At 44.9% G+C, this 57,671-nt stretch carries 48 protein-coding genes and 2 pseudogenes (1 of these 50 only partly in view); 21 read left to right on the forward strand and 29 right to left on the reverse strand.

The annotated features are described in order from the left end of the window. Positions 1 to 95: 95 nt before the first annotated feature. Positions 96 to 932, reverse strand: coding sequence for an AraC family transcriptional regulator (locus BN1546_RS01925; protein WP_019686969.1), 837 nt, complete (start codon positions 930 to 932; stop codon positions 96 to 98). Between the two features lie 137 nt (positions 933 to 1,069). Here BN1546_RS01925 and BN1546_RS01930 point away from each other — a divergent pair, with 137 nt between their 5' ends. The 3 genes from BN1546_RS01930 to BN1546_RS01940 all read left to right on the forward strand — a co-directional run bounded on the left by BN1546_RS01930 (position 1,070) and on the right by BN1546_RS01940 (position 5,229). After that, a complete protein-coding gene (locus tag BN1546_RS01930) occupies positions 1,070 to 3,097 on the forward strand; it encodes a beta-galactosidase (RefSeq protein WP_090735579.1) in 2,028 nt (675 codons plus the stop codon). 68 nt (positions 3,098 to 3,165) lie between these two features. Beyond that, positions 3,166 to 4,392, forward strand: a complete 1,227-nt coding sequence (locus BN1546_RS01935; protein ID WP_058710940.1) for an MFS transporter — start codon at positions 3,166 to 3,168, stop codon at positions 4,390 to 4,392. 210 nt (positions 4,393 to 4,602) lie between these two features. Continuing rightward, the gene (locus BN1546_RS01940) at positions 4,603 to 5,229 is read left to right on the forward strand and encodes a BclA C-terminal domain-containing protein (protein ID WP_025679500.1); all 627 of its coding nucleotides are present in this window, start codon (positions 4,603 to 4,605) and stop codon (positions 5,227 to 5,229) included. A gap of 74 nt (positions 5,230 to 5,303) precedes the next feature. On the opposite strand, the gene BN1546_RS01945 is transcribed toward BN1546_RS01940, so the two are convergent. Further along, entirely contained in the window at positions 5,304 to 6,134 is an 831-nt protein-coding gene (locus BN1546_RS01945) for a DegV family protein (RefSeq protein ID WP_090735582.1), read from the reverse strand. Between the two features lie 430 nt (positions 6,135 to 6,564). On the opposite strand from BN1546_RS01945, the gene BN1546_RS01950 reads away from it, so the two are divergent. Beyond that, on the forward strand, positions 6,565 to 7,086 hold the full coding sequence (locus BN1546_RS01950) for a peptidase M56 (RefSeq protein WP_090735585.1): 522 nt from the start codon (positions 6,565 to 6,567) through the stop codon (positions 7,084 to 7,086). A gap of 88 nt (positions 7,087 to 7,174) precedes the next feature. Here BN1546_RS01950 and BN1546_RS01955 read toward each other — a convergent pair whose 3' ends face one another. After that, a complete protein-coding gene (locus BN1546_RS01955) occupies positions 7,175 to 7,756 on the reverse strand; it encodes an NAD(P)H-dependent oxidoreductase (RefSeq protein WP_013370615.1) in 582 nt (193 codons plus the stop codon). A gap of 74 nt (positions 7,757 to 7,830) precedes the next feature. Then, positions 7,831 to 8,253 (reverse strand): MarR family winged helix-turn-helix transcriptional regulator, encoded by a 423-nt coding sequence (locus BN1546_RS01960; protein WP_014599652.1) that lies wholly within the window; start codon positions 8,251 to 8,253, stop codon positions 7,831 to 7,833. A gap of 138 nt (positions 8,254 to 8,391) precedes the next feature. Between BN1546_RS01960 and BN1546_RS01965 the strand changes: the two genes are divergently transcribed. Beyond that, a complete protein-coding gene (locus BN1546_RS01965) occupies positions 8,392 to 8,685 on the forward strand; it encodes a MazG-like family protein (protein WP_013370613.1) in 294 nt (97 codons plus the stop codon). A gap of 92 nt (positions 8,686 to 8,777) precedes the next feature. Here the strand turns inward: BN1546_RS01965 and BN1546_RS01970 are convergent, their stop codons facing one another. Continuing rightward, positions 8,778 to 9,929: an iron-containing alcohol dehydrogenase gene (locus BN1546_RS01970; RefSeq protein WP_013370612.1), complete on the reverse strand. Its 1,152-nt coding sequence runs from the start codon at positions 9,927 to 9,929 to the stop codon at positions 8,778 to 8,780. Positions 9,930 to 10,175: 246 nt separating this feature from the next. Here BN1546_RS01970 and BN1546_RS28440 point away from each other — a divergent pair. The 4 genes and pseudogenes from BN1546_RS28440 to BN1546_RS01990 all read left to right on the forward strand — a co-directional run bounded on the left by BN1546_RS28440 (position 10,176) and on the right by BN1546_RS01990 (position 13,136). Next, a pseudogene (locus BN1546_RS28440) lies at positions 10,176 to 11,207 on the forward strand (stalk domain-containing protein). A gap of 266 nt (positions 11,208 to 11,473) precedes the next feature. After that, positions 11,474 to 11,944, forward strand: a complete 471-nt coding sequence (locus BN1546_RS01980) for a GNAT family N-acetyltransferase (RefSeq protein WP_058829457.1) — start codon at positions 11,474 to 11,476, stop codon at positions 11,942 to 11,944. Beyond that, complete coding sequence (locus tag BN1546_RS01985; protein WP_058829456.1) at positions 11,910 to 12,284, forward strand: iron chaperone; 375 nt, start codon at positions 11,910 to 11,912, stop codon at positions 12,282 to 12,284. Before BN1546_RS01980 ends, BN1546_RS01985 begins: the two co-directional genes overlap by 35 nt. Before the next feature lie 174 nt (positions 12,285 to 12,458). Further along, the gene (locus tag BN1546_RS01990) at positions 12,459 to 13,136 is read left to right on the forward strand and encodes a tetratricopeptide repeat protein (protein WP_013370608.1); all 678 of its coding nucleotides are present in this window, start codon (positions 12,459 to 12,461) and stop codon (positions 13,134 to 13,136) included. Positions 13,137 to 13,242: 106 nt separating this feature from the next. Here the strand turns inward: BN1546_RS01990 and BN1546_RS01995 are convergent, their stop codons facing one another. The 10 genes and pseudogenes from BN1546_RS01995 to BN1546_RS02040 all read right to left on the reverse strand — a co-directional run bounded on the left by BN1546_RS01995 (position 13,243) and on the right by BN1546_RS02040 (position 21,617). Continuing rightward, a complete protein-coding gene (locus tag BN1546_RS01995) occupies positions 13,243 to 13,881 on the reverse strand; it encodes an SGNH/GDSL hydrolase family protein (protein WP_058829455.1) in 639 nt (212 codons plus the stop codon). A gap of 68 nt (positions 13,882 to 13,949) precedes the next feature. After that, complete coding sequence (locus BN1546_RS02000; RefSeq protein ID WP_090735588.1) at positions 13,950 to 14,372, reverse strand: GNAT family N-acetyltransferase; 423 nt, start codon at positions 14,370 to 14,372, stop codon at positions 13,950 to 13,952. A gap of 41 nt (positions 14,373 to 14,413) precedes the next feature. Beyond that, positions 14,414 to 14,968, reverse strand: a complete 555-nt coding sequence (locus tag BN1546_RS02005) for a nucleotidyltransferase family protein (RefSeq protein WP_013370605.1) — start codon at positions 14,966 to 14,968, stop codon at positions 14,414 to 14,416. Positions 14,969 to 14,988: 20 nt separating this feature from the next. Next, positions 14,989 to 16,242: an MDR family MFS transporter gene (locus BN1546_RS02010; protein ID WP_013370604.1), complete on the reverse strand. Its 1,254-nt coding sequence runs from the start codon at positions 16,240 to 16,242 to the stop codon at positions 14,989 to 14,991. A 34-nt stretch (positions 16,243 to 16,276) separates the two neighbouring features. Then, a complete protein-coding gene (locus BN1546_RS02015; RefSeq protein WP_058829454.1) occupies positions 16,277 to 18,010 on the reverse strand; it encodes an ATP-binding protein in 1,734 nt (577 codons plus the stop codon). A gap of 49 nt (positions 18,011 to 18,059) precedes the next feature. Next, positions 18,060 to 19,124 carry a cobalamin B12-binding domain-containing protein gene (locus BN1546_RS02020; protein ID WP_025677929.1) on the reverse strand — a complete coding sequence of 355 codons (1,065 nt, stop codon included), beginning with the start codon at positions 19,122 to 19,124 and terminating at the stop codon, positions 18,060 to 18,062. Between the two features lie 183 nt (positions 19,125 to 19,307). Then, a pseudogene (locus tag BN1546_RS02025) lies at positions 19,308 to 19,770 on the reverse strand (MarR family winged helix-turn-helix transcriptional regulator). A 198-nt stretch (positions 19,771 to 19,968) separates the two neighbouring features. Then, positions 19,969 to 20,418, reverse strand: coding sequence for a VanZ family protein (locus BN1546_RS02030; RefSeq protein ID WP_025677930.1), 450 nt, complete (start codon positions 20,416 to 20,418; stop codon positions 19,969 to 19,971). Next, a complete protein-coding gene (gene rpiA, locus BN1546_RS02035) occupies positions 20,418 to 21,086 on the reverse strand; it encodes a ribose-5-phosphate isomerase RpiA (protein WP_025677931.1) in 669 nt (222 codons plus the stop codon). The genes BN1546_RS02030 and rpiA overlap by 1 nt, the downstream gene beginning before the upstream one ends. 60 nt (positions 21,087 to 21,146) lie before the next feature. Next, positions 21,147 to 21,617, reverse strand: coding sequence for a GNAT family N-acetyltransferase (locus BN1546_RS02040; protein ID WP_090735590.1), 471 nt, complete (start codon positions 21,615 to 21,617; stop codon positions 21,147 to 21,149). A gap of 468 nt (positions 21,618 to 22,085) precedes the next feature. Here BN1546_RS02040 and BN1546_RS02045 point away from each other — a divergent pair, with 468 nt between their 5' ends. The 3 genes from BN1546_RS02045 (at position 22,086) to BN1546_RS02055 (ending at position 28,812) form a co-directional block, all read left to right on the forward strand. After that, complete coding sequence (locus BN1546_RS02045; protein ID WP_058829450.1) at positions 22,086 to 23,855, forward strand: methyl-accepting chemotaxis protein; 1,770 nt, start codon at positions 22,086 to 22,088, stop codon at positions 23,853 to 23,855. 144 nt (positions 23,856 to 23,999) lie between these two features. Beyond that, on the forward strand, positions 24,000 to 27,695 hold the full coding sequence (locus tag BN1546_RS02050; RefSeq protein WP_090735593.1) for a non-ribosomal peptide synthetase family protein: 3,696 nt from the start codon (positions 24,000 to 24,002) through the stop codon (positions 27,693 to 27,695). A gap of 118 nt (positions 27,696 to 27,813) precedes the next feature. After that, positions 27,814 to 28,812, forward strand: coding sequence for a polysaccharide deacetylase family protein (locus BN1546_RS02055; RefSeq protein ID WP_090735597.1), 999 nt, complete (start codon positions 27,814 to 27,816; stop codon positions 28,810 to 28,812). Between the two features lie 88 nt (positions 28,813 to 28,900). Here the strand turns inward: BN1546_RS02055 and BN1546_RS27665 are convergent, their stop codons facing one another. From BN1546_RS27665 to BN1546_RS02065, 3 genes are read right to left on the reverse strand one after another with little or no spacing between them, the layout of a single operon-like run. Then, positions 28,901 to 29,086: a hypothetical protein gene (locus BN1546_RS27665; protein ID WP_255305251.1), complete on the reverse strand. Its 186-nt coding sequence runs from the start codon at positions 29,084 to 29,086 to the stop codon at positions 28,901 to 28,903. A 20-nt stretch (positions 29,087 to 29,106) separates the two neighbouring features. Continuing rightward, complete coding sequence (locus BN1546_RS02060; protein ID WP_255305252.1) at positions 29,107 to 29,520, reverse strand: TraX family protein; 414 nt, start codon at positions 29,518 to 29,520, stop codon at positions 29,107 to 29,109. 22 nt (positions 29,521 to 29,542) lie between these two features. Next, a complete protein-coding gene (locus BN1546_RS02065) occupies positions 29,543 to 30,220 on the reverse strand; it encodes a CBS domain-containing protein (protein WP_255305253.1) in 678 nt (225 codons plus the stop codon). A 218-nt stretch (positions 30,221 to 30,438) separates the two neighbouring features. Here BN1546_RS02065 and fsa point away from each other — a divergent pair, with 218 nt between their 5' ends. The 3 genes from fsa to BN1546_RS02080 all read left to right on the forward strand — a co-directional run bounded on the left by fsa (position 30,439) and on the right by BN1546_RS02080 (position 32,907). After that, positions 30,439 to 31,086, forward strand: a complete 648-nt coding sequence (fsa, locus tag BN1546_RS02070) for a fructose-6-phosphate aldolase (protein ID WP_040101606.1) — start codon at positions 30,439 to 30,441, stop codon at positions 31,084 to 31,086. Positions 31,087 to 31,250: 164 nt separating this feature from the next. Then, on the forward strand, positions 31,251 to 31,706 hold the full coding sequence (locus tag BN1546_RS02075; RefSeq protein ID WP_013370591.1) for a MarR family winged helix-turn-helix transcriptional regulator: 456 nt from the start codon (positions 31,251 to 31,253) through the stop codon (positions 31,704 to 31,706). Between the two features lies 1 nt (position 31,707). After that, on the forward strand, positions 31,708 to 32,907 hold the full coding sequence (locus tag BN1546_RS02080; RefSeq protein ID WP_013370590.1) for an MFS transporter: 1,200 nt from the start codon (positions 31,708 to 31,710) through the stop codon (positions 32,905 to 32,907). 105 nt (positions 32,908 to 33,012) lie between these two features. Here the strand turns inward: BN1546_RS02080 and BN1546_RS02085 are convergent, their stop codons facing one another. Next, positions 33,013 to 34,329 (reverse strand): MFS transporter, encoded by a 1,317-nt coding sequence (locus BN1546_RS02085; RefSeq protein WP_058712216.1) that lies wholly within the window; start codon positions 34,327 to 34,329, stop codon positions 33,013 to 33,015. Between the two features lie 92 nt (positions 34,330 to 34,421). Further along, positions 34,422 to 36,140: a methyl-accepting chemotaxis protein gene (locus BN1546_RS02090; RefSeq protein ID WP_090735602.1), complete on the reverse strand. Its 1,719-nt coding sequence runs from the start codon at positions 36,138 to 36,140 to the stop codon at positions 34,422 to 34,424. Positions 36,141 to 36,416: 276 nt separating this feature from the next. Here BN1546_RS02090 and BN1546_RS02095 point away from each other — a divergent pair, with 276 nt between their 5' ends. Continuing rightward, entirely contained in the window at positions 36,417 to 37,370 is a 954-nt protein-coding gene (locus BN1546_RS02095) for a serine hydrolase domain-containing protein (protein ID WP_090735605.1), read from the forward strand. A 144-nt stretch (positions 37,371 to 37,514) separates the two neighbouring features. On the opposite strand, the gene yicI is transcribed toward BN1546_RS02095, so the two are convergent. Next, positions 37,515 to 39,839, reverse strand: a complete 2,325-nt coding sequence (yicI, locus tag BN1546_RS02100) for an alpha-xylosidase (RefSeq protein ID WP_090735607.1) — start codon at positions 39,837 to 39,839, stop codon at positions 37,515 to 37,517. Positions 39,840 to 40,020: 181 nt separating this feature from the next. On the opposite strand from yicI, the gene BN1546_RS02105 reads away from it, so the two are divergent. Continuing rightward, positions 40,021 to 40,941: an AraC family transcriptional regulator gene (locus tag BN1546_RS02105; RefSeq protein ID WP_064963146.1), complete on the forward strand. Its 921-nt coding sequence runs from the start codon at positions 40,021 to 40,023 to the stop codon at positions 40,939 to 40,941. Between the two features lie 123 nt (positions 40,942 to 41,064). On the opposite strand, the gene brnQ is transcribed toward BN1546_RS02105, so the two are convergent. Then, on the reverse strand, positions 41,065 to 42,420 hold the full coding sequence (gene brnQ, locus BN1546_RS02110; RefSeq protein WP_025677948.1) for a branched-chain amino acid transport system II carrier protein: 1,356 nt from the start codon (positions 42,418 to 42,420) through the stop codon (positions 41,065 to 41,067). Positions 42,421 to 42,977: 557 nt separating this feature from the next. Here brnQ and BN1546_RS02115 point away from each other — a divergent pair. Continuing rightward, positions 42,978 to 44,249 carry an oligosaccharide MFS transporter gene (locus BN1546_RS02115; protein ID WP_090735610.1) on the forward strand — a complete coding sequence of 424 codons (1,272 nt, stop codon included), beginning with the start codon at positions 42,978 to 42,980 and terminating at the stop codon, positions 44,247 to 44,249. 91 nt (positions 44,250 to 44,340) lie between these two features. On the opposite strand, the gene BN1546_RS02120 is transcribed toward BN1546_RS02115, so the two are convergent. Both BN1546_RS02120 and BN1546_RS02125 read right to left on the reverse strand, forming a co-directional pair. Beyond that, complete coding sequence (locus tag BN1546_RS02120) at positions 44,341 to 46,044, reverse strand: methyl-accepting chemotaxis protein (RefSeq protein WP_058829439.1); 1,704 nt, start codon at positions 46,042 to 46,044, stop codon at positions 44,341 to 44,343. 30 nt (positions 46,045 to 46,074) lie between these two features. Beyond that, a complete protein-coding gene (locus BN1546_RS02125) occupies positions 46,075 to 47,352 on the reverse strand; it encodes an ABC transporter substrate-binding protein (protein WP_090735613.1) in 1,278 nt (425 codons plus the stop codon). Between the two features lie 243 nt (positions 47,353 to 47,595). Between BN1546_RS02125 and BN1546_RS02130 the strand changes: the two genes are divergently transcribed. Continuing rightward, positions 47,596 to 48,444, forward strand: coding sequence for a copper amine oxidase N-terminal domain-containing protein (locus BN1546_RS02130; RefSeq protein ID WP_090739120.1), 849 nt, complete (start codon positions 47,596 to 47,598; stop codon positions 48,442 to 48,444). A gap of 133 nt (positions 48,445 to 48,577) precedes the next feature. On the opposite strand, the gene BN1546_RS02135 is transcribed toward BN1546_RS02130, so the two are convergent. The 4 genes from BN1546_RS02135 to helD form a co-directional block, all read right to left on the reverse strand. Next, positions 48,578 to 48,919 (reverse strand): darcynin family protein, encoded by a 342-nt coding sequence (locus BN1546_RS02135; RefSeq protein ID WP_090735614.1) that lies wholly within the window; start codon positions 48,917 to 48,919, stop codon positions 48,578 to 48,580. An 82-nt stretch (positions 48,920 to 49,001) separates the two neighbouring features. Beyond that, on the reverse strand, positions 49,002 to 49,583 hold the full coding sequence (locus BN1546_RS02140) for a Crp/Fnr family transcriptional regulator (protein ID WP_090735617.1): 582 nt from the start codon (positions 49,581 to 49,583) through the stop codon (positions 49,002 to 49,004). Positions 49,584 to 49,674: 91 nt separating this feature from the next. After that, entirely contained in the window at positions 49,675 to 51,516 is a 1,842-nt protein-coding gene (locus tag BN1546_RS02145; protein ID WP_090735619.1) for an adenine deaminase, read from the reverse strand. A 104-nt stretch (positions 51,517 to 51,620) separates the two neighbouring features. Continuing rightward, a complete protein-coding gene (gene helD / locus BN1546_RS02150; RefSeq protein WP_255305254.1) occupies positions 51,621 to 53,981 on the reverse strand; it encodes an RNA polymerase recycling motor HelD in 2,361 nt (786 codons plus the stop codon). Between the two features lie 425 nt (positions 53,982 to 54,406). Between helD and BN1546_RS02155 the strand changes: the two genes are divergently transcribed. After that, a protein-coding gene (locus BN1546_RS02155; RefSeq protein WP_090735625.1) for an IS3 family transposase occupies positions 54,407 to 55,551 on the forward strand; the annotation gives its coding sequence in 2 pieces (ribosomal slippage) (positions 54,407 to 54,680 and positions 54,680 to 55,551; 1,146 coding nt in all). 82 nt (positions 55,552 to 55,633) lie between these two features. Here the strand turns inward: BN1546_RS02155 and BN1546_RS02160 are convergent. Next, positions 55,634 to 56,665, reverse strand: coding sequence for an FUSC family protein (locus tag BN1546_RS02160; protein WP_014599646.1), 1,032 nt, complete (start codon positions 56,663 to 56,665; stop codon positions 55,634 to 55,636). A 355-nt stretch (positions 56,666 to 57,020) separates the two neighbouring features. Here BN1546_RS02160 and BN1546_RS02165 point away from each other — a divergent pair, with 355 nt between their 5' ends. Continuing rightward, a protein-coding gene (locus BN1546_RS02165) for a glycosyltransferase family 4 protein (protein ID WP_090735628.1) crosses the window boundary here: on the forward strand, positions 57,021 to 57,671 show its 5' portion. The gene runs 519 nt beyond the window's last position; 651 of the gene's 1,170 nt are visible here — the first part of the coding sequence; the start codon lies at positions 57,021 to 57,023; its stop codon lies beyond the right edge, outside the window.

A 57,671-nucleotide genomic window follows, 5' to 3' on the forward strand; every position in this document is an offset into this window, starting at 1 on the left:
ATTATTTTATACTCCCTCATCCAGAAAAAAACAATAAGGAATGCTCCCTAAAAAGAGCATTCCCGAGTAAGAAAGAGTATTTCGATAAAATACCCTTATGTATACAATATTTTGAACCTTTCCGGCGTAATTCCTTCCGCCCGGCGGAAAGTTGCCACAAAATGACTGACATCTCGGAAGCCTACGCGCTCCGAAATCTCCTTTACCGTTAATTGCGGATACTCTGTCATCATTTCCTTAGCCTTCCGCAACCGAATTACAATCAGATAAGCATACGAAGTCACACCGAACGCTTGCTTAAACAATGTATTTAAATGACGAGCGCTGACATTCATCATAACGGCCATATCCCTTAAACCCACATCTGGGCTGGCATAATTTTGCTCCATAAAGGTCAGTACAGGGGTTAAACGTTCCACATTGTGAGATAAGGAAGGCATCGAGCTATGTTGTCCATGTTTACGCAGCAGAGTCAGAAAACGGTACATGTTGGCCGAAGCATCTAATCCAGACAAATCACGTTCACTAACCATGGAGTGTAGCATGTTTTCCCCAAAGCTGTGCAGCTCGCTATCCGGGTCCCAATGGTACCCTCGCGTATGCTTCAATCCGAGTGCAGTCAATACAGCCGCGGCGATGGGTCCGTCAAATGTGATGTATAACGTTCGCCATACCTTGGTCGCCCGTCTGTATGCATGGGCTTCACCAGGCAGTAGTAGAACCCCGGACTGCTCACCCAAACGGAAGGTTCCCCCTTTATATGTAAACATCCCCTCACCTGACACCGTCTGAATCCAGTGAAAGCAAGGATAGCCCTCTGGACGGGACACATCCTCCTGTCTGCTATTAAATCCGATACTTTCAATAAAAAGGGGTAAAGAGTGCTCACGAGTAGTCAGGAAAAATCGCAAATGATGGGGAGTCAAAATCATAATAAGCACCTCCGGCGTATGTGGTATCTATTTCTCATGTAGATCCATATTGTTATATACATGTTCATTTTATTATATTTAAAAGCATTTATTTGTATTATAAGATAGGATTATTCTTATATACAGAGGTGATTGGCATGATAAGCAGCAAACTTCCTAAAGTATTTTACGGTGGGGATTACAATCCTGAGCAATGGGATGAGGCCACGCATCAGGAGGATTTACGGATGTTCAGACAGGCAGGAATTGATATCGCCACACTCAACGTTTTCTCATGGGCTAAAATTCAGTCTGACGAAATCACATATCATTTTGAGTGGCTGGATCAGTTGATTGATAATCTTTATGAAAGCGATATCTTCGTTTGTCTAGCTACTAGTACGGCAGCGCATCCTGCTTGGATGGCTACCCGTTATCCCGACATTCTTCGGGTCGATGCTGACGGGCGTAAGCGAAAATTCGGAGGACGACATAACTCTTGTCCGAACAGTCCAACCTATCGAAAATACGCAGAACAGATGGCTGACCGACTTGCAGAGCGATACAAAGACCATCCCGCAATCCTCGTGTGGCACGTATCCAATGAGTATGGCGGGGATTGCTATTGTGACAATTGTGCCGCAGCGTTCCGGGTATGGCTCAAACAAAAATACGGATCACTAGAAGAGCTAAACCGGGTGTGGAATACTTCCTTCTGGGGTCACACCTTCTATGATTGGGATGAAATTGTACCTCCAAATAATCTGAGTGAGCATTGGGGAGAAAATCACTCCACATTTCAGGGCATATCCCTTGATTATGCACGCTTCAATTCAGACAGTATGCTGGATTGCTACCTGCTGGAATATAACGCGATTAAAAAACATATTCCCGATGCCGTGGTAACAACCAATCTGATGGGCTTTTTTAAGCAACTGGATTATTTTAAGTGGGCTAAGCACATGGATATAGTATCTTGGGACAGCTATCCCGGGGCTAATACCCCGATAAGCTATACGGCGATGGCGCACGACCTGATGCGCGGCTTGAAGGATGGGCAGCCCTTTATGCTGATGGAGCAAACACCGAGCCAACAGAATTGGCAGGCGTATAATTCACTTAAACGACCTGGCGTTATGCGTTTATGGAGTTATCAGGCTGTAGCACATGGCGCGGATACGGTCATGTTTTTCCAGCTTCGCCGCTCGATCGGTGCTTGCGAGAAATTCCACGGGGCCGTAATTGAGCATGCCGGGCATGAGAACACACGTGTATCTCGCGAGGTGGCACAGCTTGGCAATGAGCTCGGCGCTTTAGGCAACACGCTGCTTGACGCGACTGTTCATGCCAAAGTAGCTATTTTGTTTGATTGGGACAATTGGTGGGCTTTGGAAAAGTCAAGCGGCCCTTCTGTCGCCTTGAAATACTTGGATCAGGTGCATAAGTATTATGCTACACTCTTCCGGCGTAACGTACAGGTAGACCTGATTTCTGTGGATACAGATTTCCAAAAATATGATCTCATTATCGCGCCTGTACTCTACATGGTCAAGCCGGGTACTGCTGAGAAACTGGAACAATTCACAGAGCGTGGCGGCACCTTCTTAACGACCTTTTTCAGTGGCATTGTAAATGAAAACGATCTGGTCACAACCGGAGGATATCCTGGTAAACTGCGTAATTTACTCGGGATCTGGGTAGAGGAAATTGATGCGCTTCTGCCTGAATCACACAACCGCATTATATTGAAAGAAAAAGTGGGCGTATTAGAAGGTGAATATAAATGTGGGTTGCTCTGCGACTTGCTGCATAGCGAAGGAGCCGAGGTGCTGGCGGAATACGGCGATGATTTCTATCAGGGCATGCCAGTACTGACACGCAATCGCTTTGGTCAAGGTGAAGCGTGGTATGTCGCTACTGACCCTGAGGAACCTTTCCTTGATGGTCTGCTGGGCTACATTTGTGAGCAAAAAGGGATTTCATCCCTGCTGCGTGCTCCTGCGGGCATAGAAGCCACTATGCGGTCCAAAGATGGAAAGTCTTATCTATTTGTTCTCAACCATAATGCCCAGACACAGCAATATCATCTGGATGACCAAAAAGGAAAAGAGCTGATCAGCGGAAAATTCCTGGAAGGAGATATTTCTATTGAAGGCTATGGCTTCCAAGTGCTGGAGCTATCATAATCAATTCAATCTGACTTATACCACTCACTTTACTGCATAAAGGTAATTTAGTACCAAAGGAGTTAATCATGAAACGACTGCTATGGATCGGCAGCTTATCTTATTTTTTAATTGGTCTAGCACATGTGGTTGTAGGCTCCCTACTGCCCGTATTGCTAGAGCATTACGGTAGAACCTATACGGATGGCGGAAGCCTGATTTTCGCTCAATTTTCCGGCTTTCTGGCTGGAGTTCTACTGTCACCGTGGCTTGCCCGGACGTTCGGCAAACGCCGAAGTCTGGTATTTGCCCTACTCCTGCTGTGTGCGGCTGAAGTGCTGTATTCACTTCTGCCGCCCTGGGGCTGGCTATATGCCGTCGGGGCAGTAGCCGGATTTGGCTTTGGGATGGTAGAAGCACTCATTGGTACTATTGTTATTGGAGGTATTACTCAAGGAACGGGCGCGGCTATGAGCCGTCTGGAAGTCTTTTTCGGGATCGGCGCCTTGGCTATGCCCGCTATCGCTAGCCAATTCATTGCTCTAGGTTGGTGGCGACTGGCATTTCCCATCATCTCCTTGTTTGCAGCCGTAGCCACTATAGCTTGGCTGCGTGGGTCCTTCGGCACACTGGACGCTCTATTGGACGAACAGGAACACCGAGGTGACAACCATAAGCGTTCCACTAATTCACTGGAGTCACCTACCGTAAAGGCTTCTAATAGCAGCCCTATAGGCAATTGGAAGCTACTTGCATTATTTATCGTTTTTTTCTTTATCTACGTAGGAACTGAGATGAGCCTGGCCAATTTCCTGCCCTCCATGTTTATCGAGCGACTCGGTCTCACACAAGCAGAAGCAGCACTCAGTGTCACCTGCTTTTGGTTGGCAATGGCCTTCGGACGGTTATTTACAGGCTACATTGCCGATCGATACGGCTACGGTGTCTTTGTCGCTCTGAGCTCACTGGCAGCGACCCTGCTGCTGTGTGTGTTCCCGTTGATCCAAGGCACTGCTGGTGCCTTTGTCCTTATCGTACTGCTGGGACTCGGCATGTCCGGCATCTTTTCCATCGCTCTTGTTTTTGCCAGCAAAATGATGCCAGGCACAGAAGAATCGACTACGAGCCTGCTTATCGGTGCAGGCGGAGTCGGAGGTGCCCTGCTGCCCTTATGGCTTGGAAACAGTATGGATCGTGGAGGAGCAGTTGCTTCAGCTTGGTTACTAGCGGGATTTGCTTGTATCCTGTGCCTGCTTGGCGGTATCCTGTACGCCTTATATGTACGCAAAAAGCGACTTCAAACCGCTTCATCATGATATTAACCTACTACTGGCACCCCAAGTGTATCCTTAGATGACAACCAAGGATACATTTGGAGGTGCTTTTTACATACTAGACGAATGTACCTTGTACAGAAGCCTGTTTTTAGTCAAAATAGATTGTTTCCTATGAAACACAGGACAGATATCCATGCCTCCTCTAGATGAATGGAGTACTATACAACAAACCATATGGAGGTGTTTGTATTGGGTCGTCCTGAATTGAACCGAAAAAAAGGCCGTAAAAAAGACGTTTTTGTCCGTGCCTGGTTTGATAAGCTAGAAAAAAAGTTTGAGGAAATGCCCCCCAAAAAAAGAGGCCGCTCAAAACGGAAATCGTTTGGTAAAGACATCATTGTCAAAAAGCAAGTTGTACATGTGAATATTAATCATGATGCTGAAGGGGATTCCAGAACCACAGGTGATTTAGCGCAGTTCGGTTACATTTATAATGTGAGGCCCCAACTCGTTTCGATTGAAGGGGAGGTCATTTTCGATACGAACGGCATACTTACACCTGGGATTGCTCACCTTCCAGGGACTACACAAATTGCTGTAGCCGATGCAGGGAAGTATGAAGTCCACTTTTCGGTGTCGGGTATAGAACCTAACCAATTCGCCATCTTTATTAATGGCGTACTGGCTGAGGGAACCGTGTACGGCTCAGGAGCCGGGACACAGCAGAACACCGGGCAAGCCATCCTTGCTTTGGCATGCGGTGATGTCCTTACTCTGCGTAACCATAGCTCTACTGCTGCTGTTACCCTGCAAACACAGGCCGGAGGAACTCAAGCCAGCGTAAATGCCTCTGTCCTCATTAGAAAATTGGGATAGGCTTAGACTCATGCAAAGCCCCAATATACTAAAAAGGGTTTATCCATCGCACGAGGATAAACCCTGAATACTTTTTAAAAGGCGATAATGATCCCTTTGTCATTGGCATACATTGAACTAATTCCCCTGGTGGGCACAATATGAATATCTTTAAATTGATAGCGGTTCTTCAAGGTATTCATTAACTTTTGTGCCAGTCCGGGATTATTGCAATGAGTAATAACGATGCTTTCTCCTTCGGTACTCCGACCACTTTTTTCAATGGTATCTGCCAACTTTTCAATGATTTGATTCTGACCACGGGCTTGAGTAAATAATGCGATGTTTCCGTCACCGTCTGAACCTAAAATAGGCCTGATATGCAAGAATGAAAGTATCTTTCCAGTAATTTTATTCATTCGTCCGTTCTTGACCAAATTATCCAAATTCTCTAACACAAAATAGGTTTTCATTTTGCTGATAAAGCTCTCCAAAGAAGAGATAATCTCGCTTTTATGATATCCTTCGTCAATCAGCTTGCGTAATTTTAGAGCTAACAAGAGTTGTCCAGCCGATGCGCTTTTCGAATCGAATACATGAACATCTACCCCTTCTTCTTCCGCCATATCCTTTGCGACCAATGCACTGGAATACGAGCTGGACAGGTTGCTGGATAATGTAATGGCAAAAGAAGTATGCGCGCCTTGAAAGGCTTCCTTATATAGCATAGGTGACGGTGAAGCGGAACCAATCTTGGTTGTACAGGCTTTCATTTCTTCCATAAACTGAGGCAAGTCCAATGTATCATCATCTATGAAGCATTTTTCACCCAATGTCATGTTTAATGGAATCGTAGTTACTTGCATCTCTTCTTTAAGCTCTGTCGTTAAGTCGCAGCAACTATCTGCTATGATTTTATATCTCACCCAGTACACCCTCACATTATGTTATTTTTCACTAGAATCCGCATTCATCATATTCAAAGAAAGCTCAATTAACCACATCAGGCATTTCTATTTCTATTGCCACATCGCCTTTTTCCTTATTCCCGTAAGCGCTGCCGTAATTCTTGTTCTGGATACATGCAGATGATCTCGGAGTAAGGGGAAATTAATTCCATTATCTCGACGTTAAACTAAATATGGATACTATGTACTATAAAGAATTGCCAACAATAATAACAATGAAATATTTGTGAATTATTATCCTCCCCCTTCACCTCCAGAGATCTCTCAGGCCGAGAACAAAAAATACTTTAATCTCATTCATTGACTCGATACAATAAATAGTATATTCCAGTATTTGCGATAAAATAAACCATGCTAATCTCTGTGATAGTGAAGGAGTCTTCAAACTATGCTTAAGCTAATCCCCAACAAAAGCTTCATTATATGTATTGTTATCCTGATCGCTTTAATGGCATATTTCACAAAAGATCTAAGGACGGAGATGTCGGTAAAATCAACGGATCTATCGGAATTGTCAATAAACAATATTCCACTAAGCAAGAATATTACGGAGATTGATTTGACTGCTTATAAAAAGAACCCCGATTTTAACGATAAACACACAAAAGATGCCGATCACAGGTATTTTGAAAATTTCTTGATTGTCTATAGTTCTAGTGGAGAGATTATGAAACTGCAAACCTTGTCCGAGAGCGAATTTTCCAGCATCAGTGGCCACAAACTTCAGAAACTTGAGGATGTGAAAAATAAATTGGGCAACCATTTCGTGGATCAAAGCTACGACTCTGCCCAAAGCCTAAACGCCATAGTATATTATGACAAAATAAATCGTACGAAGGCTAGTTTTGTATATCCCCATAATAACAAGCAGGATCAGATCGTTGTCTGGACTATATTGGAAAAGTATTAGCATTTGTAAGAAAAGGCCAACCCGTAATTGCTGGTTGACCTTATCGTTTAAAGAATGTCCTACGCTTCTGAACGAATATGAACTAACTTTACAGCACCGTTTTAACCGTGTCTTGTACTTGTTTCAACAATCCTTTGTAACCATCTTCATCAAGGTAGCCGATACTACCAAGCAGCAAGTGACCGACTGATTCAATTCCAACAAAATCAAAAATACCCGTATCTGATGTGAGCTTCAATCCTGCGGTCATACCAATTTCATCGTAGATCGCGTTGGGCGTACCATGTGTATTCACGATAAACCCTTTTTTACCTGTAAGCAGCTTATTAATCCCTTCTGCACCAGCCGTATATGCAAAGCCGTAGGCAAATACACGATCAACATAACCTTTCAGGATCGCAGGAAGACCTGTCCACCAAATGGGTGAAATAAACGTAATCGTATCAGACTGCGAGATATATTCCTGCTCTACTTTGATATCAGCCGGCGTTTGTCCAGCTCTCATCGCAGCCGTATCCTCAGGTTTTAATACCGGTTGAAAATCAAGAGCGTACAGATCGCGTACAACGACTTCGTCACCTTTTTCCTTCAAGGTCGTTACAACCGTTTCCAGTATCGCGTGGTTAAAGCTTTCAGCGTTAGAGTGAGCATAGATGATAAGATGTTTCATTTTCATGACCTCCAGATATTTTATTGTTATTTTGGCATTTGTATAGATATCTATACATTTACTCAAAAAAAATTTTAAAACCTGTTTTTTATATGCTCCAACAGATATTCCAGTTGTTTTTTTTCCTCGTCTTTGAGACCACCATAAATAGTTTCTTTTAATTTATTAGAGATCGCCTCAAATATAGGCTCCAGCTCTTTCCCCTTTTCGGTAAGATAGATCAGAGTAACTCGGCTATCCTCCCTTTCTTTTTTCCTTTCCACATACCCCAATTTTACTAGCTTGTCGATTAAAACAGTGACTGTGGGCTGTTGACGAGCAATTTTTTGCGTCAATTCCTTAATCGAAAGTCCATCCGTTTGATACAGGAACATCAGTATTCCACCATGGGTAGGTACGATTCCTTCAACTCCATAGGATTCGAGCTCAGATACAATTAATTTATTGATCGAGTCCCTAATGGTTCCTACAAGTGCAGCTGCATTATTTTTTAACATACAAGTATTATTACATAGACATCTATATATATCAAGTACTTAGTCAGTCTGATCTAATTTTAACGTATGAAATGCTTCAAAGAACTAGATCTAAGTCTGTTATAATAAGATTTTAAAAAATAGTTAGGAGGTTGTTAAATGGAGCAGCTTTTAAAGAAAATCCAATACTTGAGCACCCACGAAAAGAAGACATTAGAGCAGATGGTTCTTAAACTATCCGAAGAAGTAGGAGAAACCTCTCAAGCCATGCTGTCTTATATGAATGCAAACGGAAGCGAATATAAGCAATTGAATATTTCCGATGTCAAAGAGGAATGTGCAGACGTGATTCTGGTTGCCCTTTCTTTATTTTATAAGCTAAGCAACAACGAGGGGGAGCTTCAGGAGTTCTTAAGTAAAAAAGTGGACAAATGGGAATCTGTAATGACTTAGGCCAAAAGGGCCGTTCCCGGTATTCTTGATCAGTTCCTGGGACAGCCCTCAAAGTATATAACAAAAATAACAAAAAATAATAACAGTATTATTTATAGAATTTTCTTAAACATTTCGATAACTTGTTCTTTGCTAGGTATGAACGGATTGCCCGGAGCGCAAGCATCCTTCATGGAGTTTTCGGCAAGCAAATCTAAATCCACCTCATTTACACCCAGTTCAGAAAGTTTGGCAGGAATCCCTACTTCCTTCGACAGGTCTTTGATTCTTTGAATTACATAGTCTGCGCATTCTTTATCCGTTTTTCCCTTATCTTCAAAACCGATCACCTTAGCAATGGCACGAAACTTCTCTGGTACATGCTTGGCATTCTCCTCCTCCACAATCGGCAGCAGCATGGCATTGCAAACCCCATGAGACAAATCGTATACGCCGCCTAGCTGATGGGCCATAGCATGGACGTAACCCAAGCCGGCATTATTAAATGCAAGTCCTCCCAAGAAAATAGCGAAAACCATTTGTTCACGTGCTTCTATATCATGACCATTGCTCACCGTGCGGGCCAAATTGTTAAAAATAAGTTCTACTGCTGCCAACGCGGTCGCATTTGTAACAGGGTAGGAACCCGGAGTAACCAAAGCTTCAATGGCATGGGTCAAAGCATCTAGTCCGGTAGCTGCCGTTAATGCGGCGGGTTTGTCTACCATCAGTTCAGGATCGTTGACTGAAATCGTAGCTACGCTATTCTTGTCAACCATAACCATTTTGACTTTGCGCTCTTCGTCCGTAATGACATAATTGATTGTAATTTCTGCGGATGTTCCTGCCGTTGTATTAATAGCGACAATTGGCAGCGATTTATGCTTGGATTGATGAACGCCCTCATACTCAGTTATATGTCCCCCGTTGGTAGCAATAATGCCGATTCCCTTGGCCGTATCCTGTGGGGATCCTCCGCCAATGGAAATTAAGAAGTCACAGCCGTTTTCTTGTAGAAATTGGACACCATCATGTACATTTTTACAGGTCGGGTTGGGCTTGACCTCATCATATACCGCATAGTCCAAGCCTATATCATCCAGCAAGGATGTGACCTTGCCGGCAATTCCACTCTTCATCAGAAACTTATCCGTCACGACCAGTGCTTTGTGTAAATGTAGTTCTTTTATATAGGGTCCAACTTCATGCAAACAGCCTTTTCCCATCAGATTGATAGATGGTACAAAAAATACATGTGCGCTCATAAAAATCTGCCTCCCAAGGATTCACTTTTGATCCCTCGCTAAATACAGAACTACTCTAAAGTGAAACATTTCACAATTGCAATTCTATCTTTATTTGATTTTGATGTCAATATAAAAACACAGATATTTATTTGTTTTATTTTTGTTTGTTTTGTTTTTTTGATCAGTCCATTAATTGGTACACAACTAATCGGAGGCAGTATCGTACAACTTAGAGGAACACATTAACAACGAGGTGATGACAGCATGACAATGAATAAGAAAGTATGGCTGGCTCTGCTGGCAGTACCACTGCTTCATGCAACCCCATCTTACGCCAAGCCGGCACCGCTAACTCCAGTAACAACCGTTTATGTGGATGACCGCCCGCTTGACTCACTGCTCAACCGCTACTGCTAGACGGGACAACGCTCGTTCCCATGCGGCAGTTGTTTGAAGCGCAAGGAGCTGTGCTTTCCTGGAACGGATCCAGCAAAACCGTAACAGCAACCAAAAACGACACGACGCTGACCTATCGCATTGGAGAAGTCACCTCCACCCTCAACGGTAAAACGCTATCCCTGAACGTTCCCGGACAGATTGTTGAGGGCAACACAATGATTCCACTGCGTTTTGTGAGTGAAGCACTTGGGAGCACAGTGAAGTGGGACGGCCTAACCCGTACGATTCGGATTGCCTCCACTGATGATTTTTTCACAACGGTTCTTTCTGGAGTCAACCTGCGTAGCAAACCGGATTCATCAGAACTTCCCCTTCCCTGCGGCTTATTCCAACCGGTGAAAAGGTTCATGTCATCCGCGAGGTCCATGCCCTCTGGCTGGAAGTACGCACTAAAAACAACCTGACCGGGTACATATCGGCAAAACCAAAATACAGTGACTATACCAGCACTTCCCTAGCAGAACGGCAGGGAGATGAACTGATCGCCTACGGGCAGAAATACCTTGGCACCCCTTATGAATTCGGCGCTGCAACCGGACAAACATCGACCTTTGATTGTTCCTCTTTTGTCGGGGAAGTGTTCCGGCATACGCTCTCTGTCGACCTCCCCCGTGTCTCTTACGATCAGGCCAAAGAAGGCCAAGAGATCGGGCTGAACGAGCTGCGCAAAGGTGACCTGCTGTTCTTCAGTGCGCGGGGGCTGGAGATCGGCCATGTGGCGATCTATGCAGGGAACAACAAATTGCTGATACTTTCTCCAAAGAACGCGGCGTTCATTTTGACACGTTTGACGGTAAATGGAAGAAACGTTTCGTAACAGCTCGCAGGGTGTTTTAGGACAAGCAGATACCCCATAACCGTAGGCTGCTCCATTACCACATTCATTATCTTCTGATTGCTTTTGCCGGACGCCTCCCTTGCGGTTTGCGTTCAGGCGGCAAAAGGATTCATTCGTTCCCATTGTTCAACACGTAATTCGATACTCTTCTTTAACGTTTTCTTTCAAAATCTTGAATCTTTCCCATCAGATCTGCTTAAATAGGTTTAATAGATTTTTCAGAAAACACGAATATGTACGCTAATTATAGACAGGAGGAATCGTTATGCAATTTGAGACAGATCGGCTCATCATTCGTGATATTTGCAGATCCGATTGGGGAAGTATACATACCTACACGTCATTGCCTCAAGTTACTAGGCACACAGCATGGGGACCCAATACAGAAGAAGATACAAAGGCGTATATAGAACAAGTTCTAGTCTCACAGCTGGAAAAGCCACGACAAGACTACGAACTAGCCGTATGTCTGAAAGACACTGGAATTCTGATCGGCGGTGTTGGTATTCATGTCAAAGATACTAATGCAGAAATGGGTTATATTTTAAACCCAGATTATCAAGGTAAGGGTTATGCAACAGAAGCGGCACGAGCCCTGCTAGGATTTGGATTTAGCACACTTGATGTCCATCGTATTTATGCAACATGTCGTCCAATGAGGAATATTACAGGACATAATTTTTATTTTAGGAGGGAACAACATGGAAGTTTTTGCAGAATATTTAGCGCATATTGATAACCCACAACATCGGGCCCGAACGGAAGAGGTTTTGGCTTGGGTAACCAAGAATTTTCCAAATTTATTGCCAAAAATTGCGTGGAATCAGCCTATGTTTATGGATCACGGCACATTTATTATTGGCTTTAGCGTAGCCAAACATCATTTAGCCGTTACCCCTGAAAAGGCAGGGATTAATCATTTTTCTGAGTTAATTGTGCAGGCTGGCTATAATCACACCAAGCAGTTGGTACGTATCCAGTGGGATAGTCCAGTTGATTTCTCATTACTTGAGAAAATAATCGAGTTTAATATTTTGGATAAGGCCGACTGTTCAACCTTTTGGCGGGAATGCTGAGACATCTCATGCTCCTCTTTTTCCCCATCGATATATCAAAAGCATGTACAAGTCCCCCACCAATTCTGAAAGCTATCATCCTTCGAAATCTCATGATGCTAATGCCCCTTAAAGTAACCTATGCTATAATGTGGAAAGTATGGATAGTTACATGTACAGGAGGATTGGAGCAGAATGATTGGGAAATTTTTGATTTTCTCTCTACTATGGAGTTTGCTCGGTAATCCGTTTTTGGCAATGCTCGTACTCCTAATTGTGATCTATATATTGGATCGCAGCTTTGTCGGTGTATTGCCCAGCATCAGCAAACCGTGGAAAAGAAGACGCAATGCAGCACGATTGCGTCAACAGATTGTGTTAAACACCAACGATGTGGCTGCCAAGTTTGATTTGGCTCGGATTTGGATCGAAAGCAAGAAATACTCGCAGGCTTTGGAGCTACTATTGGAAATTCAATCCCGATATGAAGATTCAGCAGATTATTGGAACGCGCGGGGTACGGCTGAGGTACACACAACCCACCTGGAGGATGGAGAACAGCATTTACTCAAGGCACTGGACATTAACCCACGGGTGCAATACGGTGAACCCTATTTGCATTTAGCCGCAGCTTTCAAGGAACGGGACGTAAATAAGTCACTACACTATCTACAGCATTTTCAGGAGATTCAGTCTTCTTCCAGCGAGGGCTATTATCTGACAGGCCTGATGTACCGTATGCTGGGACGCAAGGATGAAGCCATCACTGCATTTAACCAGTCTATTGCTGTCTATCGTTCTCTGCCCAAATACCGCAAACGAAGTGAGCGCAAGTGGGCTGCACGCAGTCTATTCCGTAAAATAATCAGCTAAATCACACGCTGAAACGCAAAAAAGAGGTTCAAGATGAACAGTTAATCTGCCATGATGAACCTCTTTCTTTATTATACTTTTTCCGATCCAAAGCATCCTCTCACGGTCATCGTAACGGCGCATAACCAAGCCGATTCAGCTCTTCCGCAATCACGCGATAACCACGGCTGTTCGGATGTATCCGGTCCAGCGAAAGGAGTGCCCGTTCATTGCCTTCGAATATGGGATAAATGTTCGCTACCCGATAATTCGGCCCGCCCAATGTATAGAGAAACGAGTTGTATTGGCGCACATATACTCCCGCCTCCCTTACTCCTGGAAAAGGATTATATAACCCCACCATTCGGATGATAAATGGCTCACGCTGACCGGACTTTATTTGATACAGGGCATGTACAATTTGGCGTACATATTCTTTGGTATGATTCAGCGCTTGCGGAATGGAAGAACCCGACGCGCCTGGGCTTCCAGCAAGTGTACTGATATATGGACGCAGATCATTCCCGCCGATCGTCACCGTTATGAGTTCAGCCCGGCTGATTGCCGACCGAAAAAGCGGATTGTTGCGGACCATGGACAGCAGCTCCTGCGATGTCAATCCGTTGATTCCCAGATTCTCGTAACTGACTGGCATACGGAGATGTCTTTCCGCCATTCGCCGATAGACAGGTACAAAGCCGCCACTCAGCAACGTCCCTGCACCTGTCGTTAAAGAATCTCCAATCGCTGTGTAGTGATACGCCAATGAAACCCACCTCCCTCCGACATAACATATATTATGTAGAAAAAAGGAAGTGGGACACGGAGATTCGCTTATTCTTCGTCTATTTCATATATACAATGGAATTGCCCACCATCTGGCAAATCCTCCGATCCATATACGGCAAAACCCACGTTGCGGAAGAAATCTGCCCCCTCCGCATCTGTGTCCACCGTAAGTCGCTTCGGGCTACGCTCCTTAATAAGCGTAAGCAATATCCCTCTGCCGTAGCCTCTATGACGATTTTCAGGTAATACAGCCAGATGATGGAGCACGATCGTTCCATCCTCCCGCTCCTCAAAACCGACAACACCTACAATAAGTCCTTCATCTTCCACACCGAACAACTTCCATTCATCCGAGGCTTGATAAGCACGCAAAGCCGCCTCTCCGCGTTCAGGATGATCAAGCACAGCGTAGGTAAGGAGCTCCAGCACCTCCTCACGATCTGAATCTGGTTTTATATTTTTAAACATCGTTAGTCGTCTCTCCTTATAATCTGAAATGAGGTTATACTTTAGTTTTCCACAATAAGCAACGGCCAATTATCTAGCCACTGTTTTTCAAATACACGCTGACGAAAAGCCGTAGTGTGACGGAACAGGGGGCTTTGGCGTACCCGCATATCCAGCAGATCTTCCAACCCATACGGACAAATAACCTCCATTTGATCCTTGGCATTCAATCGAATGGCTACAGCTGTTGCCGTCTCTGGCCAGCGGCTCATCGCATCCTCTATCGAGGAATACGGAGCCTCCCCGTTGCGAATATGCATCCGAGCTTGATTTTTGACAGACCAGTTGCGTCCTGCCTGTTTACGATTCAAGGACTGCTCCAGAAACCCATCTCGTTCCTCTAGCGTATTTTTAGGGTCAAAATAAATAACATCGATATCGTTTAGAGGTGTAGCCGTTGTATAGCCATGAAGCTTGTCCCAAACCCGGTTTCGTACATAGCCCGCGGCTATACAGCCTTGCGGAAGCTTCAGCTCTCGCACATAGCGCAAGTCTTCCAAAACCTGTGGATCATTCATATATTGTATAATTCGTAGCACATCTTCTTCCGACTTCATCCTGTACTCAGCTCCCTTTTTTATGATGATAGTTGCTGCACAGACTCTCCACCTTGAGCCGCGAACCGGGCTGTACGCTGCGCCAAACGGCGGCGTGCGACCAGCAGGAACGGAATACCGATCACAACCGATAGTGCAACCGGAACAAACACGGCAAGCGGTGCTGTTTGACCATAGATATCCAGCAACCAGCCACCAAATAAAGGAGCCAGTACACTACCCAAATTATTAAAGCCGATCGTACCGAAGTAGGTCCCTTTATATTGGACATCAGCAATTTGATCAATCAGTACGTCCAGCATCGTGAACAATAATACTTCGCCTACTGTAAACAACACCATATCCAGTATAAACATCCAGCCTGAGTTTAGCATACCGCACAGCAGCAAGCTAACTGCAATACATATATTCCCTGCTATTAAGGAATTCACTGGAGAAAAGCGGCTTGCCAGTCGTACCAGTGGATACTGAAAAGCCAATACGCAAAACGCGTTGACCGTTAGCATGTATGTAAACCACCGGGTACCTTCCTCGAAGGACAACGATAAAAATTGAGGCATTGTCGAATTGGAATGAGCATAGCCCATTACGCAGAATACGGTTCCCAACAAAATCGGCATAAATACGGGATCTCTGCTGGCTGTTCGGAACGCCTCACCCATCCGCAGCGGAGCCTCGCCTGCGGTTGTGCCTACATGCAGATCCGCTGCATACCGAGTAAATTGGATCAACAGCAGCACCCCGTACAGAGCATACACACCAGCGGCTACCATAAACGGCGTACCTGTAGATGCCGATCCCAACATCAAACCAAGCAGCGGTCCTGCCACCACACCAACATTAATCGCCGCATATCTCATGTTATAGACGAGCAATCTTTTCTCCTTGGGGGTTACATCTGATAATAGCGCCCGCGAAGTTGGCTCGAACAAGGATCTGCATAGTCCGTTCAGAGCATTAATGACAAAAAAAGCCCAAGCCGCTTCTGCCAACGCAAAAGCGACGAATACAAGCGCCCAACTCGCGATGGATACCAGCATCACCTTACGCCGTCCGATCCGATCTGAAATATATCCACCGTAAAAGCTGGCAAAAATGCCGACCAGCGAACTGACCGATACGATCACCCCCGTATGAAAGGGGGAGACCCCCAGACGGGTGGTCAGATAAATAGACAAAAATGGGATGCTCATCGAGGTCGCCATCCGACCAAAAATCGTACCTGCTATAATTGTCCAGGCCAGCGGGTGAATGGAACGCAGCTGTTCTTTCATATATATATCTTAGGTCCTCCTTCTAGGTACAAGTCTAATAAGGGGGAATCAGTCTAGACTGGTGAATATAACGTTCCAGCTCTAAGCACGTTGCCTGATAGACAGACTGGAGCGCAGACAACTTCACTTGCGTATTCTCAAGTCGGTTCTCCCGTGCAAGCTGTTCAATATCAGACAGCAACTTGGACAAACGCCCGACCCCTAGACTCACGCTGCCTGATTTCAACTCATGAGCAGCCTCTACTACTTTTGTGGCTTCGCCCGCAGCAACCAATTCTTTTAACTTGTTGATTTTGGCAGGTGTATCACTAGTATACATTTCAACCAATGACTCGAGTAATCCCGTGCTACCATCCTCGTCCAGCAACATAATTTCCCGAATAACATCCTCATCCAAAATAGGCTCGGATTCCGGAATGGGTAGCCATTTGACGAGCTTTTCTGAGAGATTTTCAATCGTCACCGGTTTCGTCAAGTAATCGTTCACTCCAACCTCCCGCCCACGAGCCTGGTCTTCCTCGGACACATTTCCGGTCAAAGAAATGATCGTTACGGGCGGCTGTTGGTTTTCTACTTCCCACTGGCGGATCGCTTTCGCCGCATCGTGACCATTTAGCAGAGGCATATGGTGATCCATTAGAATGCAGGCGTAGGATCGTTCGGAGGCCGCTCTTACTGCGGCTTTCCCATCCTCGGCAAAGTCAATATGCTGGAATCCCAGGTGGTTAAGCTGTAATTGCACCACTTGACGATTCACCCGATTATCCTCAGCCACCAAAATAGCTTGAGAAAGACTATGCTCACGAAGCAATTCGCTACGTGCCGTCAATTCACCATTTTCATGTTTCTCTATTTTATCTGCCTGTCCTGATGCCTTCCTGAAGGGAATTTCAAACCAAAACGTGGAGCCTTGGCCTTCTTCGCTGACGACCCCAATCTCTCCCTGCATAAGTTTCACAAACGAGCTGCATATCCACAGTCCCAGTCCCGTTCCTCCATATTGAGAGGCGCCGCCCTCACCGGCTTGCACATAAGGCTGAAACAGCTTGTCCTGATCCTCCGGTGAAATCCCGATGCCCGAATCCTGTACTTCAAAACGAACACGTTGGGAATCTTTTGTTTCCTCAACCAATTTTGTCCGAACAACAAGTATCCCTTCGCATGTAAATTTATTCGCATTGTTCAACAGATTAAGCAAGATCTGCATGATCCTTGCCGAATCTCCTTCGAGATGCTCTGCCACACCAGGATCAGTCTCTATACTCAACTGATTGCCCATCTGATAAATTTGCGGCTCCAACAACTGGGCAACATGGCTCATAATCGCTTGAACTCTGACATTTCCGATCTCCAATTCCATCTGTCCTGCTTCTACTTTGGATATATCGAGCAGATTATTAATCATGTTTAGCAGCAGAGAGGCCGACTCACGTATCACACCGATGGCCTGCCGCTGATCTGGAGACAGTTTGGATGAAGCTAACATTTCGATCATCCCCAGAATTCCGTTCATTGGCGTTCTAAATTCATGACTAACCACGGCGAGAAAAGTGCTCTTCAGGTCATTAGCCCGTATCGCTTCTTCCTTTGTCCGCTTTAATTCCGCATTGCTTTTGGCAAGCTGACGTTGCAGATTGACCAACTCGTTGTTCATTGCTGAAAATTCATTCAGCAGCTTTTCTTCCTCAGCTTTGCTTTTCAGAACCTCATCCGTTAATTGTTCGACCGTTCTCCGCAGGACAGCCATTTCTGCTGTCGGTTCCTTCATATTAAAAGGCCCCCTTTACAAAATGACTTACGGGTTGCCAACACTAACATTATCTCTTGAGCGAAAGTATGCCCTCTGCTACCTCCAGCGCTTCCTCCGCACCTGGTGCATATCCATCCGCCCCAACTTCCTGCCATAAGTGTGAATCAAGATTAAAGGGCAAGCCACCGACCATAATTTTCACATGCCTGGTAGTTGTATTTTGACGGATAACAGTAATCAACTTTTTCACCAGATGGACATGGTAAGCCATGGTAGCTGAGATAGCTACCACATCTGCGTTGTAACTCACAATGGCCTGAAGCAGGCTCCGATCAGGTACATTAGCACCTAAATAGTACGTATCCCAACCATCCATTTCGAATATATCAGCCAGCATACGCAGACCTATTTCATGCTGCTCGCTGCCTACGCATGCTGCTACAAGGCTGCGTCCCTTATTTCCAGTACCTATCCATCTGGGATACAGGCTGGAAATAATAAACTGAGTCGCAGCAGTACAAAAATGTTCTTGGCCAACCGTGATTTTGCCTTCATGCCACAGACGACCTATTTCATATTGCGAAATTTGAAAAATATATTTATAAGTATGTTGAATAGACGTACCTTCATCAAGCAAATGAACGATCCAATCCAAAGCCTGTCTGCGATTACCTAAAAGTAAATATTCCAAATATTGAGCCACATCTGCAGCATAGGGATTATCATCTGTAATAAAAGAGGCGTACTCCTCCTTCTTCCCAATTTGCTGTATCCCCAATTCCAGATGCATCAGCACCGTCGTTTTATCCGTGTGATGAAAGTGCTCTACCAACGTCTCCCGAATTAATTGAAAATTGATGATCAAATCTTCTTGGGTTATGCCGAAACCTTCTAGAAGTCTCTTTAACCAGGAAACATAATACGTAAATAAAATAGGACTGTTCACAATTACACTTTCAGCTAAATAATTCAAACTATATATGGAGTCCTGTTTTGTCTTTATTTTACCGTTGTCCCCAAAGCGCTCCAAAAGATCTGGCTGTAATTCGTATTGTTTATGGGTAACTAGTTCAGCCAAGCCTCCTGCTTGCATTAATAGCGACTCACCTGCGGTATATTGCTGTATACTCATGTACAGCTCCTTCCCCGACAAGGTATTTGTATATGAAACAGGTTCTAGGGATGACCTCAGATCGAGACTATTAGACAATTATACCTGATTTGCGTACCTACTGCTCCAAAATTAGACAAAAAAATAAAATACCGAAAAGTCGGTATTTTATCTCAAAGCTGAATTAACCAGAATATGCAACACTTATGATCCGTTACTCTTCTGTCCCTCAGCTGTTAGTCCAAGCTTTTTTAGCAGATGAATAGCCTGCTCCTTCTCTTCCACGGATAAGCCATCCACAGTCTCCATAATAACACGATGATGCTGTGGAAATATTTGCTCAAAAAAATGACGTCCATCGTCAGTCAATTCTGCATAAATTACACGCCGATCATCTTGTGACGCACGGCGAGTAAGCAGGTTTTTTTTTCTGAAGTTTATCCACCACATACGTAATATTCCCACTGGAGATCAGTACCTTTTCTCCAATTTTCTGCAAAGGCTGCGGTCCGCGATAATACAGCAGGTCAAGCACACCAAATTCAGTTGTATTTAATCCATGACTATGAATGTCCCGATTCGTGCGAGATGTGACCGAATTATAGGCACGTGCCAGAACAACGAACAAATTAAGCGCTAAGTCCTGATCATCTGGTTTTACAGACATATTAACAGCCTCCGTTACTCATATCTTTATTCAAAGATATCTTAATTGCGTACTTTTGTCAAGTTTAAGCGCTTCCCTTCCTGCTCTTACGCTCTGTTATTGTAGAATTACCATCTATTATGCGAAAATTGCCGTTCATTATGTAAAAAAAGCCTGCCCTCGACCAGTCATTAAACACTGATATCGAGAGCAGGGCGATTATGATTCAGTTCTTAATTTCTTACGTAAAAATACATAGGCAACACGTCCGCATAATACTCCCAGCACATTCAGTATGATGTCATCCACATCCATCGTACCTGCGCCCAGCAGCATTTGGTTTACTTCGAGAATGACCAATGCGGCCACCACCACTAACAGCAGCCTGCCTACCTTGCGCATAGACACCCAAATGATCGGCAAAAGAACACCGAAGGGAATGAACACACCAATATTCCCAAGCAAATTAACACCCCATACCCGAAAAGGGGACGAATACATTGCCCGCCAGTATCGCCCGATCGTATCCAATGGAACCATATTATATGAATACGGAGGTCCTGGCCGTAATGTACGACCAAAACCGAGAAACATCCAATATAATAGAAGCCCTGTATATAATATCAATAACACGAATGCCAAATTATAAAACAGACGGTTACCAGACATTATTTATTCCGTACGTCAATTTGTCCATTAGCTCGTGCGATAATGACTTGGTCCGCCATGTTAATGAACAGTCCATTATCGACTACACCCGGAATTTGATTCAAGCGAATTTCCAGCTCCTGCGGGTTCTCGATCGTACCATAGCGACAATCGGCAATATAATTACCGTTATCCGTAAGGAAGCGCTCGCCGTCTTTCATACGCCATTCCGCTTTACAGCCTGTCTGCCGCAGAGCCTCCAACGTCCATTCACTGGCAAAAGGTACCACCTCGACCGGCAAAGGGAATGCGCCAAGTACCTTCACATCCTTGGACTCATCCACAATAATGATTAATCGGTCGGTATTGCTTTCCACAATTTTCTCTCTCAGCAGAGCACCGCCTCCACCTTTTACCAAAACCAGTTGCTCATTCACCTCATCCGCACCGTCAATGGTAACGTCAAGTCTTCCAATCTGATCAAATGGAATGATGGGAATCCCCAGCTCCCTGGCCTGATCCTCCGAGGCTCGGGATGTAGCTACAGCCTGTATATGTAATCCTTGTGCCACACGCTCTCCGATTTTTTGAATAGCCCAATAGGCTGTCGAGCCTGTACCAAGTCCTACTTTCATGCCATCCTGAATCGCTTCTACTGCTTTCTCAGCCGCTTTTTGCTTCAAATTCATTATCATCTCTCCCGCTATATAGGCTAGTGTTGATCAACATCTATTTTATATGAGAACGCTTTATAAAGACAGAGACAGCTTTTTACCATAACAAAGACTATTTTCATCATGTTCATACTCCCCAAAGCGTTCGATAGGTTCGTATCCCTGCTTGGTATACAAAGCAATCGCTTCAGGTTGAGCCGCTCCGGTCTCTAGTTTAATCCTTATAATCCCCCGTTTACTGGCTTCGTCCTCCAGGAAAGATAATAAGCTAACTGCAATTCCTTGTCGGCGATAAGAGGAATCGACATAAAATCGCTTAAGCTCCATCTCTTCCGCATCTATAGGCCTAAGCCCTCCGCAAGCAACCGGCTTTTCATCTACATACACAACAGCGAAAACCATACTTTTAACTTTTGGGTTGGAAAAATCAACCAGGTAAATTTGATCAGCAGGATACCTTTCCAGCAAGTCTTCATCCAGCCTATGAATCAAATGATGCAGATCCGCGTGATTGCTCTCAACCTTTAAAATCGTAAGCTTGGACACTCTTCTCTTCCCTCTTCTCTATGCATAGATACATGGACTCATTTCGCAAACAATTCACGTAAACCGCGATAAATCAAGCGTTTGCGGCTTCAAATATGAAAAATGTCCCAAATTGATAAGTGCATTTGACTCTATTATAAAGTATGATGGTTTCTGTTGAATAGTTGCTTATGGACTGAAATGAACTTGAATTTCAAGCGTGAGTATAAATTGGAAAATACTGAAATACACACAACGTTTACCTATTAAAAATTAATTTTTTATTGTGTTAGGTATTCATTTCAAGAGCTTTTCGTACGACATATATATAGGGATATCTTACTTGTCCGAAAAAGACTTAAGACCTATTATAAAAAAAAACAAGGGTCAATTATCTCTATTTATTGTGTTTGTAAGGGGGACTTGATTATCTCATTCGATAAGCGGTTCAACACCATATACAAAAATACTACCAGGGAGTGGAACATTTTGAAAAAGTGGAGTAGCTTATCATTCTTCACCAAAAACTTATTATTATCCTTCTTCAATATCGTATTGATCGGGCTAGTCCTTATTGTGTCTAGCTATTTGATCCAACGTACGATTTTGATTGACCAGTTGCATGGGCAAGTGGAAAAAATCACATTGAAGTGGGCGCAGGGCATTAATTCCGATGAAGTATCCCAAGCGGTTCAAGAAAAAAATTATGATGGACCCATTCAAACCAAACTCCGTACCTATCTAGATAACATCATGGCCACGAACCCGAATATCTCTCACGCCTATATTTTCGGAACAGAGTTGGAAAATGGTAATCAGACATCCATTATTGCCATGCCAAAAGATCTGAGAGAATCATTTGAAAAAGAAAAGATGGGTGTCGGCGCTATGTACGAGCAACCCAATGTTGTGGCTGTAGGTGTAACGAGTATGCTGGATTCCGGCAAACCTACATTCACCAGCTTCTATGATGACTCTTTTGGCACATGGACGACTTTGATGACGCCGATTAAAGATCCTAGTGGCAAAATCTTTGCTTATTTTGCGGTCGATGCTGATGCTGGTGCTGTACCTGCCGGATTGACCAAGCTGCTCATTAGCGGCGCTACCATTTTGGTGATATTCCTACTGATCTGCCTGGCGCTTCAATATTGGGTAGTAAAACGCACACTGTCTCCGATTAAGCAACTGATGTACGGTATCAGTGAAGTAAGCAGAGGAAACCTGGATGTTCAAATTCATACTGGTCAGGATGATTTGGGACTCGTGAATCAGAACTTTAACGATATGGTAAGCCATATTAACAGCATAATGACCAAAGTGAAGCAGACTACTGATGAAGTCAATGAATCTGCGAAAGAATTACTCGCAATCTGCGAGCAAAACGGAATCAATTCCAACATCATCAACCAAAATATCAATGAAATTACGGATAATATCCGTTCACAGGAAAAAGCGACAGGCGATAGTGCACGAGCTATGGCTGAAATGGCATCAGTTATCCAAAATATTGCTACTAGTTCTTCCAATGTGGCCGAAGAAGCCAATTCGGTAGAGAAGCGTTCGAATGAAGGTAACGAGATTGTAGATAAGGTATCATCCCAAATGCATTTGATTACCGATTCAGTAACGAATACTTCCCGTATCATCAAGTTGCTGGACAGCCGTTCACAGGAAATTGGCAATATCATTAGCACCATTTCAGGTATTTCTAGCCAAACGAACCTGCTCGCCCTGAACGCTTCTATAGAAGCTGCGCGTGTCGGTGAAGAAGGTAAAGGCTTTGCCGTTGTGGCCAATGAAGTACGCAAGCTGGCAGAACAATCTGCGGAGGCAACTAAACAAATTACGTCTCTGATTGAAGAAATTCAAAGTGAAATCGGACAAGCTGTGAATTCGATGGAGCAAGGGAACGTTGAAGTTCAAAACGGTATCGTCGTTGCTGGACAAGCAGGCGAGTTGTTCAACGATATTCTTCAAGCAACTAAAAATCTAGCATGGCAAATCCAAGAAGTATCCAGTGCTACGGAGCAAATATCTGCGGGGACACAGGAAATGACCGCGACAGCAGACGATCTTTCCTCCACCGTAACCAAAACAGCCAATAACAGTGTTCACATTATGCAAACGGTAGAGGAACAAAAAGCTTCTTTGGATTCTATCATCGAGTCATCCCATAAGCTGACTTCCATGTCTGAAGAGCTTCAAGAAATTACATCTTATTTCAAAATTGCAGACACAAACCGTACCAAATCATAATATCCATTTATCGATTTCAATGTATATTTCATAAGTAAGTCGTTCGGTAATGCCTCCCTCCTGTTCATCCATTTGAAGGGATCGGAGGCATTTACTAAATTTACAACTTATATTGAAACACCAAACATTCAGGAGGTTAGCGTAATGGCTTCATTACTACAAAACAGCACACAGACAGCTCCATCCCCATTCCTAGTTCCCTTGGATTTTGCACGTATACAGCGCAAGTATACATCCTCTACTTATCAAGTAGAGTTAGGAACATCCATCTCGGACCAACTGAATCAACAAAAAGTTGCGGAAGACAAACAGGCGGTGCTCTTATCAGCGTATACTGCATGGTTATATCGTCTATCCGCAGAGGAAGAAGTTTCTTTCTCTACTTTTATGCCACAATCCGGTCTGCTTACAGCATCGTTGACAGTTGAAAAGGAAACGACTTTTCATGAACTGGCAAGCTTATTTCAGGAGATGCTCCGTGAGCCTCATGCCTTCCTGGCAGAACCGCAAGCCGATACTTCATTTTCAACAACACTACCTACAGACAGCGGTGTAGAATCCCGTATTATGGACTGGGCTGTCAGTGAGAGCAATGGCACTTATCAAATACAGATTCGATATGATCAATCACTCTTGCTGGAAACAACGGTGGTCCGCTACGCTGAATACTTTGTAACCCTTCTGCGTGGTGCACTCAACAACAGCCATGCACTTGTGAATTCGATTGACATATTATCGGACGCAGATCGAGCTGCTCACGAAGCTTTAAATAATACAGTCGTAAAATATCCTGAGCATCAGACGATTCACGGAATGTTTGAAGAAGCGGCTTCCCAATACCCTGATCGTCCAGCTATTGCTTCCCATACAGGTGAGTATACGTACCGTGAATTGAACGAGCGTGCTAACCAAGTTGCACGTGTTTTGTTATCCAAAGGTCTCACCAAAGGTGAATTCGTGACCATCTTCATGGAACGAAGCTTGGAGACCGTTATTTCCCTGCTCGGCATACTGAAAGCCGGAGGGGTCTACGTTCCTGTTGATCCCGCTCACCCCGCTGACCGGAGTAGCTACATTGTCGAGGACACGCGTTCTCCATTTGTTTTAACAACTTCCGCACTCACCCAACAAGCGGCTGAACTATGCGGGTCAATTGAAACCGTAAAAGAAATATTAGCTATTGACGGACCACTGGCAGGTTATGCAGCCAGCAATCCAAACGTTGATGTAAGTCCAGATGATCTAGCTTATGTCATCTATACCTCCGGTTCTACAGGCAAACCAAAAGGTGCCCTGATCGCTCACCGCGGTGTCGTTAACCTGGGAGCTGTCGTACAACGCGATTGTGACATTACGCCTCAGGATGTATTGACCCAATTCGCCACCTATAGCTTCGATGCTTCTGTGTGGGATACGATTGGAGCCTTGTTTTACGGTGCAAAATTGTACTTGCTGTCTTCCGAAGAGCGCGTATCTGTTGAAGAATTCGCTGAAGCCATCGAACGTACGGGCACAACGATTATTACTATTTTGCCAACCGTATTTTTTAATCAGCTATCTACGTACCTGTCAGACGAAGGTTATCGTAAACTCGCAAATGTTCGAATTGTTACTGTAGCAGGCGAAGCGCTGTATGGCTCACAAGTTCGGGCCTTCCAAAGCAAATTCGGTACAGATACCGACATCGTAAACGTATACGGACCTACCGAATGCACCGTAGCGACGACGACCCATCGGGTTCGTGGTGCCGTACCTGAGCATGTCGTTAATATCCCGATCGGCAAGCCGATTTACAATTACAAAGTGTACATCGTTAACGACGATAATAAGCTCTGTCCTGTCAATATTCCGGGCGAAGTATGCATTGCTACGCCTGCGTTGGCCCATGGCTATCTCCACCAGCCGGAGCGTACAGCCCAATCGTTCGTGGACAATCCATTTGTCCCGGGTGAGAAAATGTACCGTTCGGGGGATATCGCCAAGCTACTGCCAGACGGTACGATTGAATACGTAAGCCGGAAGGATTCGCAGCTCAAAATTCGGGGGAACCGGATTGAAATAGGAGAAATTGAAGACCATTTCTCCAAACATCCAGGTGTTCAGGACGTAGCTGTCGTTGCTGTCAAGGATCACACAGATCAGAATATGTTAGTTGGCTATTTCACCACTTCGGACGGACAGACCATTCCACAGGACGTTATTCAGTCTTATATTGGAGGCAAGCTGCCTTCCTATTTTGTACCGACCCATGTTGTTCATCTGGAAGCCATGCCTATTTCACCAACTGGCAAGATCGATCGTAAAAAGTTGGCCCTGCGGCCACTTCCTGAAGTGTCTGATGTTACGTCCGGCGGGGAACCTCTCCGCGAAGGAACTGAAACACTGATTGCCGAAGCTTGGACACAAGTGCTTGGTAAAAATAACATTGGCGCGACCGACGATTTCTTCCTGATAGGAGGCGATTCGCTTCGTGTCATTCATGTGCTGGCTATTCTGAAGCCGCGTTATGGCGCGCTGCGTATTGGAGACTTCTTCCGCTACAAAACTGTTCGTGAGCTTGCTGAATATGTAGAGCAATTAGGTACAGAACAAGCGCCTCAGCGCAAGTCACTCGCGATTTCTCAGGAAAAAACAGATTTGAATGAACATCCTATTGAGTTGCCTGGCACTTCAGATTTAGCTGAAATCCGCGACTTGCGCGTGATTTTGTTGACCGGAGCCACGGGATATCTGGGTTCACACATTCTGTATGACCTGCTCCACCGGACAGAAGCCAAAGTATACGCAATGGTACGCCCTTCTCAGGACGGTCCATCTGGCTTTGAGCGTATTCAATCCGTATTGACAGGATATTTTGGTCAAGGTATCTCCAGCTTGATGGAAGGACGGGTGAAGGCTGTCTATGGGGATCTAGAGCAAGCTGATCTTGGTCTCTCTTCTGTCGACCGCCATATGCTAGAGCACCACATCGACGGTATCATTCACAGCGCCGCTGACGTTCGCCATTTTGGTGATTCAGCAACCTTCGATCGCACGAATGTGACCGGAACATTGGAACTGCTAAAAATCGCTCAAGCTAAACCAGGAGTCTCCTTCCATCACGTTTCCACTATGGGAATACCAGAGGATCTTGCAAACGAAGGAAAATGGGAATCGACATTAGAACTCTCTGCCTTCCCAGATGAACTGCACGTGGACAACCTGTACACGAACAGTAAACTTGCGGCAGAGAAGCTATTATTCCAAGCAGCTCAAGCAGGTACGCCTGTCTCGATCTACCGTGCCGGTAATTTGACCGCCCATTCGGCCAACGGACGCTTCCAGCGTAATATCGACAGCAATGCTTATTATCGTATGATGAAAGCGATGCTGCTGCTGGGCAAAGCTCCACAAGCCGATTGGCATACAGACTTTACACCGATTGATTACGCCAGCCGTGCTATTGTAGAACTGTCCGTCAAGCAAAAAAGTGCGAACCGCATTTTCCACATCTGTAATCCGAACCCACTGCCATATGATGAACTGATCGCTATGGTAAACCAGCTCGGTTACGCAGTAGAAACCCTGCCTTTTGACGATTACAGCGCTTGGCTGCTGAATCCGTCTTCTGGCATTCAGGAAGATGCACTTCACCTTGCTATGGGGCAACTCGAAGGTGATGGCGCCAAGGATTCGGCCTACCGTTACGGCTGCTCTGTAACCACAGCTCTGCTGGAACAAGCTGGCGTCCAGTGTCCGGTAACCGACCTGGAGTTTATTCGCAATATGATCGAGCATGCTGTCGAGATCGGTTACTTCCCGGCCTCATCTTCGATATCTGCACAAGCAACACAGAGGTAACAAAGTTGTGATATTTCCCCCGCGTGTTTTCGGTATGATAGACTAGATTTTGCTAGTTTCATATTTAGTATAAACCTCTATACTTTCAGAATTTTTTGCATGCGGGGGATGTCATTCAATGAAACACACTTTTTTAAAAAGAACATTGCTAATCATAAGCTTGGTAGCTATTCTAGGGATTTTGGTGTATGAAGCACGTAGCATTTATCACACACCTGTAGTAAAAGGAACTCATCGTACACGCACTGCTAATGCAGATCGACTGGTACGCCATTTATTTTCACTGACGCCTACACCAGATAGGGTATATTACCAAAACAAAGTCATTGTCCTGATGTATCATGAAGTGACCAAGACTCCACCTGATCCCGGTGCTCTCAAGCTTAGTAATTTAACGAAACAGTTGGACGAAATGAAAGCAAATGGCTTTCATTGGATCACCATGAAAGAGTATACAGATTTTATTTTACATAAAGGCAAAGTTCCCGATAATGCGGTCCTTATGACATTTGACGACGGATATGAATCCTTTTATACGGACACTTTTCCCGTGTTGAAGAAATATCATGTTCCGGCCACCAATTTTCTCATTACATCCACAATCAGCAATCCTAAACATATCGGTATACCCAAGCTGACATGGGATCAAATTCATCAGATGCATGCAGAGGGTATTGATTTTTACAGTCATACCAATGACGAGCATTCGTACGGATACTCCAACACCACGCGCACCAAACAAAAACCGCTTCTGATGGGTCCGGTGTATTCGAAAAAGCTGGGGCGAATGGAAACCGAGGAGGAGTTCAAACAGCGGGTTTATACCGATTTGGACATGGCTGATAAGAAGCTGTTCAAACATCTACACAATGATCAGAATGTACTGGCCTTCCCTTATGGTGGGTATACCAAGGAGACATTGGAAATTTGCCGCTCCTTGGGAATTGACGTTACGTTCACGGTGAAACGAGGAATTAACTCGCCAGGACAAACGAATGGCTATCGCGTCAATGCAGGTGGAATACACAATATTCCCGAAGTATTGGTACAATATATGAAAGAAGGGGCTCCCCTTCGCCCACTTCCTTTTGCCCAAGGTCCGAATGAGGCATCCTGAACACCATAGTTTATTTAAGAATAAAAAGAACCTTTACAATCATTTTATGTCAGGATTGTGAAGGTTCTTTTGTTGTATGATTTCGAGTTTAGGGCCAGATGCGAATTAGCGCAATCACAGCTAGATGTGCCGGATAAAAGCTGCGCCACAACCAACGCGGTACCCGACGATAAAATCCGCTCTCCTCAGTGGCAAAACATACAATCAGAATGCTGGACAGCAGACTAAAGTGCTGAATATTCGCATGGTGTACCATATCATACACAATATTCAAAACAAAATGGGCAGCAATCATCATATATGAACGGGTGTATCGATAAATAGAACAAGCAGCAGACCATAAGCTCCGTAATCCATCTGGCTGAGCTCCATAAATAGCGCTGTGAGGACGTACAGACCCGTTACAGCCACCCAATGCTTCATGCGAGATGCAGCAGACAGCGCGAGCAACGACGCCAGCAGCGTCCAGATCACATTGAGTCTATGCACATCAAATGCCAGCATATAGGGTACCTGGGAGATTAGGGCCAGCCCGAGCAGGCGAAGCATGTAACTCCGTATATTTCGAGTACGGGTATAGCCCATATAGAGGGCGTACGCATAGATTGGAAAAGCAAGCCTGCCGCCAATTCTCCAAGCCGGATCTGTCGGAAAAAACACAAGTCCGACATGGTCAATCAGCATCGTCAGCATGGCCAACCAGTACATATAAGGCCCCCTTATTCATGTTTTACGTCTTTTCTTCCGTCAAATTCAGAATGGCGTTCATAATATCCGTTTTCGTCACACGCCCTACTAATCCTTGAATTGGAGCCAAGGAAGTGCATTGCTCGTCCAAAACTGGAAGACAATTCACCTGATGTCGAACCAGTCTCGATATTGCTTCCAATAAAGAATCTCCTGGAGCAAGCGTCGTCATTTGGGCCCGGCGAGTCATAGCCATGGTCACCGGGACAGTGTGAAGATCAGTATGTCCCAGCATGACCTTCAGTAAATCTTTGCGGGTAACAATACCAATGAGCTCCTGCTCCTCCCCTGTGACCATCAGCGTGCCTGTATTTTGCTGAAACAGCATCAATACCGCATCATAGGCGGTAGCATCACCTGATATCAAAATCGGATCACTTAGTATATCTGCCACAGTCATCTTTTTGAGCATACTGCCGATATGGCTATCATATTTTGGATAACGCCCTGGCAAGTAGCCCACCTTTGGTTTGGCATCTACTAGCCCGAGCATAACGAGCAAAGCAAGGTCAGAACGCAAAGTCGGCCGCGATAGTCCCAGCTCTTCAGCGATTTTATCCCCTGTAACAGGCGCCAGACGCTGGACAATATCTACAATTTCCCGCTGTCTTTCTGACAGTTGAATAATGATTACCTCCTTATGGAATGGGGTAGTATACATTATAAATGAGCACAGATCAGTAAATTTCAGGATGTTTCAACAATTCATCAAATTTTAATCATAGACCGCTTGTTTTCAAATTTAAAATGTGTCACAATTAAGAATGTAATACATACTAATTATAAGTTTAACGTGTGCAATATGCTACATTTAAATGAACATAATGTACACCATATGATATGTATTATGTACTATATAAACCTGAGGAGGAAAATCAAATGAAATTTTTCTTGGATACTGGTAACATTGAAGAAATCAAACGTATTGAACGTTTGGGTCTGGTTGATGGTGTAACAACCAACCCTTCCCTGATCGCTAAGGAAGGTCGAGTGTTCAAGGAAGTCATTCAGGAGATTTGCAGTATCGTTGAAGGTCCCGTAAGTGCTGAAGTAATCGGCCTCAAGGCTGAGGATATGCTTACAGAAGCTTATGACATCGCAAAATGGGCACCTAACGTGGTGATCAAGCTTCCTATGACTGAGGACGGTTTGTACGCTTGTAACGAGCTGACCAAGAACGGAATCAAAACGAATGTAACACTGATTTTCTCCGCAGCTCAAGGTTTGATGGCAGCCAAAGCTGGCGCTACTTTTATCAGCCCGTTCGTAGGACGTCTGGATGATATCGCTGTTGACGGTATGAAGCTGATCCGCGATCTGAGACAAATTTTGGACATTCATGGTCTGAAATCGGAAATCATCGCTGCTTCCATCCGCAACATTAAGCATGTAGAAGACGCTGCCCTGTCTGGTGCACATATCGCCACCATTCCAGGTTCCTTGCTTCCTTCCCTGTGGAAACATCCGCTGACAGACAGCGGTATCGAACGCTTCCTTAAGGATTGGGAAACTGTACCTAAAGCTTAATTCGCCAGTCATGGCAAACTATATTGTACTAATACCCCAACAGCCCGTTTTTACGGGCTGTTTTTTGCACTTCTTTTGACAAAACAACTTGTTGTCTATATAATTGTTATAACAACTAATTAATTTCAAAGTATCCCTGTACGGAAAATAGAAAGGAGTGCCCTATGAACAATTTGCCTCCCGATTGCTCTATTGGGATGTTGCTCGGGATCACTCATCGTAAAATGAGTCAACAGCTCTTACATCGTCTTAAACCTTATGATATTTCCCCAGAGCAATGGTCGGTTCTATACCAAATCTATCAAGCCGAGGGTTTAAATCAGAAAGAAATTGCAGCTAAGGCCGTAAAGGATCAGCCCACTACGACCCGTATTATTGATTTGTTGGACAAGAAGGGCTGGGTACGACGTGTGAATAGCCCGCAGGACCGCCGGGCCTATTTGCTTCATTTGACTGAAGCTGGTCGACAGCTTGTGGAGGAGACCCTCCCCGTCGAACGGGATGCCAACCACGATTTTGTAAAAGGAATTTCCTCTGCCGATCTAAAGCAATTCCGCCACATTCTTTTACAAATTCATACCAACATGACTGAATCAGAAAAACAAGGAGAGAACGATTAATATGCAACAAGGCAAGCAACCTCTTTGGACCAAGGAATTTATCGTTCTTACGGTTTCCAATTTATTTTTGTTTCTGGAACTACAGATGATTGTATCTTCCATTCCTTCCTATGTGAAAAATGCATTCCATGCTACCTCCGTGCAGGTCAGTCTTGTTACGACTTTGTTCGCATTAAGTGCAATTGTCGCAAGGCTTTTTTCTGCCCGTATGCTGGAAAAAGGACATCGCAGCGCCCTGATCTTCGTTGGACTGCTGTTTGCATTAGCAGGAACGCTGGGCTACAGTGTTTCACCGACAATTGCAGTGCTCCTGCTCATGCGTATGCTGTTTGGGATCGGCTTTGGTATGAGCAGCACCGCCTTTCCAACAATGGTCACTGACGTCATCCCTCCCAAACGTCTTGGTGAAGGAATGGGATTTTTTAGTCTGTCCACAAGTTTAGCGATGTCTATTGGGCCAACTATCGGTATTTCGATGCTGCAATACGGCAGTTTTAACCTGCTTGCCTATTCGACATCCGCTGTCATTGTTGTCATTTTCCCTCTAGCTTACTGGCTCATTCGCACACTGCCTAAGGGGCACGTCGAACCACCTATGGTTCCTTTGGAAGAAGGGCGCAAACCAGCATTTAACCGTAAATTGTGGATCCCCGCCTTATTGAACATGTTGATGTCTATCACATATGGCGGGTTGCTCGGTTTTATGGCGCTTTATGGAGATGAAGCTAATCTTGCGCACCCGGCTTACTTTTTCCTGTTTAATGCGGTATCTGTACTGATCGTGCGCCCCTTCTCGGGTCGTATATATGATAAAAAAGGGGCAAAGGCACTGCTTATCCCTGGTTCCCTGTTTCTCATTGGCGGTCTGATCCTGCTTTCCTACGCACACAGTGACGCCTTTATGTATCTGTCTGCTCTTTGCTACGGTATCGGGTTTGGTGTTATGCAGCCAACGTTGCAAACCTGGATGATTCAGGTTGTGTCACCTAAACAGAGAGGCATGGCAAACGGTATGTTTCTCAATTCCCTCGATTTCGGGGTCGCAGCCGGAGCGCTTATACTTGGCGTTATCGCCAAAGCCAGTGATTATGCATGGATGTATCGTCTTTCGTCGCTGTTTGTTGTGTTGTTCTTGCTGATTTATGTCATTCAGATCATCGCAAGCCGCAAGCCTAAAAGAAATGTCCCTCTAGAGGGATAAGACTATTCTTTAGAATGAGTATCCATCTATACTCGCTCAAATATCAAAAGCACCCGTTACCATGGCTTTATTCCATGGAAAACGGATGCTTTTTCATTTTGCAATTTATTTATATTTCGCAGGGGTTTTGTGTCTAAGCTTAGAAGAAAGAGGCTTTTCTCGAGAAATGTATGTCATTCCCTCACTCTTATTGCTGCGATCACTGGATTTGTCCCCTGCTGGTTCATCCTGTTCTGGCTTGACCGCAAATAGCATCAGCAGAGCCGCAATTCCCCCCACTGCGGCCATGACGCCAAAAAGCAGACCATGCCCACTGCTGCCTATCAGCAAAGATACAACCGGCGGACCTAAAGATACTCCGACAAAGCGCATACTGCTGTACAAGGAAGTGATAGTTCCGCGCTCCTCTTTTTCAATCCCCTTGGTAATCAGTGCATCCAAACAAGGGAGTGCGAGCCCAATACCGCCGCCCCCTAGCGTAAACAGGCCAATCACCGCATAAATATGTTGAAAAAATCCGAGAATGGCAAAGCTAATCGTCAATATGGCCAAACCTCCGAAACCGATCCATTTCATACGTTTTTTGTGCTTGCCAATAACTTTGCCACCTAAATAAGAGCACAGACAGAGGGAAATAAGCGGTATAGCCAGCACAAAGCCCTTCCAGACGCCATGGAGGTTGTAGCGACTTTCCAGTATGTCGGATAAGTAGAACAAGACGCCAAAAATGACAAACATGCAAATACCGCCCATAGCAAAAATAGCGTAGAGCCAGCGTCCCTTTTCGGCAAGCACCTGCTTCACATTCCCCACAAATTCTCGAAACATAATCGGTTGATTTTTACGCTTGGGCACATGGATCAGCCAAATGACCAAAATAAGCGAAATCAGACAGAGACCCGGAATCACTGCCAATGGCAAAAACCATAGCACAGCGCCCAACGCAGCACCGAGAATCGGACTTAATACTTTACCGAATGTGTTGTAGGTCTCGACTACCCCCAGGTTCTTGCTGGCTTCATCCTCGTTCTCGTACAGATCGCCCACAAGCGGAATAACTATAGGAAAAGCACCTGCCGCTCCTGCGCCCTGAAGTAGTCGACCTGCAATAATGGTCCAGTATGCTGCCAGGTCATGGAGCAACCATGCTCCCACCGCAGAAATTCCCCCTCCAATCACAGTCAGAATCAGACAGGGAACAATCACTGCTTTACGGCCAAATCGGTCGGATAGATAGCCCGCAATCGGTATCAGTAAAATGGCCACCACCGCATACACTGTAATCAACATGCTAATCCGAAAGGAGCTTACATGTAGCTTACGTCCGATTTCCGGTAAAACCGGAATCAGCATGGAATTACCCAGCGTCATCATCAGCGGGATGGAACCTAATGCAACCAGATTCCCTTTATTTTGTTGCATCCCGTTACCACCTTTGCAAAAGTAATAACACACAGCTGTCCAGATTCGTTCAACAGATATTATTGTGTTTACATTGGTGGGAATTTATACGGCTATACTTTAAAACCACCGACCCTTGCGTTTAGCAATTGCGACATATCCGCCACAGTATGAATGGACGATGCAATTTCCTCCATGGAAGCCAGTTGCTCTTCAGCCGCCGCACTGACGCTTTGGGTTCCTCCTGCCGTCTGCTCCGCTACTTCACGGATGCGTTCCGCGGCCTTCACCATTCGCTCAGATCCACCGGACATTTGTTCTACAGACCGGTTTACACTGTGAATCTGCTCGCTGACTTGTTGAATGGAACTTCCAATCTGACGAAATGCAGTTTCAGCGGATTGCATGACCTTTACGCCAGATTGCACTTCAACTGTTCCAGACTGCATGGTTGAAGCGACATGCCCAACATGCTCCTGAATATTTTGCACAAACTGTGTGATTTCTGCTGCTGAAACCGATACTTGCTCGGACAATCTTCTTACCTCAGAGGCCACAACAGCAAATCCTTTGCCCTGTTCTCCCGCTCTTGCCGCTTCAATGGACGCATTAAGCGCCAGCATTCCAGTCTGTTTGGCAAATCCGGTAATAACAGATCCGATCATGCCAATCTGCTCCGCCTGTTCACTAAGTGAACGTACAGCACGTGCAGAGCTGTCTACACTTTCGCTTACCTTCTCCATCTGACGCATAGCCTTACCAATCGATTGTTCCCCTGCTTCTGCATCTTTAGCAGCTGTATCAGACAATTCATATACCTGCTCGCTTGTGGCAGCAATCCGTTCCAGCTCGTTGGCAAGCTCTTTTATGGTATCTGTAGTTTGTGTAATATCATCGACCTGATGCTCCATACCAGTCGCAAGCTCTTCCATTACACCGGAGGTATGACGATTGGCCTGATTCATTTCCTCAGTACTGACGTTAACACGCTCTGCGGTTACGGTTAATGTACGAGCCGTATCCTGAGCATCCACAATGATATTGCGGAACCCTTCAATAAGCTTGTTGTAGGAGCTCGCAATCATACCGATTTCGTCTTTGGACGTAATATCCAGTCTACTTCGCAAATCTCCTCCACCTTGAGACATTTGCAACAGCTGCTCATTCATATGGTGTAATGGACGAATAGAACGAATCAAAACGATAGATTGAGCAATACTGTAAATAATAACCAAAAGCCCTACAATGCTCGTAATTAAGGTTGTATTCGTCATCGTTTGATGCGCCTGCTGTATTTTCACCGTTACCATATCTTCCTGCGCTTTGACAAATGCTACCACCTTGGTATCAAGTTGCTTGCGCAAAACCCGTTCGTTTTCAAAATCATCGAGCAATTCAGAAAATGACGGGAAGGCATCATCTCTTGTACTCTTATACCCCGCTGTAGTCAGTAGACTATGAACTTGATTCATATAGGTATTAATCCCTGTTTTGAGATCAGTCATCTTCTTTTTTGTATCCTCATTGCCTGTATTGAGCAGAGCTTCTGTCTCCTGTAACAACTTTGCAACTTCACTTTGCTTGTTTCCGATTTCGTTCCCATACTGTTCGTCACGAGTCAACAAATATGCCCGCTCATCATTGGATATCCCGTTTAACAAAAATTGCAGAGACTTGGAGTTATACGCAATCGCCTCTTCACGGTTCATAATATCTTTGTACTCATTCTCACTATGTACACTTAAAATGTAATTGGTCAGCAGCATGGCAGCAATCACACTTGGGATCAGTATCGCGCTGAGAATCATTTTGGTCTTAATTGTTAAGTTCATGAATTGGTCCCCCAGTTGTTTCAAAATAAAATGTTCAACTTACTATATATCGTTTTATTGATCTGTTTTTTTAAATGAAACCGAAAAAGTGTATAGATTTTCAAATATATTTGTGTCTTTTTAGTGAACATATATATATTTATTAATATCAAAAAACAAAAAAATTCAAATTAGGGAAAAAGATAAGAACCATTAGTCGTTTATACTTGTCGGATTCGGATGATTAAAAATGATATACTATGTAATGGTATGCTATAAGCCTCAAGGAGGATCTGCATGAAAAGTTTGGAGCTCAAACCACTTATTCACGTGCTTAACGAGTTGGAAACCCGTAGCTGTCTTATTGAGCAACAGGGACATACGATCATGGATTACTACCGTGAGCCTCAATTCGCCAACGAACTCTATAAAATAAATTCCTGTACCAAAAGTGTGATTTCTGCATTAGTTAGTATTGCTATGGATCAACGACTGGTACCCAAACCAGAGACACCGATCCTCGAATTTTTCCCCCAGTTAGCCAAAGACAGTGACCCTCGAAAGCGTGATATTACGATTGAACACCTGCTGACGATGTCTGCTGGCTTTAACTGGACGGAATTTGGGGGACAAAATTCTTTTCCTACCATGAGCAAAACGTCCGATTGGGTGCAATTTGTGCTTTCACAGCCATTATCGGATATACCAGGTACGCGAATGGAGTACAGCTCTGGCTGTTCTCAACTTTTGGCCACCTTGCTGCGTTCTGCCTCTGGACAAGCCGTTGCTGAATTTGCCGAGGAGCAATTATTCCAGCCACTTGGTATCGATAACTATCAGTGGGAAACCGATCCGCAAGGCACTCACACCGGGGGCTTTGGGCTGCATCTCAGACCGCTGGACATGCTCAAATTCGGGCGACTTTATCTGAACGAAGGAAGCTGGGAAGGACGGCAGATCATCCAGACAGAAACCGTCCGATATTCGACCCGTCCATTTCTTCCAGCCTCCAAACCACAAAAAGCATATTACGGCTGTCACTGGTGGGCTTCTTCCTTTTCAGATGAGAGAGAGACAGGAACGGAAACAGGCTTTTTTTACGCACTCGGCTTTGGTGGGCAATACATTATTGTGGTCCCCTCTTATGACTTGGTAGTTGTCCTCACGGCTGATAAATTTAAAAAGAAACGGACTCCTGTGGATATTTTCCGGCAGTACCTTGTACCACTACTACTTCAGCAAAATGCATAGGGTATGATATCAATGCTAAAGTTGAAGATATTCTTTATCGGATGCTACATCAAAAAGGGCTTGCCTGTTTGTATCAGGCAAGCCCTTTTTTTTGCAATATAATCGCTACAATATAATCTATCCATCCACGGATGAACTCCTAACCTAGGCCAAGTGAATAGTGAGCTCTTGCTGTCCGCTGGAGGCTGGTGTAATGATTAACCCCTGTTCTCCTGCCAGACTAGTGCCTTCCTTCACTTGAACAGCCTCATGGATACCGCGCAGTACTAACGACCACGGTTTAACGGCACCTTCGGCCTTCAGCGTAATGACAGAATCCTTGCGGCTGGCAGTAACCGTAAGCTCTTCTTCACCTGATGTATTCACAATGACCGTGCGGGTCTGTTGCCCCTCACCTAGTTCAAACAAATGAAGCGCTACTTGATCTGCATAATCATAATCCGGACGACGATCCTCATGACCGATAGCCAGCAATGTGTTTGGCTTCACGAGCACAGGCAAGGTTGTAAAATCATGATGCTCGTTGACCCAATGACCGCCAGATACGATTTCATTCGTTAGCAAATTCGTCCATTGACCCTCTGGTACATAATACTGTACATTGCCTTCTTTATTAAAGATCGGAGCTACCAAAATGGAATCCCCCAGCATGTATTGTAGATCCAGCGTGGCACAGGTAGGGTCCTGCGGGAATTCCAAAACCATAGCCCGCATCATCGGCAGTCCCTTCACCGAGGATTCCACAGCAGCTGCATACAGGTGTGGCATCAGCGAGCATTTGAGTTTGGTAAAGCTGCGCACTACGTCGACTGACTCTTCGTCAAACAGCCAAGGAACACGGTATGACACATTTCCGTGTAGACGACTATGGGAGGATAACAGTCCAAACTGTACCCACCGTTTGTATAAGTCCGGCGCAGCCGTTAGTTCAAAGCCGCTAATATCATGGCTCCAAAAGCCAAAACCACTCAAGCCAAGCGATAATCCGCCCCGCAAGGATTCTGCCATCGACTCATACGTGGACGAGCAGTCTCCGCCCCAGTGAACTGGGAACTGTTGTCCCCCGGCTGTGGCAGAACGTGCAAATAATGCGGCTTCATTTTTACCCAGCTTTTCCTCCAGCACATCAAACACAGCTTTGTTGTACAAATGCGTATAGTAATTATGCATTTTCATTGGATCAGAGCCATCAAAATAAACTACATCTGTTGGAATACGCTCACCAAAGTCGGTTTTGAAGCAATCCACGCCTTGATCGATCAGCACCTTCAGCTTATCCTGATACCAGGCAACTGCAGCCGGATTCGTGAAGTCAACCAGCCCCATTCCCGCCTGCCACATGTCCCACTGCCACACACTGCCATCGGCTGTTTTAACCAGGTAGCCATTCTCCATGCCTTCATCAAACAAAATGGACTTTTCTGCAATATACGGATTGATCCATGCGCAAATTTTGAGACCTTTAGCTTTCAATCTCTGCAGCATGCCTTCCGGATCTGGAAACATATCTTGATCCCACTGGAAATCGCACCATTGGTATTCCTTCATCCAGAAGCAGTCAAAATGGAATACCGAGAGTGGCAGATCCCGTTCAGCCATCCCGTCCACAAAATGGTTTACTGTCGCTTCATCATAATCAGTCGTGAACGAAGTGGTCAGCCACAAACCAAAGGTCCAGGCCGGCGGCAATGCAGGCTTGCCTGTCAGCTTGGTATAATTATCAAGTACCTCCTTAGGATTAGCTCCACCAATAATAAAATACTCTAACGATTCGCCAGAAACGCTAAACTGTACCTTCGAAACATTTTCCGACGCAATCTCATAGGATACCTTTTCCGGATGATTGACGAATACACCGTACCCTTTATTGGATAAATAAAATGGAATGTTTTTGTACGCCTGTTCACTGCTGGTCCCGCCATCTTCATTCCAAATATCAACGATCTGACCATTTTTCACAAACGGAGTGAAACGCTCTCCAAGACCGTATACGTACTCCCCCATGCCCAGCTCCAGCTGCTCTCGGAAAAAAGGCTGGTCTTGTGGGTCCGTAATATAGCCTGGTCCCCGATGCCCACTGCCTGTGACTTTACGATCCTTGACATAAAAGCCTACGTCCCAGCTCTTTCCACGACCGACTCGCACACTCAGATCGCCGCTTTTCAGCACCGCTACATCCTCACCCAACGTAATAGCCACCTCTGTCGGCAAGGTGTGAATTTCAAAATCTGGTCCATGATGCACCCGTCCCTTATGGTGGTTCAGACGCACCCGAATAACATTCGGCATGGGAGAGCTGTAGGTCGCTTTCAGTAACGCCCCGTTCAGCGTATCCCCTTTGTGCTCGATCCGGTGGGTTGCTGCATATACCGTCATGGAAGCATCGTCCGTCACGATATCACGGATGTCAGCAGGATTTTGTATTTCATAGCCCTTGCGAACCAACCAATAGCCATCAGTAAATTTCATCTGTCTCTTCCTCCGTCTCGACTTTTATATTCCTTGTTCCCAAATCGCTTATTGGATTTTTTCGAAATCCTTACTATAATAATATTGATTTATGTAAGGGTTTACTTCTTTTATTTTGACGTTTAGTATCAATATTTTGATGTTTCCTATATAAATCAGTTTGCCGAGAGGAATCAATGAAATGCAAAAGGAAATGTTACGAGAGAACCGCATTCACGGCAATCCCATGTATCCAGTCAGCGTATATCCTAGTGTAGAGCAATTGAACGGAAATAGTATATTGGAGTCCCATTGGCATGAGGAAATGGAGTTTATCGTAGTAGAACAGGGGAGTGCTGTATTTCAGACGGATATGGTCTATACGGAGGTTAGCGAAGGTGAAGCCCTTTTTGTAAACAGTGGCGAGCTTCACGCCGGTTATTTACAAAAAAGTCCTCGCTGTGTATTTTCTGCGGTGGTGTTTCACCCGGACATGCTGCACAGCCGCACGCAAGATACAGTTCAGACCCAGTTTATTGAACCGTTTATCCATAAAAAGCTCGTCCCTCCCCCTCACATTCGCGGTGTACAGTCTTGGGAGCAGGAGCTATTGACCGCGTTGAAACGTATTATCACCAGCCATGAACAGAATGCGCCTGCCCGTGAGCTGACCACCAAAGCACAACTCTATAGCATAATCGCCTGCCTGTTCCCGCATATGACTCCGGCTAACGGAGAAGACGTGGTTATGGCGAGTCAACGCAACAAGGTCGAACGGATCAAAAAAGCACTGGCGTACATCAACAGTCATGCGCATGAGCCCATTCGTTTGCGAGAGATCTCAGATGAGGTTGGGATGAGCGAGGGACATTTCTGTCGTTTCTTCAAGCAGATGGTGCAGAAAAGTCCGGTTGAATATATCAACTATCAGCGGATTCAAAAGGCTTGCAGGTTGCTAGAGCAAAGTGACCGCAAAGTAGTTGATATTGCGCTGGATGTGGGATTTGAAAATCTAAGCTATTTTATTGCAACCTTTAAAAAATGGAACGGTCTGACTCCTTCGCTATACCGCAAGCAGCACGAAGCAGATCAGGCGCTTGCTGTCCCTGCTATAACAGACTAAAAAGCATGATTTTGATTTGAATAGAAGCCAGTAAAGTTACAAAAAGAAAGAACGAACGGAAGATCCAGTTCTCCGTTCGTTCTTTCTTTTTGTTATACATGTCCAATTCACCGAATAAGCAAATCATTTATTTTTTGGCTTCATAAGTATAAGGACAATTTTTCTTCGTTTAATATAGTAGAATATATAACCTCCTACTCCTCCTAAAACAGAGGGAATTAACCAGCCTAATCCTACATCATATAACGGAAGAATTTGAGTGAAAAAGTCATTAATTACTTTGATTTTTATTCCAGCAGCATTCAAGCCGTCAAATAGACTAACAATGAAGGTTAATATTAAACTGCCTTGATATACTTCTGATTTTCCTTTAAACACGGAATGTAAAAATGTTAAAAATATTAGAGAAATCGCAATAGGATATATTGCAATTAACACTGGCGTTGAAACCTTAATGAGCTGTGTTAAACCTATATTGGCTACAATGGTACTAAATATGGATAACATGAGAGCAATTCTTTTATAAGAAACTTTCGGAAACAAGGTATGAAAAAAGGAAGAACAGGACGTAATAAGCCCTACGCTTGTCGTTAAACACGCTACTGTAATCATTAAGCCTAATAAAATGGAGCCGTAAGATCCAAAATAATAGGATGAAACCTTGGCTAACACCTCAGCACCATTTTCTAAAACACCCAGTTTTTCAACGCTAGAAGCTCCCATGTAGGCAAGAGACGTATAGATAAATGCTAAGAGGACAACCGCAATAGTTATCGATTTAGCACAAATAATCATAAGCTCTTTTTTGGCAGTAACTCCTCTTTCCTTAATTGCATTCACAATGATAATTCCAAAAATAAAGGCTACAAGAGCATCCAATGTTAAATAACCTTCTTGAAAACCTTTGAAAAAGACGTGCGAAGTATAGCCTTCAGCAGGTGCTTGGAAGGCTCCTATGGGGTGAATAAGAGCTACAACCACCAGGATTCCAATGAATGTCAATTTAATGGGGGTTAAAAACTTTCCGATCACATCAATAATTTTTGTAGGGTTAAGTGATAACAAGCATGCAACTCCAAAAAAAAGAATTGTAAATACAAAAAGTGCGACAGGATGATCTGTATGGTTTGAAAAGAAAGGTTTTACTCCAATTTCAAACGACACACTACCGGTTCTTGGAATTGCATATAAAGGGCCAATGGCTAGATAAAGGATCGTTGTAAAGACAATCCCGAATACAGGATGTACCCGACTCGCTAAAGTTTGTAAATTGCTTTTGCCTGAAAAAACAAAGGCAGTGATGGCTAGTAACGGTAAACCAACTCCGGTAACCAAGAAACCCGCATTGGCTATCCATACATTCTCTCCAGCCATTTGACCAAGCATAGGTGGGAAGATTAGATTCCCTGCACCAAAAAATAAGGCAAATAGCATCGATCCTATAATAATAATAAAGGACGAAGAAACACTTTTTGACATAATAAATCCTCCAACCATGAAATCACAACAATTTGTTATCATTCATTTTCTTTTTATTTTGTATAGTACTTGTGAATAGGGCATAGCAGCACCAAGTAGGGATAGCCCTCCGCTAACCCTTCCCGATCGGTGTAAGAACATTATTCAAGATGTGAGTTTCGATAACTCATCATTACACAATACTCTATATACGTTCACGGTTTCAAGTAACTTTGTACTTGCGAAAGAACCACTTCATCCCCTTGCTCTAGCAATTTATTGTGCTATCAGTATGACCATGTCAGCCAGACCTTAGAACAATTCTGCTTCGTGCCATGTTTCTCCTCCTACTAAATGAGCCTAATGAACTATGAACAATTTTACACGTAGGACTTAATTCTTACAAGATAATAAAAGTTCTGTATAACCCATCTAGCAATTGATTGCAATAAGCACAGGAAATCTTGGGAAAATGCCCTATGGATTCAATTGAATCATCCTTACAATTAATAGTGCAGACAATGTTTAAAGACGTATGCAATACATTGAGCGGCTATAATTTGAAGGGGTGCTTAAACATGAATTTAGCAAAACGTAACTACTGGTCTTTGAGCGTTTTTAATTTCGCTTATCTGTTTACATGGTCTGCCGCCATGTCTTTTTTTGTCATTTGGCTGGGACAAAGCCTGGGGATTTCAGAAACCTACACAGGATTTTTATACGCGGCGAACTCTATCGTCGCCTTGATCATGCAACCCCTGTTTGGGTACTTATCCGACAAGCTGGGCTTGAGAAAACATCTGCTGTACATACTCTTTACGATCCTTTTGCTCGTCGGACCCTTTTTTATCTATGTGTACGGTCCATTGCTTCAAACGCAGTTCGTCATTGGTGCCATTGTCGGTGCACTATTTATCGGTCTGGTGTTTAATGCAGGTAACGGTGTCGTCGATTCCTATATGGACAAAGTGTCGCGCAAATACGGCTTTGAATACGGACGAGTTCGTATGTGGGGCTCACTCGGATGGGCGGCTGCTACTTTTGTTGCGGGGCGGGTCATCAACATCAATGTAAATCTGACCTTCTGGATTGCCTCCGTATCTGCCGTTGTTGCCATGATCTGCATCTTCCTGACCAAAGTCGAAATTTCTGGACAGGAGCAGCAGAAAACTGAATCGTTGAAGCTCATTGACGTACTGCATCTCGTACGCACCACAAAGTTCTGGTTTCTTATGCTATTCATGGTTGGCGTGACCCAAATTTATGAGGTATATGACCAGCAATTTGCCACCTATTTCGTATCTCAGTTCAGTTCCAAAGCAGAAGGAAATCAATTCCTTGGCGATTTAAGTGCTGTACAGGTATTCCTGGAATTTGTGTTCCTGTTTGTTACCCCATGGTTTGTGAACAAAACGACTGCCAAATGGGCATTGATTATTGCCGGAACGATCATGTCGTTGCGTATTATCGGTTCTTCGCTGCCGTTCGGTTCCATATGGGTGGCTGCGATGAAGATGATTCACTCCCTGGAAAAACCGCTGATTCTGGTAGCCATCTTCAAGTACATTACCGTCAACTTTGACCAGCGCTTATCGTCCACCATGTACCTGCTGTATTTGTTTATGGGCTCCCTGGTAGTATCTGTTTTCTCACCTATTGTCGGACATATGTATGAAGTTCTGAATTTCCCAATCACTTATGTTATTTTGGGTTCCATTGCAGGTCTGTTCACCATCATTTCCTGCTTTACGCTAACAGCTGACAAGAAGAATGGAGAACGGTATCTAGAGGAACGCCGCAAACAGAATCTGAAAAAAGCTGCTAAAAAAGCTGAAGCAGTTCATTCGTAATTATATGTAAATTAATTCCGACACAAGAGTTGAATACAACAGCGGTAGTCTAGGACTTGTTTTTCTCATCCAAGACTACCGCTAACTTGCTTTAAATTTTGAATACAGACACCGTTTGATTCATCTCTTCCGCCCGCTTGGCAAGCATGTTAGCGCCTGCGGACACTTCCTCCATGGAGGCAGTAGTTTCCTCGACTACGCTTGCGACTGTTTGAGTAGAGTCGGCTGCACGTTCGGAGATTTCGGCAATTTTCTTCATAGATTCTACCATAGAAACGGTTCCTTCATTTACGGATCTTGCTTCTACAGCCGCAGTATCTACCTCACCGCTCACCTCTTCCACGGCACCGACAATTTCAGAAAAGACGTTACCGACACCTTCGACAAGCATCATACCTTCATTTAGAGATTGAACACCTTCATTCATCGAAATCACAACTTCGTCTGTTCTTAATGCGATTTCGTTGACCAGAGAGGAAATCTTGCCCGTTGCTTCACTTGCTTGTGCCGACAAATTACGTACTTCATAAGCGACAACCGCAAATCCTTTTCCCTGCTCTCCCGCTCGTGCAGCTTCTATACTCGCATTGAGTGAAAGCAAGTTGGTTCGGGCAGATATATCGCTAATCATAGCTGTGATCTGTCTAATCTCTGCAGATTTTTCGCCTAGAATATTTACCACTTCAGCGGATTGAGTTACCTTGGTATGCACATCTCTTATTTGAGAGACGGTGGAAGACATTTGGGTTTTCCCGTTGTTTGCTTTTTCTTGTGCTTGGGTTGTGAGGTTCGCCACATTCACAAAGCGATTGGTTATGCTCTCTACACTTTTAGAAACGCCTACCGTGTAATTCAGCGTTTCAGCTATATCTGCAAGCTGTGTCTGAGAACCCTCCGCAACCTGAGTGGCACTTATAGCTATCTGCTCGGTAGCAATGCTTGTCTGTTCTGCACTGGCCGTTAACTGTTCAGCCGTAGAGGCAACCAGTAAGGAATTATCCACAACTTCCTTTAAAAGGTTACGTAGCGAATCGCACATTTCATTAAAATCGGATGCCAGCTCCCCGACCTCATCTTTGGATCGGACCCTAAGGGGTTCCACTTGCAGGTCCCCTCTCGTTACCAGCTTTATCTGTTCTGCTATTTTTAATATGGGCTTAGTGAAAGATTGAGCCAATAAAAAAGAACCGATAATTCCAAGGATCGTACATATGATAGTCAAAGAAATCATCAAAAGTCTACCTGAATGGTAAGATTGACTCGATTGATTAGCTGCCTCAGTGGCATACTGCTCATTAAGCAGCTTCAGTTTATTTACATCGTCTAATGCTGCCTTATAAATAGAAGAATTTCCATGAATGATCATGTAGGCCATCACTTTGTCGTTTTCTTCCATGGCCGCAGAAACCACCTTTAGATGGCGAAGATACATTGCCCACTGACCATAAAAGTTGGTGAACAGTTCTTTTTCCTCTGCCGTAGAGGCCAAACTTTGATATTTATTCACACTCTTATCCATTGAAGCTGTAGCTTTGGCTAGTTCTTCTTGATAAGTGCTGCGAGCAGCTGCATCCTCTTCGAGTATCATTCGAACGGTGAGTCTATCGATTTCTGTAATCTGCTTATCCATACCTTGAAGAAGAATAACCGCAGGTAACGACCTGTTATTTACCTTATCAGAAGCCTCCCCCATTTCCGACATCTTAATGACGCCTATAACACTTGAAAGGGACAGTACGATTACCAGTATGAGCGCTGCACTAATTATTTTTTTCTTTAACGTTAATTTAAACACCCTTATCTTCCTCCCGTGACTGGTCTCGTATCATCCCTGCTGAGCTTTCCAGTATATGCGTATTTGGCGTAAGAGCTCAGCCTTATCTATCTTTCCAGTGATATAGCTTTGGATAGATGCTCCTATGATGGCCCCATGATCAGGTGGAAGTGTTGCCATAAACGGCAGCGTCTTTCCGCTCAACATATATGACTTGATCGATTTACTCAAGGGATCGGTAGGCACCAAGTCAATATTCTTAAAGGCTGGTATAACATTAGCCTTGTTAACCAAAAGTTCCTGTCCCGACTTTTCGTATACCAGCCAGTTTAAAAATTTCTTTGCTTCCTCTTGCTGCTGTGGCGTAGTAGCTGTGGAGTCAATGAATACATACTTTGTCACACCAACTGTGATCTTTGAATTGTTGGGATCATCTGTATTATCGTTTAGCGGAAGAGGCAAGAACCCGTATTCCTCATTTGCCGTATCATTGCTCTTTATTCCATTCCAAGCCCAGTTGCCCATAAACCAAAGCCCTACCTTGCCCTCTCCCAAAGCTTTGGATCCATCCTCATACGTACTGTCCAAAGGCGCGTGTTTATTGATGTTGTTATCCTTGAGCAGATCTAAAGTTTGTACCCATCCAGACATTACATTGTTTTGGGACATATCGATGGAGTTGTTCTGCATACCTTTAACAAACTCTGGAAAACCTCCAGGTTGAACAGAATAAGCCAGAGCCAGAAGATGAGAGCCAAGAGACCAGTCCATTGGTGAAAGCATGACTGGTGCTACTCCCGACTTCTGAATTTTAGCCATTAATGAATTCAGGCTGCTTCTACTGTTGACCGAAGAAGGATCAAAAGAACCCCCTGTTGCCTTGTCCAATACTTTCTTGTTATAGATTAATCCGTAGCCTTCCACTGCAAATGGGAATCCCAGCACAGCATCGTTTTTCTTAACTGCATCAAGTCCATTTTCTATCGTATCGGCTACCCACTTCTCTTTACTTAAATCAACGGCTTTATCCAGGAATGTCTGCGTGTCACCCGGGTCAAGCATCGACATCGTTGCTGGGCTTCCTGAGCCGTACATCGACATCAGCTTTTGATATGCAGACGTTCCCTCTGGAGCGGTTATAATTTCTAAAGATACTTCAGGGTGTACTTGATTGTATTGCTTTGCGACTTCTTCTAATTGGGTTTTTATTTCAGATTTAGAATTCAAAAATGTAATCTTGGTCGTCTGCTGTGATACTGGTGATGCTGAACAACCTATAAACATCATTAAACATGCTAGAGAAATCGCAACTTTTAGCTGTTTTCTCATTAACTTTCCCCCTAAGGATTTACTTTGTAAATTTTATGAACAATATTCAATGTTATCGACATAATTCCCCAGGAAGATTAGAATTTTTTGGGTGGTAAATATCGGAATTCAATTGAATAGTACAAACTGGTTGTTACGTTAAGTTGATGAACAGGAAAACGCAACAAATTTTTATCCAGTCGCGTCTTAATATGGGGGAAAGTTACTGTGCAACAAATTAATCAAAAAAAGGAGCAATCTTTTATGAACAAGGCATTCTTTGGCGCTTTTCTTGCTATCTTTTTATGTATTTCATCGTCCACTGCTTATGCAGCACAAAATCAAATCAAAATTGACGGTGTAGCTATTGCAACCGATGCAAAGCCACAAATGAAGAACAAACGTACAATGGTGCCTCTACGTGTCATTAGCGAAAGTTTGGGGGCTAGCGTCGAATGGTCCGATTCCGAGGTTATTCTCGCTAAAAGCGATATGAAAGTAAAATTAGCAGTAAACAGAAGCACAGCGGAGAAAAACGGTCAAAAGATACCGCTTGATGTAAAACCTTACTTGAAAAATAACAACATATATGTTCCACTTCGTTTTATTGCAGAGACATTTGGCTGTAATGTCAATTACAGCAACTTTGCAGTGACTATTAATACTGAACCATTGCTCATAGACGGTGTACAGGTAAAGGCACTTCAACAGGAATACCATATGATTATGGGCGGCGTAGTTCAGCAAATTCATGGCAATGCATATAACAAAGCCATTTATACTATTTTTGCAAAAAACAAAGGCGAAAAAGTCGAAGCACCTGAAAACTATTCTTGGAGACTCACTATTGACACACCTGGGTCTTATTATAAAAATGCACAATACGATTTTTTAGACCAAAAGGGGAAAAGCTTAGCTCGTTTTGATGTGTATTCTTTAATCCAGTCCTTTCCTTCCGAACTTTTAGTCGGGTATCCCAAGTTTTTGATTCATGACGTATCCAAAGATGAGTGGTACTTGTTTAGCGATAGCGCAGCAAAATCTATTGATCAGTTAATTAATAATGCAACAAATAATGGTTTTATGAAGGTTATAAGTAATACAGTTGCATAAAGTGGTTTTTCTGATTATCATTTTCAAAAGATAAAAGGCGAATTCCCAGCTGAATAAAACAGCATGGGAACTCGCCTTGTTAAAACCTGTACAAGCTCAACTCCTACTTTTACATAATAAGAGGTACGGGGAGTTATTTGTCCATCTGTAGCATTTCGGACTCATAGGACTGAAATGCATTTTCCATCCCCATTACTACATCTTTAATCTTCATATATCCTTTGGTATACGGCTCCGAATCACGAATTTCTTCCCACATATAGTGATATTTCTTCATATCCTCCGTTTCACATACGACGAAATCCGTATAGTCCTTTCCGGGCAGTGCTTCTGCATCGAAAAAACGAACCTGAACATGTTCGCTGTACTTCTGAATACGAGCCTGCAAGGCCCCCGCATGTTCTCGGCGTTCTTCCCGAGGTAGAGCCAACCAGGAGGGGTAGAATTCCAATAATACAATCATCATATAACGCATATGCCTATCTCCTTTTTAGTGAAGCTTGAATGGATTTATCGTTATTGTACGCTGCTTGTCTGCCAAGCCGCATTAACATAGGTTAATGCGGCTCGCTGCGCAGCAAACGACTAAGTGAGACGGGGGATACACCTATGTACGAAGCTATATGGTATTGTGCAACTCGTTTGTCTAACCCGGGATACTTGAGAAGAAAGGCATCATAACGCTCCCTAGCAGAAAGATATAACAATTCGCGTTCCCGTTCCTCTTTGCGAATGTACAGTCTTTCTACGCTTTTACGCACGAATCTTTCCCACATATGGCTTGTATCCATAAGCTCCTTCAGGACATGATATGGAATTTCAATAACAACCGAATCTTCCATTGCCTCTATCGTAAAAGTGGATGGTTTACCTTGAACCATAGCGCCATAAGAGGTTACATAATCATCTTCTGGTGAAAAACCAACATTATATTCTCTGCCATCTGCCAAAGTATAAAACAAACGGAATAATCCCTCCGAACAAAAATAAGCATGTTTCACAGGTTCCCCTGTTTCAATAAGATATGTCCCTTGCTGAACATGCCTCACACGGGTTTGCTCTACAAACCTGTTCCAATCCTGATCTATAATCGAGGCTTGATGAGCCATTTTTTCTAATGAACGATAATATAATTGCATCTCCTCCCCCCCCACAAAACGTTGTATCAGAAAACAGGGGCTATCCCACAGGTCTGGGAGACCTGCAGGACAACCCCAGTGATGTATTCTATCAGGCTTCCGTAGCATCCTCTTCCACGAAAAGAGACACCTTGCGTATACCGTCGGCTCCGATCACGACAAGTCCCTGATCCGACAGGCGGATTTCAGGGATTACGACCAGTGCGAGCAGCGACAGTGTCATTAGCGCGTTGTTCAACATGCAGCCGGATTGCTGAAGTGCCTGGCTGATGCTTTCGGACTGCGCAGCTACCTCAGCAAACGGAGCTGGGGACATCAGCCCGGCAATCGGGAGCGGGAAGCGCGTCTCACCCGAGGCGGATACGACCACCACGCCGCCACGCAGGGCAACGGCCTGCTTCGCCGCCTGGGTCATGAGCTCGTCATCATTGCCGATGACGAGCAGGTTGTGGCTATCATGCGCTACGGTCATGGCAATTGCGGCTGGCTCGGTGAAGCCGACGCCTGTCACAAGTGCTACCGCGTGGCTGCCACTGGCATGATGCCGCTCGAAAACGGCGATTTTACACAAGTCTTGTGCAGGATCTGATGCAACTTCACCATTACGCACCGGAACGGTCATCCGCACTTCCTTCGTATCCACATGATTTTCCGTGACACGAATTACCCGTACAGGTACATTCCCTTCCTGCACTGGAGCCGCAATACGGAAATCTGCGGCACTCAGCTCTCGACCCAAATGGACTGTGTCCATTACTTCCGCAGGATAAACGAAGCCGTCCCAGTCGGCGACCATTTGACCGTACTCGGCCACCAGTTGACCCGCTGCAATGGTAGCCGTCACATTCACTTCGGCCAAGCGGCCATCAAGCAAGATAATATCGGCAATCGCACCGGGAATGATCGAGCCAATGTCCCGTGCCACGCCGAAGCGCTCTGCCGTATTCAGCGTTGCCATTTGAAAGGCAGTCACTGGCTTAACGCCCTGCGCAATGGCATGACGGACAACGAAATCCATCTGCCCTTCATGGAGCAAGGATTCGGCGCTGCGATCATCCGTCACCAGCATCATGCGGCGCGTGTCGAGACCCATTTCCGTGCTGGCACGGATCGTCTCGGCCACATCATGCCATGCGGAGCCTTGCCGCATCTTGGCATACATGCCGAGCCGGATACGCTCGGCTACATCTTCGGGCGTGACACATTCGTGATCGCCCGTAATTCCTGCGGCTGCATAGACCGGCAGCCGCCAATCATCGGAGGCCCATGTAAAATGGCCATCCGCCACTTTGCCAGCGCGCAGCGTGGCCTGAATTTCCCCGATCATCACGTCGTCGCCATAGACGACGCCAGGGAAATTCATAACTTCGCCCAGCCCGATCATATCCGGGCCCCAGCTTAGAGCCTCTGCGACTTCCGCCGGACCGAAAGAGGCACCTGTCGTTTCCAGCTCTGGGCCTGTGGAAGGCACGCACGAAGCTACCTGCATGTAAGCAGCCAGCGGTGTCGTGCGGGCTTCGTCCAGCATCAGACGAAGCCCTTTTAGACCCAGCACATTGGAAATTTCATGTGGGTCAAAAAAACCGCCCGTCACGCCCAGCGGCAGTACAGCCTTCGCGAATTCAGTTACGGTGAGCTGTGTGCTTTCGATATGACAATGTCCGTCCAGCAAACCCGGTGCCATATAGCGGCCTTCCGCTTCAATGATTACGGTGTCTTCTCCAATCGTATGGCTAACGTCTCTACCGACATATGCGATACGAGAGCCTTGCACAGCAATAGACATGCCCGGTAACAATTCGCCCGATACCACATTGACCAGCGTTCCTCCGCGGATCACCAGCGATGCCTTGCGCTCCCCTCTAGCTGTAGCTATCAACTCGGGTACACAGTCCGCCAGCGGCGGGCGTTGAAATACTCTCTTCATGTCCATTACGTTTGTAACCTCCGTTTATGCTTCTTACCTGTTTGGCTTATTTGCTTATGTTACTGGAATACGCTCAACAATGCCAGCCGCCCCTAAAGAACATGGTCACTTTATTCCACTTTACGGATATACGTCTCCGATTCCTGCGAACTCACGAATGGCGTAATCTCCCCTATGCTATATATATGCAGCAAATGCATCGCTCGCGTACAGGCCGTGTAGAACAATTTACGCTCACTCTCACGCTGGTATTCTTGGACTGATCCGTCATAAATGAGAACCGCATCAAACTCCACGCCTTTCGCCAGGTAGGCCGGAATGATATGAATCCCCTTTTCAAAAGCAGGGGTTGTTTTCTTAATTAATTTTGGCTTTACTGGCAGTTGTCCTTCCAGTGCTTCGTAGGCTGCCGCGCTTTCATCAACATTTTTACAGATCACTGCGATGGATTCATAACCCTCTGCCAGCAATTTTGTAACATTCCCGGCAATCAGTTGGTGTAGCTTTTCACGCGAGTTCACCTCGGTTACCAGAGGCTTCTCACCCTTACGGTTAAACGGAACAATATGCTCTCCCCCTGCTACCATCCCCCGGGTAAACTCTACAATCTCCTGTGTTGAGCGATAGCTGCGTGTCAGGGAAATCATCTCGGTCTGGTCTGCTCCATACAGGTCATACAATGGTTCTGCATCCTGAAGCACCGAAGCATGGGCATAGATGGCCTGATTAAAATCGCCGAGTGCCGTCATTTTAGCCTGCGGAAATAATCGTTTAAAGAAAGCCAGCTGGAATGGTGAATAGTCCTGTGCCTCATCAATAAACACATGACGGATGTTACTATTGGAACGGAAGCCCAGCATCAGCTCACGCAAATATAAAAAGGGCGTCACATCCTCATACGCTAATTCTCCAGCCTGAATTCGTTTCAGAGTTTGCCGACTAATTTCACTCCAGTTGACGGGTAGCTCTGCATGATTCGACAGTTGGCTTAATAACGTCTCGTTCATAAACAACTCGCTGTATAGACGGGTTGTATCCACGAAGCGGAGTGCCTTAATCCACTTGCGCAAGGGCTTTAAGCGGTCACTGACCACCATACGTGCCAATATTTCTCTTTCACGTGTAAAGTCGTCGAAGGTATCGCCTTTATTCTTGGATTTACGGCGCATGCGGTTATATGCACGCTGATAATCCTCCGGCTCCATCAGATCCATCTGCTGGTCCACCCAAGGAGCGGCGCATTCTTCCTTACCAAAGCGGGCCAGCTCTTTGAGCATCCAATCGCGTAGCAGTTCCAATCGGTTCGCCAGCCGCACAGCCGAGTCGAATTCATAAAACTTGCTTGCCATTTGCTCTACTGAAATCACCTCACGTCCCTGAAAACGAACAGGTTTAAAACGCATTCCCTTCTGTTCCAGATGCGCCTTGTAGCCTGTAATCACATGTAAGAACGTCTTGGATGACTTAAAACGGATACCTTCCATCCTAGCTTCATACCCAGGCTGTGACGACGCTGATAGCACATATTCCAGCTGCTCAAAAGGATCTTCTAACTGAAACTCCCGGCCCAAACGCCGTTCCAAATATTCCTGAAACGTGGCCTGAAGCATATTTTCCTCACCCAATTCAGGCAATACCGTCGAAACATAACTGTTAAACATGGGGTTTGGCGAAAATAACACGACCTGATCCGCTCGCAAGCGATTCCGATACTTATACAGCAAATACGCTACTCTCTGAAGCGCAGCAGAGGTTTTGCCGCTTCCTGCCGCTCCCTGAACAATAAGCATACGGCTTCGGTCATCACGGATGATGCGATTCTGCTCCTTTTGAATGGTTGCGACAATACTTTTCATTTGAGCATCCGAGCTCCGGCTTAATACGGCTTGAAGGAGTTCGTCTCCAATGGTCACCCCTGTATCGAACATAAAGCGAATCTGTCCATCACGGATCGAGAATTGGCGTTTGAGCGTCAGTTCTCCTTCCATCTCCCCTTCTGGGGTCTTATAAGAAGCGGGACCTGGCATGTTATCGTAATAAAGATTCGAAATAGGCGCACGCCAGTCGTAGATCAGAAATTCCTCATCCTGATTATCCAGCAGGGAGGCAATGCCCAGATAAATACGCTCCGCAGTCTGCCCTTCCTCAGCAAAATCAATGCGTGCAAAATAGGGTGAGTCCAGCAACTTTTTCAAACGACCTAGCGCCTCAGTGGAATGCTTGTGTCTTCGTTCCCGCTCAGACAAAATCTCAGACTGCTGACGCAAACTGGTGGACGTCTCACCCACATCATCCGCCTCACTGAAATTGATCGTTACCTCATCCCAGAAGTCTTTACGCATATCGACGACATCGCCGCGCACAGAACCAACCTCTGTCTCCAGCTTCCGAATACGTCCGCTAATGACTGCGGTCACATCTTCTACTCTTCGTTGTTCCTCATTCCATTGCTGCTCAGTAGTCACTGACATCGCTCCTGTTCCGTTTCCTCCTGCTCCGCGCAGGGCTCCCTTGCGTACAAACTATGCTCTATTATGGACCCGGGCATACTCATCGCATCCCCCTGATCCGGGAAAATTGACTATTCCTTTGAAGCATGCTATAATGTAACAAGAAGTGTGTTAACAACTTATGCAATACGGTTTTACGATGTAAAACATAGCATCCTCTATTGTAGCAAGTTCAGTCCCTGTTCGCAACCAGTGGGCTTTTTTTTGTATTTTCTGGCAATCTTCCATTAGCCTGTTCCTACATCCTTGAATTCATTACATAAAAAAGCGACCGTCCATCTGATTGATGAAGGGACTGACCCCTTAACGTGAGACAAATCAAAACACCTTCAAGAGAATGCAACCATGTCGTAAGATATGGAGACAACCTTGGAGGTGTTTTTTCGTTGGCAACAAGAGTCAGTTATCCATTAGAGGTTAAAATGAAGGCGATTGAAATGAGAATGGCTGGTATACCAGTCAAAGAAATCATGGAGCAATTAAACATACGAAACAAGACACAAGTGGAAACTTGGATGAGATGGTACCGTAGTGGCGAGCAAAACCGTTTAGAGCAGCCTGTAGGTAAGCAATACAGCTACGGCAAAGGACCCGAATACACTTCGGAATTAGAGAAGGTCCAGGCTGAGAACAGGTTTTTGAGACAACAACTAGAGTTGCTAAAAAAGTACAGGGTACTGGAGAGGAGGTATCGTCAAAGATCGTAATGGAGTGGATAGAGTCGATCCGAGGGGAAGTGAGTGTGAAGCAAGCTTGTGCATGGATAGGAATCTCTCGCGCCACGTACTATCGCTGGAAGGCGGAGTATGTGAGCAAACTTGAGGACCACTTGGTAGAGAAAATCCGCGAACTCTGTATCCAGCATAAATATCGTTATGGATACCGGAAAATCACGGCCTTGCTTCGGAGGGAGTATGCGGTAAACCACAAACGCGTGCAACGGATTATGCAGCGTGAAGGGCTACAATGTCGTGTCAAAGCGAAGAAACGGAAACCTACTGGGCAACCCATTCATATCGCGGAGCATCTGCTAAAGCGACAGTTTGAAGCAGATACGCCTATGCAAAAACTTGTAACGGACATTACGTATTTGCCATTTGGAGGAAAAATGTTGTATCTGTCGAGTATTTTAGACTTGTTTAACGGAGAGATTGTGGCATACAGTATAGCTGACAAGCAGGACACCGCATTTGTGCTCGATACCCTTCGTCAGTTGCCATCTCTACCAGGTGCAATACTTCATAGCGATCAAGGCAGCGTCTACACTTCCTTGGCCTACCAGGAAGCTGTAAAAGGAAAAGGCATTATCATGAGCATGTCCCGTAAGGGAACGCCTGCTGATAATGCCCCCATCGAATCGTTTCATTCCACACTAAAGTCTGAAACGTTCTACCTCGAAGGTTTAACCTGTACGACGACGGCAATCGTCGAGCAGACCATTCGAGAGTACATCCTTTACTATAACTCAATTCGCATTCAAACAAAACTAAACAACCAGTCGCCGGTTCATTTCCGACAACTAACTGCTTAAACTTGGAAGGTGTTTTGATCCCTGTCTCACAAACGGGGGTCAGTCCCGAATGCGGTCGCCTTTTCTTTTTTTTCGAAATTGCCTATCGACTCTCTTCCACAGGATGAATATGATCGGCCAGTCTGCTTAATCGCTCCAGCTGATGACCATAGTCGTACATCGTCGCAGCTACGATGGAAAGTCGCAGCATTCCCTCCTCACAATGGTCAAAACGTGTAATGGCATGCTTCATAAAATCGCCGTTGGCCTGCTGAAACAATTCACTTTCATCCTCATTTGGTTTCAGTTTATTTTCGAATTTCAGCAGAGCGTGCTCGTGGAAACGAATCAGCCGCTCCAGATGATCGTCAAAAAACGCATCTGTTCCCTTTGGACGTAAAGACTGGAAGTAGTGCCTTTCAACCGCATCCAACACCTCGTATCCTTTGTGCAAACTTTCGAGCATTTGTTTGTATACGACCATTTGTCTGGTCTGACTAAACTTGGTGCGCTTGAGCTTTTTCTGCTCCTCTTCGAACAAATGATATTTGTCCGAGAGTGATTTAATAGCTCCCTGCAAATTTCCCTTTTCCTCTCTAAAGACAGACTCCTTAATCTCATCGGAAATGGCGGTTCGCAGCAGCAAGGACATGCTATTAAATACATTTTGAATCTGATTGATAAACTGCCTTTTCGGTTTGGGAGGAAAAACAGTAATGTTGATGACAAAAGCAGACACAATCCCGATCAGAGTCAGCGCAAAGCGGGTTACTGCAAATTTCCAGTCCCCTGAAGCTTCCATGACAGAAACAACGGTCACGAGTGTCAATCCAACCGTATCAGCCATGTTTATTTTCAGACATATCATAAGTACCAATACACATACCAGTCCGACCGCAATCGGCTCATTCGAAAATACCATTCCGCCCAGCAACGCCATGACTGCACCTAATGTGCTTGTTTGGAGTTGATCCAGAAAATAACGCCACGACCTATATATCGACGGTTGCATGGCAAAAATAGCGGCTATCGCTGCCCCCACAGGCGAATGGGTGTTCAAAAGCGTGCTCAGAAAAAGGGCGAGCGTCACTGCGATTCCCGTTTTTAACACCCGTGCTCCAAAAGCCAAAGCCATCCCTCCTGCTTACCCTTCAAATTTATTCATACCGAATTACTATAATGAAATTTCAAGACAAAGTCCATGTTTTATTATTACCCAAAACCATCGGAGATCAGGAATATTTATGAAATGTATAGTTCCTGCCAGGATACATATCAACAGAATTTCCCTATCTGCATCAACATCGCAGAAGGATCTCACCGTGCCATGGATTAGTAAAATCTGAGAAGAGCGCCCGTCCGCAGGGCAACTTTTACAAAACCCGGCAAGCCCGTAAACAAAATCATGACACAATAAAAGCCGGAGCCTCCAAGCGGACTCCCCTGGAACGTCATAGGATAAATGAGAATGGCGGAGGAGGAATGAAGGCATGCTTCGAGTCGCATTATTTACAGACACGTATACGCCTGATGTCAATGGCGCTGCTCTGACACTGGAACGATGGATTGGCTATTTGGAGACACACGGGGTATCTACGCTTGTCTTCGCACCGGAGGCAGACCATCATCTGTCCTCGGGGCCGGGCGTGGAGCGATTTCGAAGTATTCCCTTTTTATTGTACCGGGAATGTAGACTAGCGATCCCTAACGCCAAACAAATCAACGAGCGCCTGTCAGCCTTTTCCCCGCATCTAATTCATGTCGCTACTCCGTTTAATCTTGGCCTGTATGGAACAAGCTACGCTTCCAAACACCATATTCCACTTGTCGCCTCCTATCACACCCACTTTGATAAATACCTCGAATATTACAAGCTTCGCTGGCTTGAACCTGCGTTATGGAAATACATGCTCTGGTTTCACAGACATTGTGAAAGGGTATATGTCCCCTCTCGGTCAACCATGGAATTGTTACGCAATAAAGGAATGGGACAGCTCGAAATCTGGGGTAGAGGAATTGATACCGACCGCTTCCAGCCCACAGTGAATCGCGAAGCGATATGGGAAAAATGGGGCGTTCGTGCAGACGCATTTGTGATTTTGTATGTGGGCAGACTTGCACCGGAAAAGGGAATAGATACG

This window comes from Paenibacillus sp. Mc5Re-14 (assembly GCF_001049835.1).
GTDB classification, from domain to species: Bacteria; Bacillota; Bacilli; order Paenibacillales; family Paenibacillaceae; genus Paenibacillus; species Paenibacillus polymyxa_C.

What these genes read in the sequence shown, in the direction of transcription:
- BN1546_RS01925 (WP_019686969.1), bottom strand. Translation starts at nt 932, where the DNA reads ATGATTTTGACTCCCCATCATTTGCGATTTTTCCTGACTACTCGTGAG.
- BN1546_RS01930 (WP_090735579.1), top strand. Translation starts at nt 1,070, where the DNA reads ATGATAAGCAGCAAACTTCCTAAAGTATTTTACGGTGGGGATTACAAT.
- BN1546_RS01935 (WP_058710940.1), top strand. Translation starts at nt 3,166, where the DNA reads ATGAAACGACTGCTATGGATCGGCAGCTTATCTTATTTTTTAATTGGT.
- BN1546_RS01950 (WP_090735585.1), top strand. Translation starts at nt 6,565, where the DNA reads ATGCTTAAGCTAATCCCCAACAAAAGCTTCATTATATGTATTGTTATC.
- BN1546_RS01955 (WP_013370615.1), bottom strand. Translation starts at nt 7,756, where the DNA reads ATGAAACATCTTATCATCTATGCTCACTCTAACGCTGAAAGCTTTAAC.
- BN1546_RS01960 (WP_014599652.1), bottom strand. Translation starts at nt 8,253, where the DNA reads ATGTTAAAAAATAATGCAGCTGCACTTGTAGGAACCATTAGGGACTCG.
- BN1546_RS01965 (WP_013370613.1), top strand. Translation starts at nt 8,392, where the DNA reads ATGGAGCAGCTTTTAAAGAAAATCCAATACTTGAGCACCCACGAAAAG.
- BN1546_RS01970 (WP_013370612.1), bottom strand. Translation starts at nt 9,929, where the DNA reads ATGAGCGCACATGTATTTTTTGTACCATCTATCAATCTGATGGGAAAA.
- BN1546_RS01980 (WP_058829457.1), top strand. Translation starts at nt 11,474, where the DNA reads ATGCAATTTGAGACAGATCGGCTCATCATTCGTGATATTTGCAGATCC.
- BN1546_RS01985 (WP_058829456.1), top strand. Translation starts at nt 11,910, where the DNA reads ATGGAAGTTTTTGCAGAATATTTAGCGCATATTGATAACCCACAACAT.
- BN1546_RS01990 (WP_013370608.1), top strand. Translation starts at nt 12,459, where the DNA reads ATGATTGGGAAATTTTTGATTTTCTCTCTACTATGGAGTTTGCTCGGT.
- BN1546_RS02000 (WP_090735588.1), bottom strand. Translation starts at nt 14,372, where the DNA reads ATGTTTAAAAATATAAAACCAGATTCAGATCGTGAGGAGGTGCTGGAG.
- BN1546_RS02005 (WP_013370605.1), bottom strand. Translation starts at nt 14,968, where the DNA reads ATGAAGTCGGAAGAAGATGTGCTACGAATTATACAATATATGAATGAT.
- BN1546_RS02010 (WP_013370604.1), bottom strand. Translation starts at nt 16,242, where the DNA reads ATGAAAGAACAGCTGCGTTCCATTCACCCGCTGGCCTGGACAATTATA.
- BN1546_RS02015 (WP_058829454.1), bottom strand. Translation starts at nt 18,010, where the DNA reads ATGAAGGAACCGACAGCAGAAATGGCTGTCCTGCGGAGAACGGTCGAA.
- BN1546_RS02020 (WP_025677929.1), bottom strand. Translation starts at nt 19,124, where the DNA reads ATGAGTATACAGCAATATACCGCAGGTGAGTCGCTATTAATGCAAGCA.
- BN1546_RS02030 (WP_025677930.1), bottom strand. Translation starts at nt 20,418, where the DNA reads ATGTCTGGTAACCGTCTGTTTTATAATTTGGCATTCGTGTTATTGATA.
- rpiA (WP_025677931.1), bottom strand. Translation starts at nt 21,086, where the DNA reads ATGAATTTGAAGCAAAAAGCGGCTGAGAAAGCAGTAGAAGCGATTCAG.
- BN1546_RS02050 (WP_090735593.1), top strand. Translation starts at nt 24,000, where the DNA reads ATGGCTTCATTACTACAAAACAGCACACAGACAGCTCCATCCCCATTC.
- BN1546_RS02055 (WP_090735597.1), top strand. Translation starts at nt 27,814, where the DNA reads ATGAAACACACTTTTTTAAAAAGAACATTGCTAATCATAAGCTTGGTA.
- BN1546_RS02060 (WP_255305252.1), bottom strand. Translation starts at nt 29,520, where the DNA reads ATGTACTGGTTGGCCATGCTGACGATGCTGATTGACCATGTCGGACTT.
- BN1546_RS02065 (WP_255305253.1), bottom strand. Translation starts at nt 30,220, where the DNA reads ATGTATACTACCCCATTCCATAAGGAGGTAATCATTATTCAACTGTCA.
- fsa (WP_040101606.1), top strand. Translation starts at nt 30,439, where the DNA reads ATGAAATTTTTCTTGGATACTGGTAACATTGAAGAAATCAAACGTATT.
- BN1546_RS02075 (WP_013370591.1), top strand. Translation starts at nt 31,251, where the DNA reads ATGAACAATTTGCCTCCCGATTGCTCTATTGGGATGTTGCTCGGGATC.
- BN1546_RS02080 (WP_013370590.1), top strand. Translation starts at nt 31,708, where the DNA reads ATGCAACAAGGCAAGCAACCTCTTTGGACCAAGGAATTTATCGTTCTT.
- BN1546_RS02085 (WP_058712216.1), bottom strand. Translation starts at nt 34,329, where the DNA reads ATGCAACAAAATAAAGGGAATCTGGTTGCATTAGGTTCCATCCCGCTG.
- BN1546_RS02090 (WP_090735602.1), bottom strand. Translation starts at nt 36,140, where the DNA reads ATGAACTTAACAATTAAGACCAAAATGATTCTCAGCGCGATACTGATC.
- BN1546_RS02095 (WP_090735605.1), top strand. Translation starts at nt 36,417, where the DNA reads ATGAAAAGTTTGGAGCTCAAACCACTTATTCACGTGCTTAACGAGTTG.
- yicI (WP_090735607.1), bottom strand. Translation starts at nt 39,839, where the DNA reads ATGAAATTTACTGATGGCTATTGGTTGGTTCGCAAGGGCTATGAAATA.
- BN1546_RS02105 (WP_064963146.1), top strand. Translation starts at nt 40,021, where the DNA reads ATGCAAAAGGAAATGTTACGAGAGAACCGCATTCACGGCAATCCCATG.
- brnQ (WP_025677948.1), bottom strand. Translation starts at nt 42,420, where the DNA reads ATGTCAAAAAGTGTTTCTTCGTCCTTTATTATTATTATAGGATCGATG.
- BN1546_RS02115 (WP_090735610.1), top strand. Translation starts at nt 42,978, where the DNA reads ATGAATTTAGCAAAACGTAACTACTGGTCTTTGAGCGTTTTTAATTTC.
- BN1546_RS02125 (WP_090735613.1), bottom strand. Translation starts at nt 47,352, where the DNA reads ATGAGAAAACAGCTAAAAGTTGCGATTTCTCTAGCATGTTTAATGATG.
- BN1546_RS02130 (WP_090739120.1), top strand. Translation starts at nt 47,596, where the DNA reads ATGAACAAGGCATTCTTTGGCGCTTTTCTTGCTATCTTTTTATGTATT.
- BN1546_RS02135 (WP_090735614.1), bottom strand. Translation starts at nt 48,919, where the DNA reads ATGCGTTATATGATGATTGTATTATTGGAATTCTACCCCTCCTGGTTG.
- BN1546_RS02140 (WP_090735617.1), bottom strand. Translation starts at nt 49,583, where the DNA reads ATGCAATTATATTATCGTTCATTAGAAAAAATGGCTCATCAAGCCTCG.
- BN1546_RS02145 (WP_090735619.1), bottom strand. Translation starts at nt 51,516, where the DNA reads ATGGACATGAAGAGAGTATTTCAACGCCCGCCGCTGGCGGACTGTGTA.
- helD (WP_255305254.1), bottom strand. Translation starts at nt 53,981, where the DNA reads ATGTCAGTGACTACTGAGCAGCAATGGAATGAGGAACAACGAAGAGTA.
- BN1546_RS02160 (WP_014599646.1), bottom strand. Translation starts at nt 56,665, where the DNA reads ATGGCTTTGGCTTTTGGAGCACGGGTGTTAAAAACGGGAATCGCAGTG.